A 57,671-nucleotide genomic window follows, 5' to 3' on the forward strand; every position below is an offset into this window, starting at 1 on the left:
GCGCCCATTTCCGTCACGGTCGAAGGTGCAAACATCCTGACACGCAGTTTGATGATCTTCGGCCAGGGCGCTATTCGCTGCCATCCGTTCGTGCTCAAGGAAATGGCCCTCGCCCATCGCGAAGACAAACAACAGGCACTGATCGAGTTCGATGCACTGCTGCTCGACCACATTGGTTTTGCTGTATGCAACGCCGCCAGCACGCTGGTGCTGAACCTCGGCCTCGGGCATTTCGAACACATGCCCGGGGACAGGCTCAGCCAAGGCTATTTCCGCGCCCTCAACCGTCAGGCCGCGGCCTTTGCCTTGCTTGCAGACCTGAGCATGATGCTGCTGGGCGGTGATTTGAAACGTCGCGAACGGCTGTCCGCACGTCTGGGCGATGTACTCAGCTACCTGTATCTGGCTTCCGGCGCACTCAAGCGTTATCACGATCTCGATTCGCCGGAGCATATGCATCCGCTGTTCGCCTGGGCCATGGAAGAGAGCCTCGGTCAGTCCGAACGTGCGCTGGACGAACTGCTGACCAACTTCCCGAACAAGGTACTTGGATGTCTGCTGCGGGTGATGGTGTTCCCGTTCGGTCGTCGTCACAGAGGCCCGTCGGACAGACTGGCGGCCAATGTCGCAGCCGTCATCGGCCGTCCCAAGGGCGATCCAACGCTTGAGGAGTTACTGGGCGGCTGCTATCGCCCGCAATCACCAGAGGATTCGGTCGGCGCCCTGCAGCACGCTTGCGACTTGTTGAACGCCGCCAAGCCGCTACAGAAAAAACTCAATACGGCACTGAAAAGTCGCCAGGTCAAACCCACTGTCGGAGAGTCTCCCATTGATGCCGCCCTGGAGGCTGGCGTCTTGCAACCGCTTGAAGCCCAGACCTTGCGCGAGGCAGAAGTGGCGCGACGCAAGGTGATTGATGTCGATGATTTCGACCCAAAGGAGCTGGTATTGGCCAAAGGCAAGGTCCGCTGATCCGGCGGACCCTGTGTCTTGCATGAGGCTCTTTAATATGTGAAAAGGGGCGCAGGAGCTTTATACTCCCGCGCCCGTTTTGCTCTTGAGGACTTATCTCGTGTCCAACGTCGTTGCCGATCATCTCGTCTTGCTCGACCACCTGCGCAGCATCCTGGTCGCCGTAGGTGAGGCCGAACAGGTTCCCGAAGAAAGCCATGCCTTGTTCCTGGAGCGCTTCGACGAACTGCGTGCATTGCTGCCGGTCGACCCGATCGAAAGCCAATACCTGGGCCAGGACATCCTGTGTCAGGTGATCACTCGCTATCCGCAAATCGCCCACCTGGTCCCGCGCGACCTGCTGTGGTACTTCGCTGGCGACTGCCTGCATTACATGCCCGATGATGAAATCGACCTGTACCAGGCCCTTGAAGAGCGTCGCTTCGAAGCTGAACAGAACGACGAACCGTTCGACTGGAATCAGGAAAAACAGCTACTGGCGATGTCGAACCAGGACAGCAAGCACTGATTCCACTGTCAGCAAATGCAAAGGCCCGCATGGTTATTCATGCGGGCCTTTTTTTGTGGCATTGCCGAGTGATGTGGTGTTTGGGCTGCCGTCTTCGCGAGCAAGCCCGCTCCCACATTTGATCTTTAGTGGACACAGACTCTGTGTACGACAGAAATCCACTGTGGGAGCGGGCTTGCTCGCGAAGAGGCCCGTCAAAGCAACCCATCACTTTCAGGTAACTCATACTCTGTCGCGACCTTGCCCAATGCACCCGGTTTGCCCGGCCGGCTCAAGGTCGGTTCCTTCTCCAGGCATTCCACCAGGTAGTCGATAAATACCCGTAGCTTGGGCGGTAGATAGCGGGTGGGCGAATGCAGCAGCCAGGCGCCTCCGTGGTAGGACGCCAGAAAAGTCCAGTCCGGCAGAACCTGGACGATCAGCCCTTGTTCCAGCGCATAACGGGCGGTGAAGTACGGCAGGCTGCCGATTCCGATGTGTTGCAATACCGCGCCCAGCCGCACCCCCGTGTGATTGGCGGCATAACGGCCGCGCACGCCGACGGTCACGGCTTTGCTGCCTTTCTTGAATTTCCAGCGCGCATCGCTCGGGGTTTCGCCCAGATAGATACAGCTGTGGTTGAGCAAATCATGGGGATGAGTCGGGGTGCCGTGTTCGGCCAGGTACTGTGGCGTTGCACAGAGTAAATGATCGATGGTCAACAACTGTCGCCCCACCAGCCCCGCGGGTGGGCGGTCGGTAATACGGATCGCCAGATCGACGTTGTCGTCGATCAAATCCACCTGACGGTCCTCGAGCAACAACTCCACATTTACTTTGGGATAGCGCCGCAGGAATTCGGGCATGTGCGGATGAATCACGAATCGCCCGACAGCCTTGGGCACGCTGACACGCACCAGCCCTTCCGCTTCATGGGTGAACTGACCGCTGATTTCCATCACCGACTTCGCCGCGCTGACCATCTCCTGGCAACGCTTGAACACCTCTTCGCCACCGTCACTCAGGCGCAGCTTGCGCGTGGTTCGTTGCAGCAGCCGCGTGGCGAGTGCCTTCTCCAGCCGCGAAATGCTGCGACTTACCGCCGAGGGTGAAGAACCTAATTGGCGTGCTGCTTCGGAGAAACTGCCAGTCTCGACAACCTTGACGAAAATAGCCATTTCACCGAGCAGAGGCAGAGGAAGATTTATGCTCACAGCGCAACAGTCCTTTGATGATTGAACGGATTATCACGCAATTCCACGGTTCATATAATAAAAATAGAAACTTTAATAAGAGCATGGAATATGACGCTTCGCCTCTTCTTCCATAGTGATGAGCTCAAGGCCAACGTGGAAGTCCTGGAATGCACACCCCAGGAGAACGAATTCGCTGTGGTGTTGCGGGCCACACTGTTTCATCCTCAAGGCGGCGGGCAACCCTGGGATACTGGTTGGATCGGCGAAAGCCAGGTGCTGCGCGTGGTTCAGGATCCGGACCGGATCATCCATTTCGTCGACCACCCGGTAAAACTCGGCATGACCCAGATTCGGGTCGACGAGCAACGCCGCCGGTTCAACACGCGCATGCATTCGGCGGGTCACCTGATTGGTCACTTCGTCCAGGCGATGGGCTGGATGCCGATCAAGGCTCATCACTGGCCCGATGAAGGACGCGTTCAGTTCAAACCGGGTGATAGCGCGCAGGAAGTCGATGCCCAGACAATTCAGCACGGCGTCACGCAATGGATCGCCCATGACCTGCCGCGCCTGACGTCGTTGCGCGAAGGCGCCCGGGAAATCGGTTTCGGTGAACTGCCCGCCTACGGCTGCGGCGGCACCCATGTACGGAGCCTGAAGGATTTGGGCACGGTCACGATCGCTTCCCTTTCACAGAAAAAGGGAACGCTGTCAGTCCACTACAGCGTGGATTGAACATTTGGGCGATGTCGGCCCCGTCATCGCCTGACGCCGGGGGAGTCTGCGTTCGCGGGCTCTGTTGACTATCGATAGATGGACCTAAAGACATGATGCTTGACGTCGAGCGTCTCGATGAGACGTGCATACAAAAACTGGCCAATGAAGAAGTCCTCGCCATCCGCGTCAAGGGCTTGTTGCCTGGGCCGCTGGCGATCCAGATCGGCGACAAGATCCTCGCCCCCGGCTTCGAAGGCTACATCAATGCGCCGAGTATCGGCCGCATTGGCATGGCGTTTTATGAAGCGGAAAACCAGCCGCTGTTGATCGAAGACTATTTCGAGCGCGCCACCAGCAATATCGCCGAGTTGCGCAGCCGTTGTGCGCCCTACTCCTCTCCTGTCGACACGCTGCGCTGCATGCTCGACGAGTCCTGGCCGGCGGGGGCGCACCTGGAGAATCTCTATGGCCGCAAGATGTATGTGGGCCTGTCCCGGGTCGTGAAACCCGGGGTGTGCTTCCTCGCCCATCACGACATTTTCGCCAAGGACGCCCCGGACAGCTTCCAGGCCAGAAGCCTGGAAGCGCAGTTCGCCTGCAACGTCTACCTGAACATGCCGACCGAGGGCGGCGCGTTGCAGATGTGGGACCACGACATTTCTCCGGACCAGTTCGATGAAATGCGTGGCGACAGTTACGGCATCGACCCGGCTTTGCTCGGCCCTCCAACCCTGGAGATTCGTCCTGAGCCGGGTGATTTCATCATGTTCAATTCGCGCTGCATGCACTCGGTGACCCCGGGTGTGGACGATCCGCGATTGAGCCTTTCGTTCTTTGTCGGCTATCGCGGCAATGCTTCACCCCTGACTTTCTGGAGCTGAGATGTTTTCGAATTACCTGGGCGAGTTTCTAGCGCTGGCAACCATCCACTTTCTGGCCGTGGTCGCCCCCGGACCGGACTTCGCCGTGACCATCCGCCAAAGCGTGCGCTTCGGCCGTTTAGTGGGGATTTGCACGGCGCTGGGCATCGGCGCGGGCATTTCCGTGCATGTGCTTTACACCTTGCTCGGCGTCGGTGCGCTAATGCACACCACACCCTGGTTGTTGACGGTGGCCAAGGTTGTGGGGGGGGCCTACATTTTGTACCTCGGCGTGAGCCTGATACGCAGCAAACCCAAATCAGCGATTGAAGGCGACAAGGGTGCAGAGGCGTCAACTGAACGGCAGACCTTGTTCAAGGCCTTCAGCACGGGGTTTCTGACCAACGCCACTAATCCCAAGGCCACGCTGTTTTTCCTGGCGATCTTCACCACGATCATCAGTGCCACGACACCACTGCAGATTCAGGCGCTATACGGGCTATGGATGTGTTTCGTGAACGCCTTGTGGTTCGTGATCGTGGCGCTGTTCTTTTCCAGCGCCCGGGTGCGGTTGCTGTTCATGCGCATGGGGCACTGGTTCGAACGAACCATGGGTGTGATCCTGATTCTGTTCGCTGGCCGGTTGATTCTGTCGATGTAAAACAAACGGCCCGCCAGTCTGACTGGCGGGCCATCGATATCATTTCTTGTTCGATAACCCAGACACCTACCAAAGCGCCAGGGTATAGCTGACGATCAAGCGATTCTCATCCAGATCATTGCCAAAGTTCGAACGCACCGACGCGTTGCGCCATTTAAAGCCCAAGCCTTTCAAAGTACCGTCCTGCACCACGTAAGCGATATCGGTGTCGCGCTCCCATTCCTTGCCTTCACCCGCAGCACTGCGCTGCACGTTATCCCCCGAGATATAGCGGGTCATAAAGCTCAACCCCGGCACACCCAATGCGGCGAAGTTATAGTCGTAGCGCGTTTGCCAGGAGTGTTCGTCAACGTTGGCGAAGTCATTGATCTGCACGAAGTTGACCAGGTACGGATCGCTGCGGCCGATGTAAGGAAACGGATCATCGCCGCTCATGCGCTGGTAGCCGAAGCCCAGCGCGTGGCCGTCGCGACTGTAGGTAAACATCGCACCGAGAGCCTGGTTGTCGAGGTCACGAAAGTTGCCATCTTCAATACTGCGCGCATAGCGCACGTCGCTCTTGAGCGACTGACCGGCCCCCAGATCCAGCAGGTGCACCAATCCGAGGTAGTTTTGCTGGTAGATATTTTCCAGCTTGCCGTAGCGGTACTGCGCTGTCAGGTTCGGCAGGAATTGATAGTCAGCCCCGGCGAACTGGAACTTGTCGCTTTGCCCGCCGATGCGATTGGCAGTCATGTCCTGGTAGTCAGTGGAATCGACAAAATTTATCTGCGTGAGTTGACCGGCGGTGAGCTTCAAACGGTCTATTTCCTGCACATTGACCAGGCCGCCTTTGAAAGTTGACGGCAACAGGCGAGTGTCGTTGGAGTTCACCACCGGATCCTTGATCTGCAACGTCCCCAGCTTCAGGGTGCTCTTGGACAAACGCACTTTGGCGGTCAGGCCCAACTCGCCATAGCGATCCTGCGAGCCGCCTGACAAATCCGGCGGCAACAGATTGGTGCCCGCCGTGCCGCCGCCGGAGTCCAGTTTAAAACCGGCCATGCCCAGTGCATCCAGACCAAACCCCAGCGTGCCAGCGGTATACCCGGACTCCATCCTCAACAGAAAACCCTGTGCCCATTCCTCGGCTTTGTCTCGCGAGCCGTCCTGGCGGAAATCGCGATTGAAGTAAAAGTTGCGTGCTTCCAGGCTGCCTTTACTGTCGGTAATGAAATCCGCCTGAGCGGCCGGTGCGCCGAGCAAGCTCAACCCGAGCAATGTGCCGACCGGGAGGTACAACCGTTGGGTGGAAAGCGAATAGTTCATGCCTGCTCCTGTTCCGGACGCGAGCGAGCCCTCTCGGGGGCGTTGCGATCGCGGCCGATGTTTGTCGATTAGCAATGGATCAGCGACGTCTGGGCACAATGGCCCAGACGTGTCGGGGTTCAGGATTCGAGTTGGCGACCGCGGGTTTCCGGCAGGCTTAACGCGGCCAGAATCACCACGCCATAGGCACCGGCAGCGAAGATTCCGATCCCCGTACCAATCGGCAACGTTTCGCTCAGCGCACCGATGAACAATGGAAACAGCGCCGCAATGGAACGCCCGGCGTTATAGCAAAAGCCCTGGCCCGAACCGCGCATGCGGGTCGGAAACAACTCGGTCAGAAAAGCGCCCATGCCGGCAAAAATGCCCGAAGCGAAGAAACCCAACGGAAAGCCCAGCCAGAGCATCCAGGTGTTGTCGATGGGCAGTTGGGTGTAGGCCAGAACGATCGCCATGGAGCCGACGGCAAACAGGATGAAGTTCTTCTTTCGGCCGATGGCATCGGTCAGCAATGCACTGGTCACATAGCCAATGTAGGAACCGACGATCACCATCGCCAGGTAGCCGCCAGTGCCAAGTACGCTCAAGCCGCGCTCGGTTTTCAGGTAAGTCGGCAACCAGGTGGTGATCGCGTAATAACCACCCAGCGCGCCAGTGGTCAGCAACGAAGCGCGCAAGGTGGTACTGAGCATCCGAGGCGCGAAAATTTCGAAGAAGGCCCAACGCGAATCCTTTTCAGGCTTGGCCTTGCGCTCAATACAGGCCTGCTCGAAGGTGTCCGACTCCTTGACCAGTCGGCGGATCACCAATACGAATAGTGCTGGCACCAACCCGATCATGAACAGCGCCCGCCAGGCCTCTTCTGGTGGCAGAAAACTGAATAATCCGGCATAGAGCAATGCCGTCAGCCCCCACCCCAGCGCCCATCCGGCCTGCACCATGCCCACTGCCTTGCCGCGATCCTTGGAGCGAATCACCTCGCCAATCAGCACCGCACCCGCTGTCCATTCACCACCGAAGCCAAAGCCCATCAGGGTCCGGGCCACCAGTAGTTGCTCGTAGTTTTGTGCCAGTCCGCAGAGGAAAGTGAAGAAGGCGAACCACAGCACCGTCAGTTGCAAGGTGCGCACCCGACCGATGCGGTCGGACAGTATTCCGGCGATCCAGCCACCCGCTGCCGAGGCCAGCAGCGTACAAGTGCCAATCATCCCGGCATCGCCCTTGGAGATGCCCCAAGTGGCGATCAGGGTCGGAATGACGAAACTGAGCATCTGTGTGTCCATGCCATCCAGGGCATAGCCGATCTTGCAACTCCAGAAGGTACGCTTTTCATTTTTCGACAGGGGGCCGTACCAACTGAACGGGCCGGTGCGGCCCGAACCTGAAAGCACGTGGTCAGTCATGGTCTTTTCCATGGGAGTTCCTGCGGCAGCAAGCGAAGATGACGGACACGCCTCATTATTTTTTTGTGAAGGCGTTGTCGTGGGGGGGCAGACGCAGTGGCTGCGTCGTGGAGCGGATTCTTCGCGCCAAGGCCAAACTGCGTCAAACGGGAAAAAAACGAGGTTATGCATAAGAAAATTTGATACCCCCGGCGACGAACTCTGGAGTAACAATTGCAATGCGACGAACGCTTATCCCTGTGGGAAAACCGCCATGAACCTCAAATTTCTCGAAACCTTCGTCTGGGTCGCACGCCTGCAAAGCTTCAGCCTCACCGCAGAGAAAATGTTCAGCACTCAGGCGGCTATCTCCAGCCGGATTGCCTCGCTGGAAGAAGAGTTGGGCCTGCGTTTGTTCGTGCGCGATTCGCGCGGGGTATCCCTAACGCTGGAAGGCCTCAAGGTGCTCGACTACGCCGAGCAGATGCTCGAGGTTCAGCGAGCGTTGAAACATTCACTGGATAACACCAACCCGCAACAGGGCCTGGTGCGCATCGGTGTGATGGATACGGTGATCCACACTTGGCTCAGCCCGTTGATGTCAACCTTGATGCAGACCTTCCCCGCCGTGGAAATCGAGATCACGGCCGACGCCGCACGCAATCTGTGCGATCAGCTGCAAAAGGGCTATCTGGACATCGTGTTCCAGACGGACCTGATCCGCCACGAAAGTGTGCGCAACCTCGAACTGGCGCACTACCCCATGCACTGGATCGCCGCCAGTAACTCAATCTATGCCCGCCCCTATGCCTCACTGGCTGAAATGGCCAGCGAGCGCATCATCACCTTCGTCAAAAACTCCCGGCCGCATCAGGATGTACTCAACCTGCTGCACGCCCACGGCATCAGTACGCCACGCGTCAGTTGCGTCAACTCGGTGTCGGCCATGACCCGGCTGATTCGTGACGGATTCGGTATTGGCGCCTTGCCGGCCGCGCTGGTGGCCAAGCCCTTGGCCAGCGGTGAGCTGATTCAGCTGGAACCAGGTACTCGCTTGCCGCAGCTGGATGTCGTGGCTTCATGGCGCGCCGGAGTCGGCCTGGAGTTGATCGAGAGCATCGTCGACATGAGCCGCCAGGTAGTCTCCCAATACGCTGCGGATGTCGGCCCGCTTCGAATGGTTCCGGCACCCGGTCTCAACAGCCGACGGTCCCTTGAATAACTTTTAGTTGTCGGGGGGTAACAACATTCCTGGTTGGACGGCATCGTCATGGTTTTCTAAAAAGGGTCATCGAACCTGAAGAGATGCCGTGATGAGCCAACCCACCCTGTCGTTCGAACAACTGAAGCACAGCGTTCCACTGGCCCTGCGCCAATGCATCGCTGCCGGACAATATCGGGGCCACACCAGCGGCTTGGCCCAAGGTCGGGTGCAAGCCAATATCGTGATTCTGCCCAATGATTGGGCTAACGAGTTTCTGCGGTATTGCACGCTCAATCGTCAGGCTTGCCCGGTGCTCGACGTTACCGACCCCGGTGATCCGTATTTTCGCAATCTCGGCACAGCCATTGATATCCGTCACGAGGTGTCCCGATACAGGGTCTATCGCCATGGCGAACTGAGCGAAGAACCGTCGGATATCGGACATTTGTGGCAGGACGATCTGGTGGCCTTCGCCATCGGTTGCTCGTTCTCCTTCGAACAACCGCTGCTGGATGCCGGCATCGCCCTCAGGCACATAGATCTGGGGCTCAATGTTGCCATGTACCGGACGAACATAGACACCCGCCCTACCGCTCGCCTGAGCGGCAAGCTGGTAGTGAGCATGCGCCCGATGAAGGCCGCCGCTGCGATCCAGGCGATCCAGATCACCGCACGCATGCCCAACGTCCACGGCGCACCGGTGCACATCGGTGATCCGGCGCTGATCGGCATCGATTCACTAAGCAGCCCGGACTACGGCGATGCCGTGTCAGTCGAAGCCGACGAAATCCCGGTATTCTGGGCCTGCGGTGTGACCCCGCAATCGGTGGTGCAAACTTCGCGTCCGCCGCTGTGCATCACCCACGCCCCCGGCTGCATGCTGGTAACGGATGTTTTGAATAGCGCTTTGTAAATGAGTGCGGGCTCGCGTGGAATAGTAACGTGAGCCTTGGATTGGCCTGTTTTCAACCTGATATGGATGCCACGGACAAACAATGAACACTGCTCAACAATCGATTCAACAGTACATAAAAGCCAAGGACGGTAACCGCCCACATTTGTTACCCCAGGCTTTTGCGCCAGACGCGATCCTGGACATGGTCGTGCACACCGGATCTATCTCGTTTCCACCCCACGTTGAAGGCCTCGGATCTATCGGCGATGTGCTCGTCAGGCGATTCGGCCAGACTTTCGAAAACGTCTATACCTTTTGCCTGGGACGTCCACCTGAACCGCAGGCCAAAACATTCCAGTGCAAATGGCTGGTCGGCATGTCCGACAAGAGCGGCGGCGAAGTTCGAGTCGGTTGCGGTCTGTATGAGTGGCAGTTCAGCCCCGAGTCGAGGCTTGTCGAGAGGCTCACTATCACCATTGAGCACATGAAAACCCTGCCAGCGACTGATCTGCACTGCATCATGGAGTGGGTATCGCATCTGGATTACCCATGGTGCAGTTCGCAAGCCTTAGTGAGCAATGTTCCTGACATAGACACGCTTGAAGAGGTGATCCAGTACCTTACGGCCAATACGCCAACCTGCACTTCGCAGGTGTAGAGCTACACAATCAGTCGTATTCAGCTTCCTTGTCATATCCCGCCAGACGCCATTGTTACGATTGGTCAGCATTCGAAAAGTACAAACCGGCACGCCTGAAAACGCCACTCAATGAGTGGCGTTTTTGTGAAATATGCAGCGCAAAACCCAAAGAAAAACTCGCGGGACCGTAAAGCACCCCTTATTCCATCAGCATCCGGCGCAATACCAATGATTGCGTGGCCTGACCGTGGCTTTCAGAAAAAAACCAGTATCTGTATCGAAAGTTTTCGTTCAAAGCATGGCGCTTTGCCTTGGTTGAACTACCTTTCAAACAAGAAGAAGACATAACGGTTCGAAATGCCACGTTAGGTTCAGCGATCAGATAGCGGATTGGCAAAAGGAGTTACCTCACTATGATCCTGACAAGCGTTTTCCGGCTCAGTGCGTTAATTGCCGGTTGCTTTTTAGGGGAGTCAGGTCGGCGCAAAGTGCCGTCTTTAGCTGCTGCTGTCGAGCCTGCGTATATCGTTCGGGTTGACAGCCCAGGCATCTGGATCACTAAAAACCGTTATAGCGAAGGTCGCTCGCCGTTCAGTCAGAACAGCGTATTGCAGCTGCTTGCATGTAGCACCAAAGAATGTTGCCGGGGCCATTAGTCAGGGGTCTGGCGGGGTAGAGGGCCGACCAAGGCCCCTTGTAGTGATCCGAGGCAACCTGGTTTTGCCTCAAAGATGGCTATTCAGCGAGGATGCACTTAATGAGCTATCGTACCGTGCCCGCTTTCAAGCGAATTATCCATGGTCTGTTCTGGACGGGCCTCAGCGTGAATGCGGCTCAGGCCGCGCCGGCCAATTGTTCGCAACTGGATAATATGCCGACAACGTTTGAGGTCGGTCAGGGGCTTCAGAATGAACTGCGCGTCCCCGTCCCGGTGACACAGCTGGCAGTCGGCGATCCGAAAATCGCCGACGTGCAACCCAGCGGCAACAACCCCAATGCCTTCTTGCTCACCGGTATGGCGCCGGGGACCACCAGCCTGATGGTCTGGACTGCCTGTTCGACAACGCCGCGCCAAAGCATGGTGTTCGTCAAGGGCAAGGCCACCGCGGCGCTCACCAGCGTCTCGACAGTGCCTTCCGAAGACCCGCTGTTGCCGATCCAGGTGCAAACCGACATCCGCTTCGTTGAAGTCAGCCGGACCAAACTCAAGGAAGCCAATGCCTCGATTTTTGGCCGCCAAGGCAACTTCCTGTTCGGCTCACCGAGAACCTTGCCCACCGTCGGCGGCATTGTCACGCCGTCGGTGCCGGTGAACAACGGCATGTTCAACTTCGCTTTTGCGTCAAGCGATACTCTAGTGTCGATCAACGCACTGGAAGGCAGCGGTTTCGCCTACACCTTGGCACGGCCAAGCCTGGTAGCGCTCAGCGGGCAGAGTGCGAGCTTCCTGGCCGGTGGTGAAGTGCCGATTCCAGTGCCCAGTTCCGGCAGCGATAACGTGTCCATCGAGTACAAGGAATTCGGTATTCGCCTGACCCTGACGCCGACCATCATCGGCAAAAACCGTATCGCGCTGAAGGTGGCGCCGGAAGTCAGTGAACTGGACTTCACCAACGCCGTAAGCATCGCCGGCACCATCGTTCCGGCGCTGACCATTCGACGTACCGACACCAGCATCTCCCTGGCCGACGGCGAAAGCTTCGTCATCAGCGGCCTGATCAGCACCCGCAACAGTTCCCAGGTGAACAAGTTTCCAGGGCTGGGCGATATCCCGATTCTGGGCGCGTTCTTCCGCGACAACAGCATCAACCGTGAAGAGCGTGAACTGCTGATGATCGTTACTCCGCATCTAGTCCAGCCACTGGCTGCCAATGCACAACTACCGTCATTGCCTGGCGAACAGCTGCGCAATTACGACCCGAACTTCTACCGCATGTTCTTCCTCGAAAATGGCGATTTCGACAGTCGCTCCGGGCTCTCGCAATGAGCCTGAATCAGACTTGCCTCGACCTCACTCGTAACGGTGATCTTGAACGCTTGCCAAGCCAGCTTTATTGCCATTGGCCAGGCGTTCAACGTGTTGTAGCCAGAGGACACTCGATGAAAGCAGTCATTGCAATAGCGGCGACATTAATGCTCGCAGGTTGTGCCAGCAATGGCCTGCCTTCGCGACCGCCTGAATGTGCCAAGCCCGGTTCGGATCAAGAGTTGGCCCTGAGCCTGGCCGACAACATGGTCAGCGAAGGCCGTTTGTATGCCAGCCTGGCGAATCTTGAAGGTTTGCCCGACAACTTGGTTCAAGTTCGCCTGCGCAAGGCTCGGGTTCTGCGCTTGATGGGGCGTAACGAGGCGGGGCCGTTGTATCAAAGCTTGCTCGGCACCTGTCTGGCCGCCGACGGGGAACATGGCTTGGGCCAGTTGGCCGCGGCCAAAAATGATTACGCCAACGCTACCACTCACCTTGAGCGTGCGGTGAAGATGGCCCCCACCGACGAAAGGATGCGCAATGACCTGGGGGTGGTCTACCTCAATCAGCGACGGATCCCTGAAGCACGCTTTGAGTTCATGACCGCCATGGAGCTCAAACAGTCCAATTCACTGGCGGCAGTCAATATGGTGACGCTGCTGATCTATCAGGATAACTGGAAGGCAGCTTCCGAACTCGTGACCCGCGCCAGCTTGAGTCCTCAGCAAGTCGCAGAGGCTCAAACCCGCGCGGAAAAACTCAAGGCTTCTGCTAAAAAAGCAGTGGCATCCGAGGGGAATCGCAGAACCGAGGTAGCCGATGCCTCCTCCACTGCTGCGAACAAGTAACAAGTACGAGGAGTCGAGATGAATACCAAGAGGCTGTTGATCGTGTGCATGGCTTGCCTGTCCACCAGTGCCTGGGCTTTTGAACCAGGCCCCTCTTCGAAGGAGCAAAAAGGCACCGAGCAGTGGATGCAGCTACAGATTCGCGGGATAGTTGCTTCACCCAAACTGCAAACCGCTTCGGCCACCGAACGTGACTTGGCCATGCAGCGCTGGCTGAACAGCTTCAACTACCCGATTCCGGAGTTTTTTGACCAGGATATGGCGGGTGAGATCCCTAGCAGTAACTGAGGCACGTCAATGGATGTCAGCCTCTGGTGTCGTCTAGAGTGGCCTGGCTGCAAAGCCGGGCTAGACGTTGTATGCAGGAAAGCATAGGCATCTACACATTATCCAAGCCTGGCCGGATCACTCTGTAGCTGCCGCAGGTTGCGATTTTTTGCACTTCAGCGATTCCCCTCGGCCATCAACATCAAAAGATCGCAGGCTTCGCCAGCTCCTACGCTTGACCGCGTTGGTGTTCCTGAAAGGGAGGTCTGGCAACCATTGCTTGCGCCTTGACCAGCCTGTCACCGAGCGTATCGCGACAATCAGCGCCCGGTCATTGATGAACAGATATACGCAAATCCCTGTAGGAGCTGCCGCAGGCTGCGATCTTTTGCTCTTCAGCGATTCCTCGCCCATCAAAATCAAGAGATCGCAGGCTTCGCCAGCTCCTACGCCTGACACCGGTGCTCCTTAAAGGAGTGCCTGGCAATCATTGCTTGCGCCTTGACCAGCCTGTCACCGAGCGTATCGCGACAATCAGCGCCCGGTCATTGATGAACAGATATACGCAAATCCCTGTAGGAGCTGCCGCAGGCTGCGATCTTTTGCTCTTCAGCGATCTCTGCGCCGTCAAAATCAAAAGATCGCAGGCTTCGCCAGCTCCTACGCTTGACCGCGGTGATCCTTAAAGGGGCGTCTGGTAACTATTGCTTCTGCCTTGATCAGCCTGTCACCGGGCGAATCGCGGCAATCAGCGTCATGTCGTGATTAACAGATGTACGCAATGCAGGAGCTGCCGAAGGCTACGATTTTTTGATTCTGAGGCGTGGGCAACGAATTGCCTGCCAGAAAAATCAAAAGGTCGCAGCCTGCGTCAGCTCCTGTAGAGGATGTGTAAACCTATGGCAGGAAGGTGCAGATCAAGCTCGGTTGGCAAGACCATCCTGTTCGACAGCAAGGACCTCATTACTTCCCGAATGTCTTGAGTACCCCGATCATGGCGGGGCCAATGGCTATCAGAAAGAAGCTCGGCCACAGGCAGAAAATCAAAGGGAATACCAGCTTGGTGCCGATTTTCGCCCCCGCTTCTTCGGCGGCCTGTGTACGCCGATCACGGAATTCATCGGCATAGATGCGCAGGGTGTCGGCCACGCTGGTACCGAAGCGGATACTCTGCGCCAACAGGCTGACCAACCCTTGTACGTCCTCCAGGCCGGTGCGCACAGCCAGTTGCTTGAGCGCCTCGGTACTGGAAATGCCCGCGCGGATTTGCGCATTGACCAGCGCCAGTTCTTCAGCCAACTCAACCTGACTGACCGACATCTCTTCAGCCACCCGTTCGATCGTCAGGGGCAAGGCCAGGCCCGACTCCACGCAAACCACCATCAGGTCCAGGGCATCCGGAAAGGCGGCACGCAGTCTGCCCTGCCTGGCTTGCTTGCGCTTTGTGACATACAGCGCGGGGGCCAGCCAGCCGATAGCAGCTGCCATTAACACCAGCAACAACCCCGTAATCAAAGAAAGCTTGGGGATCAGCGGCAACGCCAACAGCGTAAGACCAACCAATATCAGTGGCAACAACAGGCGCACTGCCCAGTACATCTGGATTGCCGACGATGAGCGGTAACCGGCGTGCGTCAACAGGGTTTGTGTAGCGGACGTCTGACCCGCCTCAGTCGAGGCAAAGCGTTGGCCGACCCGCTCCAGCAATAACTGCAGATTTCCCGGTGCATCCTGCCCGACTGAACTCCCCGAATGACCGCGCTTGATCAGCGCCAGACGACGCCGCACAGGGTCCTGCAGCCCCAACAGCAGGAGCATCACGGTGGTGATCGCGAGCACTGCACTCAGACTCATCGCACCGATAAACAACAGGCGTGCCATCTCCTCATTGCCTGTTACTCGACTGAACAACCCGAGTAAAAAATCCATGACCTGTACCTCCACATGGCGAATAACCCTTAAACCTGAATCCGGATGATTTTGCGAATCCAGAAAATCCCGATCAACATGCAACCAAAAGCGATGAAGATCAGCTTATGACCGATCGGATCATTGAGCAGCAGCGGCAAGTAGGTAGGGCTGGTGAACACGATCACCGCCGCCAGCACGAAGGGAATGGCCACCAGTATCCAGGCCGACATCCGCCCTTCGGCTGACAGGGTCTTGACCTTGCGCTGGAAGCGAAAGCGCCCGCGGATCAACCGGCTCAGACGCTCCAGCACCTCAGTCAGATTGCCGCCGGTCTCACGATGGATGAGGATCGAGGTCACCAGCATCATCACCGTCATGCTTGGCATGCGCTCCAGCAGGCCTAGCATGGCCCGGCGTACGTCGTTGCCATAGTTGATATCGGCGAAGGTCAGCCCGAACTCATGGGCGACCGGCCCCTTGTGCTCCTCAGCGACCAAGCGCAGGGTTTCGTTGAACGGGTGTCCGGCACGCAGGGCACGGCACATGGCATCCAGCGCATCCGGCAGGCCTTCCTCAAACTCAGCGAAACGTTTGCCACGGTCACGAAAAACTTTCAGCAGGGGTAACCAGAACACCCCGAAACCCGCCAGCAGCGCCATCCACCAGATTGACGAGATCATCCAGATCGAGACACCCGCGCAGGCCCCCAGGAACAGCCCGAGCAATAACACCCGATAGGCCCGATATTCGTGTCCGGCCTGCTCGATCACCTGTGTCAGGTTCGCCATGAAGGGCAACTGCTCGAGCATGGCTTCCAGTGGCGACAAGCGCGTCAGGTATTTCTGCCGCAACACCGTCTGCATGTTGGGCAGATTGTTAGCCTTCTCCAGTACATTCAAGCGGCCGCGGATGCGTTTGCGCATCTTGCCGGCCTCGCCGAACACCGGCACTACCACGCCCTGGGACAGAAGGAACACGGCGATAAACACCATGCCGAGGAACATCAGAATGAATTCACCAGGAATATTGTTCATGACTGCCGTGCCTCCATCCACTCAGGCCTGAACATCGTGAGCGGCAACTCGATACCGCGCTTGGCCAGCACATCGCGGAAGGCCGGAATCATGCCGCTGGGGCGATAATCACCGAGCACCTCGCCGTTTTCGCCCATGCCTTGACGCGCAAAGGAGAAAATTTCGGTCATGGTGATGATCTCGCCTTCCATGCCGTTGATCTCTTGCACGCTGACCAATCGGCGCTTGCCGTCCTCCTGACGTTCCAGCTGGATCACCACATCGATGGCCGAAGCGATCTGCTGCCGCATGGCCTTGATCGGGAAGGTCGCCCCGGTCATCGACACCATGTTCTCGATTCGCCCCAACGCATCGCGCGCGGTGTTGGCGTGGATGGTGGTCAAGGAACCGTCGTGGCCGGTGTTCATGGCGGTCAGCATGTCCAGCGCTTCAGCGCCGCGCACTTCGCCGATGACAATGCGGTCCGGGCGCATCCGCAAACTGTTGCGTACCAATTCCCGCTGACTCACCTCACCACGCCCCTCGATATTCGAAGGCCTGGTTTCCAGGCGCACCACGTGGGGCTGTTGCAGTTGCAGTTCGGCCGAGTCTTCGATGGTGACGATGCGCTCGTTCTGCGGAATGAAACTGGACAGCACATTGAGCATGGTGGTCTTGCCGCTGCCGGTACCGCCGGAAATCAGCACGTTCAAGCGCCCGCGGACAATCGCCTTGAGCAGCAGGGCAATGGCCGGGGTCAATGTCCCCACCGAGATCAGGCTGTCGGTATTGAGCAGGTCCACTGCAAAGCGGCGAATCGACATGCTCGGGCCGTCGATGGCCAGCGGCGGGATAATCGCGTTGACCCGCGAACCGTCCTTGAGTCGGGCGTCCACCAATGGCGAGGACTCATCGATACGCCGACCGAGGCTGGATACGATGCGGTCAATGATGTTCAGTAAATGCTGATCATCGCGAAAGCGCACATCGGTCCGTTGCAGTTTGCCAAAGCGCTCGACATAGACCGAGGCATGGCCGTTGACCAGAATGTCGGACACGCTGTGATCGGCCAGCAACGGTTCCAGGGGACCCAGGCCAAGCACCTCATCGGTGATCTGCTTGATGATCAACTGGCGGCTGGTGGTACTTACCGGCGCCGAATGCTCATCGAGCAGGCGCTGGCAAATGTCGCGAATCTGCCGCGTGGCTTCGGCCTGTTCAAGGGAGTCCAGCAAGGACAGGTCCATGACCTTGAGCAACTGCTGGTAGATCTTTTCCCGCCACTCGGCCTCCACCGGGGTGACCTGGCTTTTGGTTTCGTAAAGAACGTCCGGCGCCGCACGTTCCCAAGCCATTATTTCCTCTGCCGGGTCCAGCAGGTCGTCGCCAAGCTGAGTAGCCGACGAAGAAGCGGGTTTACCGGACTGTTTGCGCAAGCGGTTACGAAAGTCGCTGATCATGGGTCATCCCCCGAAAAAACGGTTGAAGGCGCGTTTGAGTAAGCCTTTGTTCCCGGCCACCTGTTGACCGACCAGGTCCTCGGTCATGTCGCGCAGTGCAGCAGTGATCGCTGCCTTCGGCGCATGCAGCCCCAACGGCACACCAGTGTTCTGACTCTGGCTGACCAGGTTGAAGTCGTTGGGTAATTTCGACAGATTGGTGCAGCGCAGCGCCTCACCGATATCTTTGAGGCTGATCGCTCCCGCCTTGTCAAAGCGGTTGACCACTATCTGCAATTGATCTCCGCGCACGCCCAGGTCATCGCGAAGGATCCGCACCAGGGAGCTGGCATCGCGCAGATGGCTGACGCTCTGCTGCACCACGACGTACACCCGATCCACTTGTTCCAGCACGGAGCCAGTGAGGTGGTCGATTTGCCGCGGCAGGTCGATCACCACCCAGTCGTAGCTGGCGCGGGCCAACTTCAACAGGGCGTCAAGTTGCTCGGGCTGGGCATCCTGCGGCAGGCACAGCTCGCCGGCCCGACCACCCAGCACATGCAAAGTCGGGCTGAAGTGACTGCAAAAACCGCGTAGTGCGACGCTGTCCATGCCATCGATCTGGTGCAACACCTCCAGATGGCTGTGCGTTTGCGCCACATCCAGATAATGCGTCACGCTGCCAAATTGCAGGTCCATGTCCAGCAACAGGGTACTGCCGCCCCTGGCACTGAGCTGCTGAGCCAGGTTGCAAGCCACCAGGGTTCCGCCGGAGCCGCCCTTGGCGCTCATCACGGCGATCAATTTCCCTTCTGCCCCACTGCCGGTCCGAACTTCCATGACCAGCCGATTCAGGGCGGCAACCAATTCCGTCTCGGCGATGGGTTCGGGCAGCACGTCACGGGCGCCGGCCTGCATCGCCATACGCATGCCTTCCTGATCGCTCAGCAGACCGCAGACCAACATCGGCGGACGCTCATGGGCCGGGTGCAGCAACAGCGCCGCCAGCTCTTCGCGCCACAGGTGGCTGACGCGCAACAGCAACAGATCGGGCATCCGGTCCAGACCGTAGAGCGGGTCGACATGCCCGTTACTCACCAGGCGAGTGCTCACCTCCAGGCAGGGCATGCGTTGGCAGACGCTTTGCAGATCGCGCAAAGAGGTGGCGTCACGGCTGCTGATCAGCAACCGGAGCCCGGCTTTGCCAGTCGAGCTGGAGACTGGAGTTTCCTTGGTATTCAGCATGGTGTGATCTCCCCGGAATCGGAATGACGCCCAAGGCTTTCGCGTGGCAAGGTTGCCCTGAATGTAGGCAGGGTAATGGGCACGCCGAACCCGGGAATAAACAGATTGAAAACGAAGTTTTGCAGACTCAACTGGACATAGCGGATGGCACGAAAACCGTTGACTCCACTCGTGTCGGAGGGGTTGGCCACCTGAGCACCGTTTTCGTCCAGGTAGGTCAGCGTCAGGTTGGTGGTGGCCAGATTACTGATGATCTGGCTCGTACCTGCGTCGGTCGCGGCATTGAAGATCGCACGCCGCAACACCACCGGATCGCTGATATTGCACACCGACGCCAGGCGCGCACCGCGGCGCACGGTTTCATCCAGCGCATTGACCGTGAAGTACAGACGACCCACTTCCAACGCGCCGAACAACAGCGTGAACATCAGCACGCCGATGATGGCGAACTCCACCACATAGGTGCCCTGCATGCGTTTGCGATTCATCACAGTGCCCTCATCACAGTAGTGGCGACCAGCGGAATGCTCAGCGCAATCGGATTACCAAAAAAACCGGGAAGCGATCCGGTGCAATTGCCACCGCCAATCACCGGGCAGAACGTATAAGTGATGGTCACTCGCACATGGTCGGTGCCGACAGCGGCGACAACCACGTTGTTGACTGTCAGTCCTGACAACACCGCGGTTCCGCTCTGGCTAGGCACACCGTAGACCGCAACGTTTTTCGTCTGGGTCTGCAGCGTATTGCTCAGAGAGACAACACCGAGCGTTGAGTTCCAGGCCTGGCTGGCGACAAAACGATCGGCATCACGGCTGGCCTGCAGCAGTACGTTGTACTGGTAGAGCATGCGACCGAACTCACCGAAGGCCAGCAATAGCAGCAGCAACACCGGCAGGGCGAGGGTGAATTCCACCAAGGCCAGGCCTTGCTGGCGCCGCGGATGCTTAAACGTGTGAAGTCTCATGACGCCTCCTATGAGTCAGTGCTCGGAGTACCGCTGCCGTTGAGATAGGTTTTATAGAGCTGGATGATCTGCGGACCGGAATCGTTTGCCGGCGAAGGGCTGGGCACGTTGTCGCCTTCGCACTCTTTCACAAACTGTCCGAAGATCTGCGCCTCCGTGCCGCCGTTACTCATTGGCTGCACCACGAAATAGCAGCCAAAACCCAGGACGGGGACCGAGGTGGTACCGCCCTGTTTCCCGGTACAGTCGCCCACCACGATTTTCAGCATCCGGCGCTCGAACACCCCATTGCTCTCACAGCCACTGCCGGACCCTGCCACACACGCGGCAGTGCTCGCACGCCAGTCGTTGTAGTCCATTATCGCTTCGGTGCCCGCGGTGAGATTGCCGTTGTTCGATGTGACGGGCTGTCCCTTGTACTTCACTGGCGGGGTGACTGAGGCGTCGTAAGTGATTGCGGGGGTGCTGGACGTCGTCACCAGGTCTGGCGGATAGTCCGAGGCACTGACCGGGCCGTTGTAGATGCCGAAGCGCGTATTCAGGCCTTGAGAAGTAGGGCCTACCTTGTTGCCGGGTGCGGTCTGGACATTTTGCCCGACGTTGCGGCAGACCTTGCCACCTCCGGCCAGATCATCCCTGACCGTGCTGCCGCCCGAGCCAAAATCCAGCAACTGAAAGTTGCCTGGACCAATGGGGGACGAATTGCCGGCAGCCGTTTTCAAGACCTGCAAATCACCAAATTGGAAGCCCCAGAACATGCCAGCGTCCGGGTCGTACTTAGTCGCATCGCCACAGACCATCAAGGGTGCGAGATCACAGGGGCTGGTAGGGCTGGGACCTGCGGTGGCGATCGCCGATACCGCTTTGTTTCCCAAGCCGCTAGTGCCGAAGGTCTGCACGAAGTTCCAGAAAAACCCCGTCAGGCTATAAGTCGGTACCGATACCCGAACGTATTTGGCATCCGAAGGCCCGGGGTAGGCGAACGGGCCATAGACACTGCTTGCCAGTTCCACCACCGCGAATGTGCCTGCGTTGCCGCCGATAGCCGTGCCCAATTCGCTATTACCCGCGGCATTGGCATTTTGCATCAGCGTATTGAGCGCGGCAGTCCGCGTCACGCTGGCAACGCTGCTACCACCTTCCACCTGACTCAGGGTTTTGGCGCCACTAAGAGCGGCAGCATCTACAGCATTCTGCAGCCGCGTCTTGTTCAACAACATGTGGCTCACGTCCAGCGCCAGACCCGCCATCATTAAAATCGCCGCCAACGCGATTACCATCAATACGCTAACCGATCCTTCCTGGCGCCTTGGCGTCGCAGTGAACGGCTGCTGAATTCGAAGATTCATCATCAAGCCCTCATTTACCGATACTGATCCGGATCGGCTCCGCCAATACCTGGGTATCCAGGCGCCCGTTGCGTTCTGTTAGCGAATGTTGACTACTTTGGTTTCGATCCCGCGGATAATGGTGATAGCTCCGCCACTGCTGCGCTGCACCACGCGTTTTGGCGCCGGGGCAGCGGCCATCGCCATGACCGGTGCCGCAGGTGCAGGCGCAACGGCCGCGATTTTCTTCTGGTCGTTCAGCGGATTGCGCAAGGTCAGCTGCAACTTGCCTTCCGTTTGTGCGGTAACCAGGGTTTCAGCCTCTGCAGTCGTCATTTCCAGCGTCACTGCACGTACCACTACCGGCTGGGTCTTGTCGGTACCTGCGGTCTGGTCCACTGCCAACACCCGCAAGTTCTCGAGGATGGTCTTGGACACGGCGTTGTTGCCGGTGCCATCAGTGCGTTTGGTTGCCAGTACATCGACCCGGTTGCCCGGTAACAGGAACCCGCCCACACCGACCACGTCGTCCACGCGGACCGAGATGGCACGTTTGTCTGTCGCAATCAGAGACGCCAGGGTACTGCCACCCAAGTGCTCGCTCAGGCGCGCGCCGCGCATGATGTCGCCCTTCAGGATGTCGAACGTTGCGATCTTGCCCACTGCCTTCTCGCTGGAGTCGAAAGCATCGTCCGGTATCGTATCTATGGGCATGCGCATGGTCGTGACTTGTTGAGCCTCGACCATCTGCCCGAATGGAATCTCGACCGTGGCGACTACCACGCTTCGAAGGTGGTCATCCGGGCTGGCATTGAGCCGTGCGCTCAGCCAGGAGTCAGCCATCCATGCAGCCCCAAGGCCCATGACCAGGGAAACGCCTACCAGGGTAAGAGTACGAGAGCTCATGTCAGTATCTCCGTATCAAAGAAAGTCGAGCTGGACGAAGTAGTTATGCCAGGCCCATTCCAACTCTTGCGGTGACAATGGTCCGGAACCACCCATATAACGCTGGCGATCGAGCGCCATGTTCAGGAGATCGCGGGGATGGCAAGGCACCAGGGGCATGCCTTCACTTGCATAAAGCCTTTGCAGGACATAACGCAGCAGCAGCGGGTCAAAAGGAATGCCCAGGCGCTCGCTTTCCTGACGCCAGATCTTTTCGTATTCCTCAGGCTTCAGGTAACCGAATTGCAGCTTGTAGCCAATCCGGCGGAGGAAGGCCTCATCGGCCAGCTCCAGGGGATTGAGGTTGGTGGAGAACACCAGAATCAGATCGAACGGCAACTCGCAATGCCGGCCGCCGCCCAGGTTGAGGAAGTCGCGCTTCTCTTCCATGGGTACGATCCAGCGGTTCAACAGTTCGGCGGGGGCCATGCGCTGGCGTCCCATGTCGTCGATGATGAACAGGCCGTTACTGGCCTTGAGTTGCAAGGCTGCCTGGTACTGACGGGTGAAGGGGTCATAGCGAACGTCCAGCTGTTCCATGCTCAGCTCGCCGCCCGTAATCACGATCGGGCGTTTGCAGCACAGCAGTCGACGGTCGATCCCTTCGTTGAGCATCAGATTGTTCTGTTGACTGTTTTCATCGAGCCGCTGATGTACTTGCGGATCGTAGATCTCGATCACCGACTCGTTGATCACGATGGCATGAGGTACCCAGATGGCCTCGGCGAACAGACGAATCAGCCGACTGCTGACATAAGTCTTGCCGGTACCCGCAGGGCCATAAATCATGATCGCGCGCCCGGAGTTCAGCGCCACGCCCAACTGATCGAGCATCCCCTCGGTAAGCACCACGCCAGCAAGGGCGTTGTGCATATCGTTGGAGTTGATGCGGCCATGGTGAATGGTCTGGATTTTGATCAGGGAGCGGTAGGAACTCACCGGGAAGGGTGCCGCGCCGATGTAGCCACTGCGTGACAAGGCATCGCGGGCGGCACTGCGACCACGTTCGGTCAGGCCATAACGCAACATCTGCCCACTCGTCGTTTGCGGCCCCATCTGGCCCAGCACTTCGACACGACCATCCTTGCGCAAGAACGCCAGGACTTCTTCAAGTACAGCGCCGGTCAGCGCCAGGCGCTCCACCAGCCGCGGCATGTCCAGCACGCCGGCGTCATACAAATGCTTGCACACCAACTCACCGAGAAAACTGTCGCTCAGACCAGTTTCGCGAATATTGCACGGCTGAGGAGCCAGTCGTTGCACCGCTTCTCGATCACTGGGGTAGGCATCACTATCGACGATGACGTGCATGACTAACCTCCAAATCCACCGGCAACGAGTTGCCAGTAGACGCTGTTCAACGTCCCGAGCAGGATCGCAACCGTATAAGGAAAGGGCTTACCAGCCACCTCCTCCGAACTCGGGGCCATATAGGACCGCGCCCGAAGCATCAACCGATAACGTCCCAGGGTCTGCAATAATTGACCGCGCACCAGCACGATCAGGAAACCGCACAAGCCTCCCCATAGCAGACTGAAGAACACAGCCCACAAGGCGTAATGGGGGGGTAGGAAGCTGCCAACCATGGCCATCAGCTTGACGTCGCCGGCAGCCATGCCGCCCAGGGCATACATGGGCAGGAACAGCGAAAAACCGATCAGGAGGCCCATCAGGCCGTCCCCCATCCCGCTGATCCCACCTGAATAAGTCTGGCCGGCCAATCCCAAGGCCAGACCTACCAGGATCAGCAGGTTGGGAATGCGGTGGCGACGCAAGTCGCTCACCACCGCCACGCCCAGCAGTCCTATCAGCACAACGGTAGCTACCAGCTGTTCCATGGACATTGCGCATCTCCCTAACAGAGTTGTTGTTATCAGCAAGAACCAGGAATAACGGCGTTACAAAGAGCCCTGATCTGGGTATCCACTACCCCGCCAAGAAGCGTGAACGCCGCGACAACAGCGACCGTAATCAACCCACCGGCCACTGCGTACTCCACAATGGTCAGGCCGTCTTCGTCTTTGGCGAACTTCACTACCGAAGCCTTGATTGTTTGCATGATCATTTTGCCCACCTCACTCGAATGTTGTTTTTTCGGAGGCAGTGCGTTCTGCTCTGCCTGGATGCAACACTAGTCAGGGGCAAGGCATAGGCGTTAGGAAGATTTTGCACATCACTAGGACTTTTTTGCGGGGGCACCAACTACCAGGTAGTTGGCTTTTGAAAGGAACGGCAGGGCAAAAAAAGGAAATGACTTGCGAATGCGATTGCCGTTGATTCACAAGCGACGAGCGGTTGCGGCTCGGGACATCGATCCACGCTGACAAACAACTGGGTGTAACGGCTTTGCAACGAAATATAGAGCGTATAGAACTAAAATATCAGTTCTTTATAAGCATTTAATCTGCAAAGTCAGTGCACGTTGACAATACTACTCAGCGAAGAGCGGCGCTAAGAACCCCAGAGTAGAGACATGACGTCCAATTTGACCAGAAGGCCATCGCTACTGTGGTTCGATCTGACCCACGATCATTCCACGAAGGAACTCATCGCGCAGTTCGAGGGCGCTTGCGACTGCAATTTGGCGAAAAATTCCGCGTTGCCCATCGGGGAACAGGCGGACATGATCTGCATCCATTTTGATCGCCCCGACACACCAGGCTTGAGGCTGTTGCTGGAGATCAAACGCACCACCCCCACCATCCCGATCACCATGTTCACTGTGCAGCACTCGGAAGAACTGGCCGTCTGGGCCATGCGCTCCAGTGTCTGGGAATACATGGTGCTCCCGCTCTCAGGCACTGAGAGAAAGCGCTATCTGACAGCAGTGGTGCAGCTGTGCGAGTTGCGCCGAAATGCCAACGGCCAGGGCCAGACCTCGCTGATCGATCACTCCCCGACCTTGCCGGACAGCATCCGATTGACCTCGGGACACCAAAAACACCAGGCGTTGAGCCACGTCATGCTGTACATCGACCAGCACTTTCGCGACAGCATCGATCAGAGGGAGTTGGCGAAGCGCTGCGGCATGACGACCTTTCGCTTCAGCCGCCTGTTCAAGGAAGCCAATGGCGTCGGTTTCACCGATTACATTCTGAACAAGCGCATGAGCTTCGCCAAACAACTGCTCGACAATAGCCAGATGCCTATTACCAGCATCGGCTATGAAGCCGGCTTCAAGGATCCGTCCTACTTCGCTCGCGCCTTCAAGCAGTTCGTCAACTGCACACCCAGCGAATACCGTTTGACCTGCCAACTCAGAGCAGTGGCAGCGCAACCGGCGCTGGAGGATACAACCACGCAAGCGCTCGAAAGCCTGGTGCAAAGCCTCGGAAATTGAGAGTGTAATACCAGTTAAGCGCAATTCATGTGGGAGCGGGCTTGCTCGCGAAGGCGGTGTGTCAGGCGATATCAATGTTGACTGTGCCGCCGTCTTCGCGAGCAAGCCCGCTCCCACAGGTTCAGCGCCTTAACTGACTGGCATTACCCGAAGGTTTTTATTCCAATCAATGAAAATGACAAATAACGCGCATAAAAAAACGCCGCTCAATGAGCGGCGTTTTTTTTGAATTTGGAGCGGGAAACGAGACTCGAACTCGCGACCCCGACCTTGGCAAGGTCGTGCTCTACCAACTGAGCTATTCCCGCAAATGGCGTCCCCTAGGGGACTCGAACCCCTGTTACCGCCGTGAAAGGGCGGTGTCCTAGGCCACTAGACGAAGGGGACACGCTGCCCGGAACACATGGTGTGTGTTTCGGTGCCCAGATCCGCATCCGAAGATTTGGTTCTGGTTTCACTCAGCCCTGCCCGAAAGCAAAGCCGTTTAAAACTGGAGCGGGAAACGAGACTCGAACTCGCGACCCCGACCTTGGCAAGGTCGTGCTCTACCAACTGAGCTATTCCCGCATTGGCGTCCCCTAGGGGACTCGAACCCCTGTTACCGCCGTGAAAGGGCGGTGTCCTAGGCCACTAGACGAAGGGGACACACGTACAACATTCACTCCCTACCGCGTTTCGCTGTGTGCTTTACGCTGTAAGTGGCGCGCATTCTATGGATGGATTGAGGGGTCGTCAACCCCCAGATATAAATTTATTTAAATCAATGACTTCGCCCTGCTTTCAGCAGCGATTGAGGCTTTTCCGTCGACTGACCTTTGGCGCCTATATTCTGGCATCCAGCAAGGCGCTATAGTCCCGGCCCGGATGATGGCAATGTGCATCTCACCTGCTATTTACTTATCTATCCGGCGTTACGGCCGATATAAGCAGAGCCATTGTCGATTCAACTCGTCGAGCGACCCTAGGCGCCCAAATGCCAAGCTACTACACTCGACTCGCACGCGAACCCTAATAAAAGAGGTCTTACCGGTGACACCACTCATGATCACCCTGCTAGTCGTAGCCGGGATCGCACTATTGATCGCCATTGGCTACATGAACCATGTGGTGGAGAACAATAAGCTGGAAAAGGCCCGCACCAAGGTTGAACTCAATGACCGCCTGCGTCGCTGCGGCGAAATCACCGAGACCTTCCCCGGTCAGTTGATGACACCGACCCTCAAGCTGCTGTTGACCCGTCTTGAATTGAACGTCTGCCAGCGCTTGCTGAACCTGGAAAAATCCAACAGCACCTTAAAGGCACGGATTGCCGAGCTGAGTGCCCTCGTCGCCCAAGGCGAATCGATCCCGGTCAACAACCCGCCGGCACCGATCCAGACCGAAGCCAAAGCCAAAGACGTGCGCTTTTTGCTCGAAGCCCTGCATGGCCAGATCACCCGCGCGGCACAGGACGGTTTCCTGCCGCCCAACGAAGCCAAGCGCTGGATCCGTGAAGTGCGCCACATCCTGGTCCTGCTGCACATCGAATTCTTCAACAACCTGGGCCAGCACTCGCTGCAGCAGAACCAGCCCGGCCAGGCTCGTCTGGCCTTCGAACGCGGCGTGCAATACCTGCGCAAACAACAGGAACCGCAGATTTACGCTGAACAGCTGGAATACCTGGAGAAACTCCTGGCCCGCGCCAACGCCCAGGTCATGGACAAGATCGCTCCGGTGGAAGGCGAGATGAACCAACTGACTGAAGGCCTCAAAGACGTTGAGGCTGACGCCGACTGGAAGAAAAAAGCGATCTACGACTGATCAGAACAAACAACGAAGCCACCGAAAGGTGGCTTTTTTTTGCGCGCCGTTTGCCGACGATGGGCAATAGGGCCTTGAGCCCTAATGCCGGTCAGTTAAGGTGCAGCACCTGTGGGAGCGGGCTTGCTCGCGAAGGCGGCGGCACAGTCAACATTGAGGTTGACTGACACCCCCTCTTCGCGAGCAAGCCCGCTCCCACATGAATTGCGGCGCTTAACTAACTGGCATTAGCCTTGAGTCCTGCATTGCTCAGAGCCTGAAGTGCCCCACCATCCCCTTCAGTTCAACCCCCAGCTGCGCCAACTCAATACTCGACGCTGCATTGCCCTGCATCGCCAGCGACGACTGATCCGCACTGGCGCGGATACTGGTGACACTGCGATTGATCTCCTCGGCCACTGAACTCTGCTCTTCCGCAGCCGCTGCGATCTGCTGGTTCATCTGCTGAATCAGCGACACCGCTGCCGCAATGCTTCCCAACGCGCTCTCGGTTTGCAATGCATCGCTCACCGCCAGTTTCACCAACTCGCCACTGTTCTGAATCTGCTGCACCGACGATTGCGCCGCCGAGCGCAAGGCACTGACCAGCCGTTCGATTTCCTCGGTTGATTGCTGGGTTCGCTTGGCCAATGCCCGAACTTCATCGGCTACCACCGCAAAACCCCTGCCCTGCTCGCCGGCCCGCGCTGCCTCGATGGCCGCATTGAGCGCCAACAGGTTGGTTTGCTCGGCAACGCTTTTGATCACGCTGAGTACCGTGCCAATGTTCTGGATTTCCGCACTGAGGCTTTCGATGCTGGAACTGGCCGAGGTGGCCGAGTCCGCCAATTGTTCGATCCGCGCCATGCTCTGACGCACCACCTGCTGACCGCTTTCAACCTTGCCATCGGCAGTCTGCGCCGCCTGAGCAGCCTCTTCCGCGTTACGTGCGACGTCGTGCACCGTCGCGGTCATCTGATTCATCGCGGTGGCGACCTGCTCGGTTTCTTCCTTCTGGCTGCTGACTTCAAGGTTGGTCTGTTCGGTTACCGCCGACAGCGATTGAGCAGAGCTTGCCAACTGTTCGATACCGGCCTGCAACCCACTGACGATACTGCTCAGCCCTGCGCCCATTTGCTGCATGGCTTGCATCAACTGGCCGATCTCGTCACGGCGGGTCACTTCAATCGTTGCACTCAAATCGCCCGCGGCGATCCGTTGAGCAACACCAATGACGCTGCGCAGCGGCGCGACGATCAACCGGGTGATCACCCACGCAGCAATCAGCCCCACCAGCAAGGCCAGTGCCGAAGAACCGATGATCAACAGCGAGTTCTTTTTCAGCTCTGCCTGCATCGACAGGTCTTCGGCAACGTAGGCCTGATCCACCCGTTCCACCACTTGAGCGGCGCGCTGGTGGAGTTGCTGGTAGACGGTTTTTTCCTCTGCTAACAGTCCGGTGTACTCGGCAAGTTTTTCACTGAAACCGGCGATGTGACCGGACACTTCATTGAGGACAGTCTGGTAGCCCTCGTCCTTGATCGTGGTTTTCAGTTGCTCGGCCTGAGTCAGCGCCTGATCGGCCTGCTCGATCTTGCCCTGCCCGCCGCTGTCGTCGCCCTTGCGGCTCTGGTCCAGGCGTACGCGTGCTTCGTTCATGGCCTGCAACATCAGCCGTGCAACCTGGCTGACCTGATTGGCTTGTTCGATGAATTGCGCGCCGTCCTTGCCCTCGGATTCCTTCAAGGTATAGGCACCATCATCGGCGAGCCCGGCCTGCAGCACGTCCAGGTTATTGGCCACGCTGGATACCGACCAACTGGCCATTTCCAGTGCCAGGTCCTTGGCCTGACTCAGCGAGACAAACTCGTCAAAAGCCTTGCGATAGGCCCCCAGAGATTGCTCGACGTCATTCATGACCGGCACGTTGGCCGCTGACTGGGCCTTGAGCTGGGTCGCCAGAGCGATCAGAGCGTCCACCCCGGCGTGCAAGGCGTCCACGGTTTTCGGATTACCGTGCAAGGCGTATTCCTGCTCGAGCAGGCGAACCTTGAGCAAACCGCTGTTGAGCGACGACATCTGCTTGAGCCCGTCGAAGCGCTGACTGATGGTTTGCAGGGACCATACGCCGATGGCCGCTACCAGTGCGGTCAACAGCAGCACCAGTACAAACCCGACACCCAGTTTTTTCGCCATACCGAGGTTGGCAAAACGTCCTTGCACGGCCGAAATCATTGCGCTTAGTCCCCTGCCATTGTCTGTTGATGCAGATTCGCAACGGGCTTGTGCCAACACAAGTCTCTGGCTGCGGAATAATGGCAAAAAGCTACGCCCGCGTCGCTTTCAGAACGCTCGAGGTCGATCCTCAGGGTCTGTTGACGTTTGGCAGCGCAACGCGGTTCGTCACCAAACGTCAACAGACCCTGGCGGTGGCCTGAAAAAATGCCCGGGCGCGAGGATCACAGGCATAAGCTATGTTGATCCGCTGCCAGTCATGAGCCTGGCCGGTCGGACTGAACGCCGTCGGGCAAGACAGCAGGACACCGAAGCGCCGAGCCTGAGTGCGCACCTGAGCATAGTCAGCGTTGCGCGATCGCGCCCAGATGAACAGGCCGCCAACCGGTTTGCCGAAAACCTCCCACTCCGCGTCTTCGAGGACCTGCAAGGCTGCTTCCCTGCCAATACTTAAACGCTGGCGCTGACGCTGCACCAATTTGCGGTAGGCACCGCTGGCCAACAGACTCGCCAGCACCGACTCGCTGAACCGTGAAGCGCCCATGCTGCTGATCATCTTGACCTGCGCCAGTCGCGAAATCACATCGGCACTGGCCACTACAAAGCCAACCCGCAACGAACTGCTGAGGGTTTTGGAGTAGCTGCCGACATAGATCACGTTGTCATCGATGCCCAGTGCCGCAAGGCGTGTGCCGGGACCGCTGTGAAAATCCGCATAGACGTCGTCTTCGATCACCCGCACGCCATGGTTTTTGGCCAGTTGCAGGACCTGCTGAGCCACCCCCGGGGTCAAACTGCTGCCAGTGGGGTTGTGATAAAAGCTGTTGATGAACAAGCCACGGGGTTTGTACTTCATCAGCACTGCCTCGAGTGCTTCGGTGTCTGGCCCGCGCGGGGTTCGTGGCACCTCGATCATGCTGACCCCGTGCAGCCTGAGCAGATCGAACAGCATCGAATAACCGGGACTCTCCACCACCACGCAATCGCCCGGTTTGAACAGCGTGCGCACAATCAGATCGAGCCCATGACTGGCCCCTGCCGTGGTCAGTATTCGGCTTTCATCCACCTCGATACTCAGTTGTTTCAACCGCTTGAGGATCTGCTGGCGCAAAGCAGGCAGGCCCAGCGGCGTGCTGTAGTTGAACAACCCGGCCATGTCGGTGCGGCTGACCTGGCGTATGGCGTAGCTCAGGTCGTCAGTCTCGCGCCAGCTTTCGGGCAGGCCGCCGCAACCCAGTTTCAGTTCCTCGACATGGCCGCCTTGCTTCTCCTCAACCCCTTCGAACCAGGGAAGATCGCGTTGCTCCTGAGCGGCCAGCACCGTTGCCGCGACAAAGAAACCCGCCCCGTTACGCGTCTCCAGTACCCCTTGAGCCACCAGCCGTTCACAGGCCTCGACGACACTGGATTGACTGAGCAGATTGATCCGCGCGATTTGTCGCACGGAAGGCAAACGCCCCCCCGGCGTCACCTCGCCGCGACGGAGCCAGTCGGCCAATGCGTCGACGATTTGCTGCACGACAGGCACCAATGCCTGTCGATCGATTCTCAACTCCATGAGCAAGCAAACTCCTGTCCGTTTTGCGGGGAACAGTTAATCACAGGAGCGCTCCAGGGGATGTGCGACAACGCCGTCAAAACCCTCAGATCTAATCATTTGAAACACATTGATCGGCGTCTTCACGGAATCAACGCCGAACAAAAAAATGTGGGAGCGGGCTTGCTCGCGAAGACGGTGGCCCGGTCAACATTGATGTCGCCTGACGCACCGCTTTCGCGAGCAAGCCCGCTCCCACAAGTTCCGCACCATCGCCGCCTAAAGCATTAAAACGCCGTGACCCCACCATCCACTGCCAGCGAATGACCGGTGGTGAACGCCGCGCCGTCGCTGCACAGGTACAGCACCGCGCTGGCAATTTCTTCGACCTTGCCGATACGCCCGACCGGGTGCATGGCGTTGGCGAACTCGCCCTTTTTCGGGTCCGCTTCGTAGGCTCGACGGAACATGTCGGTGTCGATCACCGCCGGGCACACCGCATTCACGCGAATTTTTTTCTTGGCGTATTCGATGGCCGCCGATTTGGTCAGGCCAATCACCGCGTGCTTGGAGGCTGCGTAGATGCTCATCTTCGGCGCAGCGCCCAGACCGGCGACCGAAGCGGTGTTGACGATCGCGCCACCGCCCTGGGCCAGCAGCAACGGCAACTGATACTTCATGCACAACCAGACGCCTTTGACGTTGACGCCCATGATTGCGTCGAACTCATCGATCGTGCCGTCGGCCAGTTTGCCTTTCTCGATTTCGATACCAGCGTTGTTGAAGGCATAGTCGAGACGACCGTAGGTATTCACCACCTCGTCCATCAGATTTTTTACATCGCTTTCCACCGTGACGTTGCAGCGCACGAAGGTCGCTTCACCGCCGGCGGTGCGAATCAGCGCCACAGTGCCTTCACCACCCGCCGCGTCCAGATCGGCGACCACCACTTTCAAACCTTCGGCGGCGAACGCCAAAGCGGTCGCGCGGCCAATACCGTTGGCCGCGCCTGTCACAACGGCAACCTGGCCAGAAAACGTCATGCTCATTGTTATGTCCTCAGAAGGAAGAATGCAGGGGATCGCGTGTGGCCAGTCTAGTCACAGGGGCGTATGGCGCGGCAGCACTATCAGAAGGCCGGTTGGGTGCCCATGAGTTGCAGTGATAGAACGGGCGCCATGACTATCACCGCACTGGATCGATGTGCATTCGCAGCGTCAGCCAACCTTGCAGCATCGCCCATGAAGGTCTATCAACAAGACTTCATTCATCTTGAGTGCCTGTCATGACTACCCAGACCAATCGCCAGTTCCTGCTCGCCAAACGTCCCGTGGGGCCGGCCACCCGTGAAACATTCACCTATCAAGAAGTACCGGTCGGCGAACCGGCGGCGGGTCAGATTCTGGTCAAGAACGAATACCTGTCCCTGGACCCGGCCATGCGTGGCTGGATGAACGAGGGCAAGTCCTACATCCCTCCGGTCGGCATTGGCGAAGTCATGCGTGCATTGGGCGTAGGCAAGGTCATCGCCTCGAACAATCCGGGTTTCGCCGTGGGGGACTACGTCAACGGCGCCCTCGGTGTGCAGGATTACTTCCTCGGCGAGCCACGAGGTTTCTATAAAGTCGATCCGAAACTGGCACCGCTGCCGCGTTATTTATCCGCGCTGGGCATGACCGGGATGACCGCCTACTTCGCCCTGCTCGATGTCGGTGCGCCGAAAGCCGGCGACACCGTAGTGCTGTCGGGCGCGGCTGGCGCGGTGGGCAGCATTGCCGGGCAGATTGCCAAGATCAAAGGCTGCCGGGTGATCGGCATTGCCGGCGGCGCGGACAAGTGCAAATTCCTGATTGACGAGCTGGGTTTTGATGGCGCCATCGACTACAAAAACGAAGACGTACACGCCGGCCTCAAACGCGAGTGCCCGAAAGGCGTCGACGTGTATTTCGATAACGTCGGCGGCGATATTCTCGATGCCGTGCTGAATCGTCTGAACATGAAGGCGCGGGTGGTGATTTGCGGTGCCATCAGCCAGTACAACAACAAAGAAGCGGTCAAAGGCCCGGCCAACTACCTGTCGCTGCTGGTCAACCGCGCCCGGATGGAAGGCTTTGTGGTGATGGATTACGCCGCACAGTTCGCCGCTGCCGGGCAGGAAATGGCCGGCTGGATGGCCAAGGGGCAGCTCAAGAGCAAGGAAGACATCGTCGAAGGACTGGAAACGTTCCCGGAGACGCTGATGAAGTTGTTCAGCGGCGAGAATTTCGGGAAGTTGGTGTTGAAGGTATAAAAGCTTCGCGGGCAAGCCTCGCTCCTACAGGTTATGCGCGATATCAAAATTGGCGCGTAACCTGTAGGAGCGAGGCTTGCCCGCGAATGGTTTTAGCGAGCGCCGATTAAGCGAGCTCTGCCACTACATCGGCCAACGCCTTCGCCGGATCCGCCGCCTGGCTGATCGGGCGGCCGATCACCAGGTAGTCGGAACCAGCCTCCAGCGCCTGACGCGGGGTCAGGATGCGGCGCTGATCGTCCTGGGCGCTGCCCGCCGGACGAATCCCCGGGGTCACCAGTTGCAGCGACGGGTGAGCGGTTTTCAAGGCCCGGGCTTCCAGGGCCGAGCAGACCAGACCGTCCATCCCGGCCTTTTCCGCCAGCGCGGCCAGACGCAGCACCTGCTCCTGCGGCTCGATGTCCAGACCGATACCCGCCAGGTCCTCACGCTCCATGCTGGTCAGCACGGTCACGCCGATCAACAGCGGTTTCGGGCCGCTGCGCTGATCGAGCACTTCACGGCAGGCAGCCATCATGCGCAGACCACCGGAGCAGTGCACGTTGACCATCCACACGCCCATTTCCGCGGCGGCCTTGACGGCCATGGCGGTGGTGTTCGGAATGTCATGGAACTTGAGGTCCAGGAACACTTCGAAGCCTTTGTCGCGCAAAGTGCCGACGATTTCCGAGGCGCAACTGGTGAACAGTTCTTTACCGACTTTGACCCGGCACAGCTTCGGGTCCAGCTGATCGGCCAGCTTCAGTGCGGCGTCACGGGTAGGGAAATCCAGGGCGACGATGATAGGCGTCTGGCAGGCGGACATGAGTGGGCTCTCAGGCAAGTCGAAATCGGCGCGCATTGTAGCGGAACCAGCGCCGCTGCGGGACCCGGTGATCGGTAATTCGTCGTCGCGGCTTAGACAAGACTAGCTCCTGCGGCAATTGTGTCGAGTTCGGTACACACACGACACGCCCACAACACCCTTCAGCGCTACCCTCGGCAGCCGCAACAGGTCCTACAGCACTTCCCGCCTCACGGCCGGACGCCTATGCTGAAGCCACAACCTCGCAGCCTATCTTTGTGGTTGGCAGCCTATCTGGCAGATGAACGCACGCATGCACAACTCCCCAGCACCTCTGAACGACGATCAAAAAGCGCCGGCCGACGATAAACGCTGGAGCATTCGCGCCCTGATCGTCGACGATGACGTCCCGATCCGTGAACTGATGATCGACTACCTGGCCCGGTTCAATATCCACGCCAGCGGCGTCACCGATGGCGCTGCCATGCGTCAGGCGCTGCAAGCCGAGCATTTCGACGTGGTGGTGCTCGACCTGATGCTGCCCGGCGAAGACGGTTTATCGCTGTGCCGCTGGTTGCGCGCCGAATCGGACATCCCGATCCTGATGCTCACCGCCCGCTGCGAACCCACCGACCGGATCATCGGCCTGGAACTGGGTGCCGACGACTACATGGCCAAGCCATTCGAGCCACGGGAGCTGGTCGCACGGATTCAGACCATTCTGCGTCGGGTGCGCGACGACCGCACCGAACAACGTGCGAATGTTCGCTTCGACACCTGGCGCCTGAACAGTGTGCTGCGCCAGTTGATCGCCGCCGATGGCCTGGTGGTGCCATTGTCCAATGCTGAATTCCGTTTGCTCTGGGTGTTCATCGAACGTCCGCACCGGGTACTCAGCCGCGAACAACTGCTGGACGCCGCCCGTGGTCGCTCGATCGAAGCGTTTGATCGCAGCATCGACTTGCTCGTCTCGCGCCTGCGCCAGAAACTGGGTGATGACCCGAAAGCCCCACAGCTGATCAAGACCGTTCGAGGCGAGGGTTATCTGTTCGACGCACGAGATATCGGCTGATGCGTACGCGCTTCGATACGCTGTTCGGCCGCCTGTTTGGTGTGCTGCTGCTGGCGATCGTACTGGCGCACCTGTTGGCGTTCTTCTGGTTCAGGCATTACGGTCCACCGCCTCCCCCGCCTGCGCCGTCGGAATTTTCCGAGCACGTCGACGGACAACGCCCACCACCGGACCCGCGCTTCGGCAATCGGCCGCCACGGCCGTGGTTCGGCGGGCCGCTGGTGCCGCTGACCTTTCAGTTTGTCTCGCTGATCATCGCCGCCTGGTACGGCGCCAAGCTGCTGACCCGCCCGATTCAACGCCTGAGCGACGCCGCCGAGCGCCTGAGTGAAAACCTCGATAGCCCACCGCTGGATGAGTCGGGCCCACGGGAAGCGCGGCAAGCGGCGCACACCTTCAACCTGATGCAGAAGCGCATTCTTGAACAGGTGCAGCAGCGCTCGCGGATGCTTGGCGCGGTGTCCCATGACCTGCGCACGCCGCTGTCGCGGCTCAAGCTGCGGCTGGAACAGATCGACGACGACAAGCTGCAAGGCCAGATGCGTCAGGACCTGAACGACATGATCAGCATGCTCGATTCCACCCTCACCTACCTGCACGAACAGCGCACCAGCGAGGCGCCACAATGGATGGACGTGCAGGCGCTGGTGGAATCCCTGAGCGAAAACGCCCAGGACCAGGGTTCCAATGTCCAGGCCAGCGGCCATTGCGCCCCGTTGCAGGTTCAGCCGATGGCCTTGCGCTCGTGCATCAATAACCTGCTGGACAACGCCCTGCGTTATGCCGGGGACGCGCTGATCACCCTTGAGGACAGTCGCGAGGAACTGGTGATCCGGGTCATCGACCATGGCCCGGGTATCGCGGCGGATAAACGTGAAGCGGTGTTTGAGCCATTCTTTCGCCTGGAAGGTTCACGTAATCGCAACTCCGGCGGCGTCGGCCTGGGCATGACCATCGCCCGGGAAGCCGCGGAGCGGTTGGGTGGGCAGTTGAGTCTGGAAGAGACTTCCGGTGGCGGCCTGACGGCGGTCATCCGCCTGCCGCGCGTCTAAATCACACACAAATCCAATGTGGGAGCGGGCTTGCTCGCGAAAGCGGTGTGTCAGGTGACATCAATGTTGACTGTGCCGCCGTCTTCGCGAGCAAGCCCGCTCCCACAAGATCGTAGGCGGGCCTGATATCTGTTTGTGTACCCATCGGTACAAACCCCACATACCCACGACAACTCACCCCTTGAGGCTGCATAAGCCGGTGCACTCACCGGTTTCCCATTCCAAGGAGTGAGCACAATGATCGGCAGTGTCAGCAGCAACTACACGAGCTATACCAGCACCAGCAGCACCTCCACCAACAGTGCCCGCAGCCAGCAATTTCAGAAAGAACTGCTCGCCAAACTCGACAGCAACAGCGATGGCGCGGTGGATCAGGACGAGCTCACGAACGCCCTGTCGCAGAAAACCGATGACGGTTTGCTGGTCAGCCTGAGCAAGAACTTCAGCGACCTGGACAGCGACGAAAGCGGCAGCCTGAGCAGTGATGAAATGGCCGCGATGCCTCCTCCGCCGCCACCGCATGATCAGGCCCCGAGCACCGAACTGGCCGATGCGCTGATCAGCGCTCTGGACACTGACGGCGACGGCGCCATCAGCAGCGATGAACTGAGCAACGGCCTGACCAGTGCAGGCAGCACTGCCGACAGCACGGAAATCTTCTCGGCGCTGGACAAGAACGAAGACGGCACCGTCAGCCAGGACGAACTCGTCGCCAGCCTGACCCCGCCGCCTCCACCACCTCAGCAGGCGTCCAGCGAAGAGCTGTTCAGTCAGCTCGATAGCGACAGCGACGGCAGTGTCACCGCCACCGAACTGAGCAGCGCCCTGGCCAGCGATAGCACCTCGTCGACCAGCACCAACACCAGCGCCGCACTGCTCAAGATCCTGGACAGCGACAGCAGTGGTGGCGTCAGCAGCGATGAACTGAAAAACGCTCTGCAAGCCGGTCGCGAGCAGAATGCTGACAGCTCCACCGATCAGTTCAACGTGACCGAAGCCCTGAACAAAATGATCGCCAACCTGAGCAAGCAGTACTCGCTCGACAACGTGGCGACCGTGGGCAAATACCTGAACGAGGCGACCTGAGTCAAAAGCTTCGCGGGCAAGCCTCGCTCCTACGGATGTGCAGGGCCTCGCTCCTACGGATGTGCAGGGCACTGATGCCACGTACCCCCGTAGGAGCGAGGCTTGCCCGCGAAGAGGCCCTAAGCCCCAACAAAAAACCAGGGCCGGATATTCTGAATCCGGGCCTGGCTTTTTTGCTTCAGGGACACAGGGTTGGTAGATCAAAAGATCGCAGCCTTCGGCAGCTCCTGCGCGCGATTGTGCTCAACCGCGATAGGGGCGGTGAACACCGAATCTGTAGGAGCTGCCGAAGGCTGCGATCTTTTGACTTTGAAAACCCCAAACAACAAAAAGCCCGCCATTTCTTTCCAAAGAAATGGCGGGTTTTGTACTTTCAGATCACACCGTATCCACCTTCAACGAATGGTCATTGAGCATGCCGTTGATGATCGTCGCCGTATCCGCGCCGCCGGCAATCACCCCGCCCGCCCCGGGGGTGACGCCGTAGTGGCTGGCCAGGTTCACGCCGGCAAGGTCGATGGTCTGGTTCGGCGTAGCGCCGGCCATGGCGCTGACGTCGATGCTGGTGATGACCGATGCACCGCTGCCGCTGACAGTGAAGTGCAGGTAGTCATCCAGCGATGCCGCGGTGCCGTTTTCTCCTTGCAGCAGTTGCGACAGGTCAAGTTTGTCGGTGCCTGGGGTGAAGTCGGTGATGACGTCGTGGCCGCTGTTGCCTTTGAGCCACTGGAAGGTGTCGGCGCCGCTGCCGCCGGTGAGGGTGTTGTTGCCCAGGCCACCGATCAGGAAGTCGTCGCCGCCCCCGCCGTTGAGCACATCGTCACCCAGACCGCCGTTGATGATGTTGCTGTTGTTGTCACCCATGAGGCTGTCGTTGAAGTTTGAACCAGTGAGGTTTTCGATGCCGGTCAGGGTGTCGGTGCCCGCGCCAAGGGTGTTTTGCGCGGTAATCAGGCTCAGGTCGGCGATGACCCCGGCGGTGGCATGGGCGTAGCTCGCGGTGTCGTTGCCGGTGCCGCCATCGAGCAGGTCATTGCCCGCTCCGCTGAACAGCAAGTCATTACCGGCGCCACCGTGCATTTCGTTGTTGCCTCCACCTGCGGTGAGTACGTCATTGCCGTCGCCGGCATTGATGACGTTGTTGCCAGCGCCCGCCACCAGTACGTCGTCACCTGAAGTGCCGGTCAGCGTATGGCCGTCCTGATAGCTGATGGTCACATTGGCCGAGTCGCTGCCGCCGTGGTTGTCGTTGGCGGTGTAGGTACCGTGGAAGTCCGGCGTGGTGTCGTGGGCTCCGGCGTAGTTGACGGTCATGGTCAACTGGTAGTTTTCCGACCCCTTGCCGCTGTTGCCCGGGCCACCGTCGTCGATGTTGGTGATGTGGATCTGGTACGTGCCGTCCGCCGAGGCGGTGATGGTCTGGCCGTCATCGATGGCAATGAAAGCGCCGCCGTTGACCGAGTACTCCATGGTGACGTGGCCGGCCGCAAGGTTGTGGTCCAGGTTGAGGGTTTCACCCTGCTTGAGGTTGACGGTGATCTGATCCTCGTCGTTGGTATTGTTGTTGCTGACCGCCCCCAATGCCCCGCTGACTACCAGTACCGCGGTCATGGCTGCCGTGTTGGCGACGAATGCGCTGCGGGCGATGGTCACTGCCTGGGTATTTCCAGTGAAACTGAAGTTCGGGTTGGTGCCGGTAAAATCCCCGCCCTTGGCTGCCCAGCCGGTGTTGAAGGTGGTCGGCGATGCCGTGAGCGCATCGCCATTGACGTCGCTGTCGTTGGCCAGCAGCAGTTCGCCCGGCACCACAATGCTGCCCGACAGAATATTGGTGATGACATGGTCATCGACCGCCACTGGTGGCGTGTTCGGAATCACGTTGATCACCAGCGTGGAGCTGGCCAGATCGCCGTCGTTGTCGCTGGCAGTGAAGCCAATGTGTTCGGTGATCGTCACGGCCGTGGTTTTCTGCGAGAGGTAGGTGTACTCGCCGGTGTCGAGGTTCACCAGCAGCGTGCCGCTGTTGTCGGTGGCGATGCTCAAGGTGTTGTTGGCGGTGTTGAAGGTGCCGTGGTTGACGCCGCCGCTGAAGATCAGCGAACCCTGATTGCTGTTGCCTTTGGGGTCATAGGTATAAGTGGTGCCATCGACGGTGATGGTTTTGATGAAGCCGCCATCGGCGCCGAACGTACCGCCCTCGCCCTCGCCCAGCAGCAAGCCGGTGACCGGCGCGCCTTGCACGGTGCCCGAGAGTACCGAGTTGAGTTGATTGAGGTCGGTCACTGCCACGGCATTGGTGTCGGTGTGCGTGCTGCCGTCATAGGCCACTGGATCGAGGCTGTCATTACTGACGCCGCTACCCAGGCCGATGGCGTAGTTCTTGATGCCATTGGCGTCGAGGAAGGCTTTGAGCGCGGCCTCGTCCGCGGTGCCGATGTCGCCTTCGTTGGGTTTGCCATCGGAGAAGAAGTAGCCGACGTTCTGCGCCCCGGTGAGTTTGCCCGAGGTATCGAACGCGGTTTGCATGGTCGCCACGGCCACGTCGTAGTTGGTCCCGCCACCCGCCGTCAACGTCGCGATGATCGATTTGGCCGTCGCCACATCGACCCATACCGAGGTCTGGTCCGTGGCGCTGCTGCTGAAGGTGACGATCTGCACCTTCACGTCGCCCAGATTGTCGTACTTGTCGAGCAGTGCGCTGATCGCCTGCTTGGCCAGGTCCAACCGCGACAGGCCCGATACGCCGGAGGGATCGTCCATGCTCCCGGACACGTCGATCACCAGCAGCAGGTTGGAGTCGATCTGCACCGCGGGCACCGAACGGTCCGAGGCGACGGCGTTAGACGGCACGTCATCGACGATGCTGACCACAAGGGTGCCGGTGGTGCTGTTGCCCACCGAATCGGTGGCGGTGTAGGTGAAGCTTTCGTTCAGGGTGTTCGCGCCGTCGTTGGCGTTCGGCGACGTTTTCGGCGCCGAGGTCAGGGTGTAGGTGTAGCTGCCGTCAGGGTTGAGCAGGATTTGCCCGTAGGTTCCGGTGGCGCTGCCGACCAGGGTGTAGGTGATTGCGCCGGTGGCGCCGGTGACCGCACCGACCAGCGTACCGGAGCCGGTTTCACCGGTGTGGCCAGGCTCGCTGCCGGTAACCGTGCCCGCGGCCAGGTCTTGGCCGTCCTTGGTCAAATCCAGGGCTTTTTCGTAGACGGTCACGTCGGTATCGGGGACCGTTACGAGGCAGTTGTTGTGGACGTCGATGGTCAGGATGGTGGTGCTTTCATCGCCATCGGCATCACGCACGGTGTAGGTGAATACATCCGTGGCACCCGCCTCGCCGACCGAGTTCGGATTGCTGTGGTACACGGCGTTGCCGTTGGCATCCAGCGTCAGGTAGCCGTAGGTGCCGTTGATTTGCGTGTTCAAACCGCCGATGGCCGAAGTCGAAGTGTCGCTTCCTGCGCGCACGCCGACCACTGCACCGCCCACTGCCGGGCCGTCAGCACCGAGCACATCGTTGGCCAGCACATTACCGCTGACGGTCCCGCCCTCTATCACCGCGACTGAATCGCAGTGCGCAGTCGGCACGTCATCGACGATGGTGATCACGATGGTACTGGTGACGCTGTTGCCTAGAGAATCGGTGGCCTGATAGGTGAAGCTTTCGCTCAGGGTATTCGGTCCGTCGTTGGCATGGGGCGTGGTCGCGGGTGCGGACGTCAGGGTGTAGGTGTAGCTGCCATCCGGGTTGAGCAGGATTTGCCCGTAGGTGCCAGTGGGGTTACCGACCAACGTGTAAGTGATTGCGCCAGTGGCGCCGGTGATGGAACCGACCAGCGTGCCGGAAGCGGTTTCGCCGGTATTGTCAGGGTCGCTACCGGTAACCGTGCCTGCTGCCAGGTCCTGGCCATCCTTGGTCAAATCCAGCGCTTTCTCCTGAACCGTCACGTCGGTATCGGGGGGCACAACGAGGGAGCAGTTGGCCACGTCGATGGTAATGGTCGTGGTGCTTTCATCGCCGTCGCCATCGCGCACGGTGTAGGTGAACACGTCCGTAGCGCCCGGCGCGCTGACCGAGTTCGGACTGCTGTGGTACACGGCGTTGCCGTTGGCATCCAGCGTCAGGTAGCCGTAGGTGCCGTTGATTTGCGTGTTCAAACCACCGATGGCCGAGGTCGAGGTGTCGCTACCGGCGCGCACGCCGACCACTGCACCACCCGACGCAGGGCCGTCGGCACCGAGCACATCATTGCCCAACACATTACCGCTGACGGTCCCGCCCTCCGCCACCGCGACTGCATCGGCATGAGCGGTGGGTACGTCATCGACGATATTGATCACGATGGTGCTGGTGACGCTGTTGCCCAAGGGATCAGTCGCTTGATAGGTAAAGCTTTCGCTCAAGGTGTTCGGCCCGTCGTTGGCGTGGGGCGTGGTCGTTGGTGGGGAGGTCAGGGTGTAGGTGTAGCTGCCGTCGGGGTTGAGCAGGATTTGCCCATAAGTCCCGGTGGCGCTGCCGACCAAGGTGTAAGTGATCGTGCCAGTGGCGCCGGTAACCGAGCCCACCAACGTACCGGAGCCGGTTTCACCGGCATTGCCCGGCTCGCTGCCGATGACGGTGCCTGCTGCAAGGTCCTGGCCATCCTGGGTCAGATCCAGGGCTTTTTCGTTAACCGTCACGTCGCTATCGCTGGCTGCTACGAGGGTGCAGTCCGCCACGTTGATGGTGATGGTTGTGGTGCTTTCATCGCCATCAGCATCGCGCACGGTATAGGTGAACACATCCGTGGCGCCCGGCGCGCTGACCGAGTTCGGGTTGCTGTGGTACACGGCATTGCCGTTGGCATCCAGAGTCAGGTAGCCGTAGGTGCCGTTGATTTGCGTGTTCAAGCCACCAATAGCCGAAGTCGAGGTGTCGCTGCCGGCGCGCACGCCGACCACCGCACCACTGAGCGCCGGGCCGTCGGCGCCACCGACGTCATTGTTCAGCACGTTACCCGAGGCCGTGGCGCCCTCGGCGATCGTGGCGAGATCAGGGTTGGCGGTGGGCAAGTCATCGACGATGTTGACGTTGATCTGACCCAATGCCGTGCTGCCATCGACGTCGGTGGCAACGACGTCGAGGTTCTCGGTGATGCTGTTGGTGCCGTCGGCGTTCGGATGGGTTTCGTTATCCGTCAAGGTGTAGCTGTAGCTGACCACGCCTGTGGTGCTGTTGAAACCGGTGATGGTCAGCGTATTGCCGAGCGCAGTGACAATCGATTGCGGGAAGCCTGCGGCCACGCCACCGGTGACTACCGCGATGCCGCCCACGGTCAGGGTTTGCAAACCGTCGAGGGCGGTGACGGTGAAGGTGCCGCTTTGGGTCAAGGCCGGGGTGTTGGGGCTGGTGCCGTCGCTGAGGTTTTTCTCGTATACGGTGAGTTCACCACCGTTGACGTTCAGGCCATCGAGGGTCACTGGGTCGTCGTTGTTATGAATGTTCAGCACCAGCGTCGCGGTGCTGGTATCGCCATCGGAATCGGTGAGGGTGTAAACGAAACTCTCGGTAGCGCTTCCCCCACCGTTCAAGGCTTTGAAGTCGGCATCGCTGGTGTTCAGGGTGTAGGTATAGGTGCCGTTGGCGTTGAGTAGCAGGGTGCCGTAAGTCCCGTTGAACGTGCCGCCGATGACCGGTCCGCTGTCGGGGCCGGTGGCAATGCGATCGGCGCCCTGGATGTCGTTGGGCAGCACGCTGCCGGTCAGGGTCAGCAGGGTTTCCGAGGCGGTATTGGCATTGCTGTCATTCACGGCCTGGGGCAGGTCATCGACGATGTTCACATCGAGACTGCCATTGGCGATGGTGCCATTGTCATCCACCACAGCGACGGCGAACTGCTCGGAGATACTGTTGGCGCCGCTGGCATCCGGGTGCGTTTCGTTATCGACAAGGGTGTAGCTGTAACTGACCACGCCGGTCGCGCTGTTGAAACCGGTGATGGTCAGTGTGCTGCCGAGTGGGGTGACAATCGATTGCGGAAAACCGGCGGTCACACCACCAGAGACCACGGCGATGCCGCCGACGGTCAGAGTCTGTACGCCGTCCAGCGCAGTGAGGGTGAAGGTGCCGCTCTGAGTCAGTGCCGGTGCATCAGGGCTGCTACCGTCGGCGAGGTTTTTCTCATGGACAGTCAACTCGCCGCCTTCGGCATTCAGCCCACCGATGATCACCGGGTCATCGTTGTTGTGAATCTCCAGTACCAGGTTCGCGGTGCTGGTGTCGCCATCGGCATCCGTCAGGGTGTAGGTGAAGGTTTCCGTGGCGCTGCCGCCGCCGTGCAAGGCTTTGAAATCCGCATCGCTGGTGTTCAGGGTGTAGGTGTAAGTGCCGTTGGGGTTGAGCACCAACGTGCCGTAAGTCCCGTTGAACGTACCGCCGATGATCGGCCCGCTGTCGGGACCGGTGGCAATGCGGTCGGCGCCCTGGAGGTCGTTGGGCAGCACGCTGCCGGTCAGGGTCAGCAGGGTTTCCGAGGCGGTATTGGCGTTGGTGTCATCAATGGCTTTGGGCACATCGTCAGTGATGTTGACGTCCAGCGAACCGGTGGCGGTATCGCCATTGCTGTCGCTCGCGACCACGGTGAACTGTTCACTGAGGTTGTTGGCGCCATCGCCAGCCGAGTGGGTTTCGTTGCCGACCAGGGTGTAGCTGTAACTCACTACGCCGGTGGCCGGGTTGTAGCCGGTAATCGTCAGGGTGTTGCCCAATTGAGTGGTGATCGACTGCGGAAAACCGGCGGGCACACCGCCACTGATCACGTTGATCCCGCCGATGTTCAGGCTGGTCAGCCCGTCAGCGGCAATGACTGTGAAGGTGCCGTTTTGAGTCAGCGCTCCGGGGTTGCTGGCCGAACCTTCCGCCAGGTGGGCTTCATTGAGGGTGAGTTCGCCCCCCGCCGCCGACAGGCCAATGAGTGTAACCGGATTATTCGGCGCGCCTGCTCCCCCCGCACCACCTGCGCCGTTGTCGCCGTTGTCCGGGTCCCGGCGCGCCAGGGGGAATTCGGGAATACCGTTGAAGCCCGCGGTGGGGAAACCAATCGTGGGATCGACCCGGCCCGCCACTTCCTCCAGCAACACAAAACTGTGACCGCCGCCCAATCCACCCGGCGCGCCCGAGCCCGGTCCGGCGGCAGTGGCTTCGCCTGTTTGAGTCGGGTCGGCGCCGGCGGCAATGGCTTTTTGCAGCTGCTCGACATCGGTCAGTTGCGCCTGGCTCGGCGTCACCGCCTCAGAGGTCTCCACGTGCGGGACCTGATGCGCCAGTAATTGGGACGTCATCTGCAGGCTGCTGTCACGCCCCAGGGTCAGCTCCTGGCCATTTTTCAGTTGCACCGCCACCGCGCCTTCGGCCCCGGTGACCAACTGCTCGCCGGCAAACAGCCGATCGCCCTCGACCAGGGTACGTCGGGTGCCATCACCCGCCACTGCATACACCTGACCGATGACTTTACTGACGATACCGATGAGCGTTGCCATGTGCATTTCCTCCGCTGCCAACTGCTGTCGGCATCCTGTTTGCGCGAAGAACGTGCCCATGGTTCAAGCAGGTTGGCCTGATGGATCGTTTGCCGAGAAAGCGTTTACCTGACGTAAACCACTGCCTCCCGACACTTTCGCCAGGCGTGTCGCTCGCAAGGGGAATTTCTGGATCGGGATAAAACCCTCTGCAATCAACGGCATCGGGATCCACTTCCAAAATAACCGCCCTGCTAACGATGCGTAACGGTTTTGAATCACTTGAGTGACAAAAAATTGTCGCCTCTAAACCGTCTCGCTTCCCTCCCCTCCAGCACTTCTTCGCTCTGTGTCGAAAAGTGAATTGAACTTTCCTCAAGCCCTTCGATGCTCCTGAGAGCTCATAAACAAAGGCTTTCGCATTGAACAATGTGCTGGATTTTTCAGAGCGCATAAGTTTTTTTCGGCATAAGCGTTATGAGAAATCCTTCTTAGCTTCGCGTCAGGATGTTCTTAGCTCTGTTGTAACAAGGGTGAGACGGTTTCACTTAAAAATAACGTCAAATATTTGGCGACTCACTAAGTACCATCAGGAATCAGGGAGAGGCATCCATGCGCGTTTTAACCCCCCTCTGCAGCGCGATTTTGCTGGCCATGGCCTGCACTTCTCAGGCTCAGGCGATGTCATTGACCGAGGCGATCCAGAGCACCATTGCGACCCACCCGGAACTGGCGTCGCGGGTCGATGCCCGGCTCTCGGCCGACGAGCAGGTTAAAGTCGCCAAAGGGGGCTTTTATCCATCGGTGGATTTGAACGCCGGCTACGGGCGCGGGTACAGCGATAACACCACCACTCGGGCGCAGGGCAATCACCACACCGAAATCCTCAACTACACCCAATCGGAACTGCGCCTGCGGCAGATGCTGTTCGACGGTTTCAACACCTCCAACGAAGTCGCGCGCACCAAAGGCGTGGCCAACTCGCGGGCCTATTACGCTCAAGGCACCGCCCAGGATCTGGCCCTGCGCACTGTCGAGGTGTACCTCGAAGTGCTCAAACGCCGCGAACTGGTGACCCTGGCCAAGAACAACCTGCAAGCGCACATGCGGGTCAATGATCAGATAGGCCTGCGTACCCAACGTGGAATCGGCAGCAACGCCGACGCCGACCAGTCCACCGCTCGCCGGGCACTGGCGCAAAACAACCTCGACACCGCCGAAGTCGATCTGGCCGATGCCGAGACAAATTTCTACAGCGTCGTGGGGCGCATGCCCGATGAACTCGAAGCACCGCCATCGACCCGCGGCGAATTGCCCACCACCCTGCCGGAAGCCCAGCAGAGCATGGTGGAAAACAACCCGTACCTGAAATCCGCCCAGGCCGATGTGCAATCGGCCGAGAGCCAGTACGAAGTCGCCAAGTCGCCGTTCTACCCGCGTTTTGACGCTGAAGCAGCGGTGGGCGCGAATAACAATATCCAGGGCGACGAAGGCCACGACAACGAATGGCGAGTGGGTGTGGTGATGAACTACAACCTGTTCCGCGGTGGCAGCGACAAGGCCCGGCTGGCCTCCGATGCGCACCAGATCAACCAGGCGCTGGACATCCGCAACAACGCCCTGCGCCAGCTCAACGAGAACATCCACCTGGCCTGGAACGCCATGCTCAACGCCAAGAAACAAACTCCGACCGCCCGTGAATACGCCGAAACCACCACCCGTGTGCGGGCCGCGTATCAGGATCAGTTCGGCCTGGGTCAACGGACCTTGCTCGACGTGCTCGACAGTGAAAACGAGCTCTACAACGCCAACCGCCGCTACACCGAAGTGCGCTACACCGAGGAGTTTTCGATGTACCGCGTGCTGGCGAACATGGGTCAGTTGTTGAGCAAACAACGGGTGGTGCTGCCTGCCGATGCGATCGCCGCCACCGAAGTGAAAAACGAAGCTCGTTTGCCTGAACTGAAATGAAGTAGCTCAACGTGACCAATTGTGGCGAGGGAGCTTGCTCCCGCTGGGTTGCGCAGCAACCCCGAACACCGATTGAAGATGAAGACAGTGTGAGTGCTGCGCACTCAAGCGGGAGCAAGCTCCCTCGCCACAGGCAATCAATATGACCAGCATGGAAACCGGCAACACGGGTGTCGATCCGCGTCTGAGCTTCGACGACCCGCTTCTGGACGGTCTGTTGATTCTCTGCAAACTTCATGGCGCGACGGTCAGTCGCGCCAGCCTGAGTGCCGGGCTGCCAATGGCACACCAACGTTTGAGCCTGGACCTGCTGCCGCGCGCAGCGGCCCGGGCCAGTTTGCAGGCGCGTGTGCTGCGCCGTGAACTGGGGGAGATTTCCTCGCTCAACCTGCCTGTGATGCTGATCCTCAACCATGGCCGCTGCGCAATCTTGCGTCGCTTCGGCGATGACGGTCAGGCGCTGATTCTGCCGAGCGAAGCCGACGGTGGAGAACAATGGGTCAGCACGGACGAGCTGGCCGCCAACTACAGCGGCCAGGCCTTGTTCGCCCGGCCGCGGCATGAACTCGAAGATTTGCGCGCGCCGCTGGTGCCACGAGTCGAGGCATGGTTTCGCGACACGTTGAAGTTGTCGAAGTGGCTGTACAGCGATGCGATTCTGGCGAGTTTTCTGATCAACCTGCTGGGCCTGATGGTGCCGCTGTTCGTGATGCAGACCTACGACCGAGTGGTGCCGAACCAGGCCACTTCAACATTGTGGGTGCTGTCGATCGGCTTGCTGATCGGCACTGGCTTCGAACTGGTGCTGCGGGTGGTTCGCGCGCACTTGCTGGACACGGCCGGGAAGAAAACCGACGTGATTCTTTCGGCAACCTTGTTCGAACGCATCACCGGCATGGCGATGAAAGCGCGGCCAGCAACCATCGGTGGTTTCGCCCAGAGCATTCATGACTTTCAGGGTCTTCGGGAATTTCTCACCGCCGTCACGCTGACCAGCCTGATCGACCTGCCCTTCGCGGTACTGATGCTGGTGGTGATCGGCCTGCTCGGTGGCTGGCTGGTGGTGATTCCGCTGTTGGCCTTCCCCATCACGATCATCTTTGCCATGGTGATTCAGGCACGTCTGCGCGACACCGTGCAGAAGAGTCTGAGCCTCGGCGCCGAACGCCAGGCCCTGCTGATCGAAACCCTCGGCGGCCTGGAAACCCTCAAGGCCTGCAGCGCCGAAAGCGAACGCCAGCACAAATGGGAAAGCACCCACGGCGCCCTCACCCGCCTCGACAGCCACGCGCGCAACCTCTCGGCGCTGGCCACCAACGGCACGTTGTTCATTCAGCAGTTCTCCGGCATGGCGACCATCGTCGCCGGGGTCTACAGCATCATTGCCGGCAACCTCAGCGTCGGCGCGCTGGTGGCGACCTACATGCTCGGCAGCCGCGTGCTCGCGCCGCTGGGACAGATCGCCGGGCTGATCACCCGTTATCAGCAAGCACAACTGACCATGAAAAGCACCGATGCGCTGATGTCGTTGCCGCAAGAACGTGACGCTAAACAGCGGCCGTTGGAGCGCACGCAACTGCAAGGCGCACTCGACGTCAGCGGCGTGACGTTCCACTACAACGGCCAGAATGCTCCGGCCCTGGCCAACGTCAGCTTCAGCATGAAGCCGGGCGAGCGGATCGGCATCATCGGCCGCAGCGGTTCGGGCAAAAGCACATTGGCGCGGCTGGTGATGGGTTTCTATGCACCGGAAGAAGGCCAGTTGCTGCTCGATGGCCTGGACCTGCGGCAACTGGACGTCGCCGACCTGCGTCAACAGATCGGTTACGTCGCCCACGACCTGCCGCTGCTGGCCGGCAGCCTGCGCGACAACCTGACCCTCGGCGCGCGCTACATCAGCGATGCCCGGATGCTCGAAGTCGCCGAACTGACCGGCGTCACCGAACTGGCTCGCCAACATCCCCATGGCTTCGACCGGCCGGTGGGTGAACGCGGTCAGTTGCTGTCGGGCGGGCAACGGCAAGCGGTGTTGCTGGCGCGGGCCTTGTTGCTCGACCCGCCGATCATGCTGCTCGACGAACCCACCAGCGCCATGGACAACAGCAGCGAAGACGTCCTGCGGCAAAAACTCCACGGCTGGATTCAGGGCAAAACCCTGCTGTTGGTCACTCACCGCACCTCGATGCTCAGCCTGGTGGACCGGTTGGTGGTGCTGGACAACGGACGGATCGTCGCCGACGGCCCGAAAGAAGCAGTCATCGATGCATTGCGCAAGGGCCGTGTCGGCTCTGCGACGGTTTAGGGGCACTTTACGACGGCTTCGCCGCCGAGCGGGAGCAAGCTCCCTCGCCACAGTTTGTGTTCGGCTTTATTTCTCTAACTGACGGGTATCGCCCATGTCTGCTCAAACACCGGATTCAGCGGCCCGAAGCTACCTCGGCAGTTTCAGCAAAAGTGCCGAAAGCGAATTCATGCCGGAAACCGCCGGCGCGTCGTTGCAGGATTCGCCGCGCTGGTCGCGGATCACCGTGTGGCTGGCGGCAGCGCTGCTGATCACCTCGCTGGTCTGGGCCAAGTTCGCCGTGTTGCAGGAAGTCACCACGGGTGAAGGCAAGGCGATTCCATCGAGCAAGATTCAGGTGATCCAGAACCTGGAGGGCGGCATCGTCACGGAAATCTTCGTGCGCGAAGGGCAAATGGTGAACAAGGGCGACACCTTGCTGCGCCTGGATGACACGCGATTTCTGTCGAACAAGGGTGAAAGCGAAGCGGATCGTTATGCACTGACTGCGCAGGTCGAACGGTTATCGGCCGAAGCGGAAGGTCGGCCGTTCAAGCTGTCTGCGGAAGTCATCGCCAAGGCGCCACAAGTGGCCGAGGACGAACGCTCGCTGTACGAACAACGCCAGCGCCGACTGGCCAGCGAACAGCGCACGCTGACCGAACAACTTCGGCAGAAAACCCAGGAACTGGCGGAATTCCGTTCCAAACAGGGGCAGTTCAGTTCCAGCCTGGCGCTGCTGCAACAAGAGATGAACATGTCGGCGCCGCTGGTGGGCACCGGAGCGGTTTCGCCGGTGGAAATCCTGCGACTCAAACGCAGCGCGGTGGAAATCCGCGGCTCGCTGAACGCTACGACCCTGGCGATTCCCCGTGCCGAATCGGCAATCAATGAGATCAAAAGCAAGATCGACGAGTCGGAACAATCCTTCCGTTCGGACGCGGCAAAAGAGCTGAATGAGAAACGCACCGACCTGTCGAAAATCACCGCCTCAAGCATTGCCATCGACGACCGGGTGACGCGCACCACCGTGGTGTCGCCGGTTCACGGCATTATCAAAATGCTGAAGGTCAATACCATCGGCGGCGTGGTCCAGCCGGGCAACGACATGGTGGAAATCGTGCCGCTGGAAGACAACCTGCTGATCGAAGCCAAAGTCCGCCCTCAAGACGTGGCGTTCCTGCACCCGGGCCAGAAAGCCATGGTCAAGTTCAGCGCTTACGACTACACGATTTACGGCGGGCTGAGTGCCAAGCTGGAGTTGATTGGCGCGGACACCATCACCGATGACAAGGGCAACAGCTTTTATCTGATTCAGGTAAGAACCGACAAGAATCACTTGGGCGGGGATGCGAAACCGCTGCTGATCATTCCGGGGATGGTGGCGACGGTGGACATTATTACCGGGGAGAAAAGTGTGTTGGATTATCTGCTTAAACCGGTGTTGAAAGCTCGGACTGAGGCGATGCGCGAAAGGTAGTCTTGAGTTGAGATTGTCTGTGATTGTTCTACCGCTTTCGCGAGCAAGCCCGCTCCCACAGTTGATCGCATTTCTCCTGAAGGAACTCGGTCTAATGTGGGAGCGGGCTTGCTCGCGAAGAGGCCCTCAGAAACAACGACTATTTCGGCCCATGATTGCGCTGAAAAACCTCCTCCCCCATCGCCGCAATCTGCCCCTCGATCAACGCCTCGAACGGTTTTAACAACGGCTCGAAAGTGCTCGGCGCTTCAAGCGTCTGCAACGCCTGCACAATCGCCTCCACCGTCGACAACGCCCCAGGCCCCGGAGCCTTGCGCAAGCGATAACGCGACACCCCGCCCTCGGCCAATGTCACCCTGGGCAACGCCGACAACAATGGATTGAGGTGCAGCATTTTGCGCGCCTTGCGCCAGGTGCCGTCCGGGACCACCAGCAATAGTGGTTCATCATGGGTGGTGTAAGCCTGCAACGGTTGTGCATCCTCGGCGGGAAACAGCAGCCGCGCCTGATAGCCCGGCTGATTCAACAGCGCCGGCAAATCCTCGAACACCTCGCCGACGATCAACTCGGCATTCTTCAACCCCAACGCGGCCAACCGCGCGGTGTTCAGCGCGTGGTTCACTTCGCTCGGATGCTGAAGCAGCAACACCCGGGTGCGGCTGTCGAGGCTCGGGATCAGCGGGCACAGGCAATGGGTTTGCGGACGCAGGCAACGCGGGCACTGGATTCTGGACATTGTCTTAAGCCTGATTCAGTTGTGCTTTAAGCAGATCACGGAAGGTCTGGATCAGCGGTTCGCGGCTGCGGCCCCGGCGCACGATCATCGAGAACGGCGCCTGATAACCGAACGTCGCCGGCAGCAGCACGCGTAAATCACCTTTGTCAGCCCAAGCCTGAGCGTAGTGCTCCGGCAAGTAACCGATGTAGGCGCCGGACAGCACCAGAATCAACTGGGCCTCCATACTTTCCACAGTCGCCGCGCTGTGTTTGAAACCGTGGCGGGCCAGTTCCGCCTGGCTCCAATAGCCGCGACCGACCATGCGCTGTTGGGTGATGACTTGCTCGGGAATGCGCCGCTCGGTGAACAGCGGATGGCGGCTGCTGCAATACAGCCAGTGTTGCTCGCGGTACAGCGGCATGTAGACCAGACCGCTCATGCGCGTGGAAAAGGCACCGATGGCCAGGTCGAGGCGGTTGTCCTGCACGCCGAGTTGCAGCTCGTAAGGGCTCATGACCGACAGATGCAAATGCACCGCCGGGTGCTCCTGACTGTAGGCGCCGATGGCTTCGGCGAAGGGCAAGGCCTTATCGCTGACGGTGGAGTCGATCACGCCCAGGTTCAAGGTTCCGCGCAGCTCGCCTTTGAGGGCGGCGGCGTATTGTTCGAAACCTTCGAGTTCGGCCAATAGCCGCAGGGTTTCCTGATGGAACAGCTCACCCTTGCTGGTCAGGCTGAAACCACCGCGACCGCGATGGCAAAGCACCAGGCCCAAGGCCGCTTCGAGCTGGCTCATGTAAGTGCTGATGGCCGAGGTCGAGAGGTTGAGCTCTTGCTGGGCGTTGGCGAACCCCTGATGGCGGACCACGCTGACGAAGATGCGCAATAGTTTCAGGTCGGGTAAAGCGTTGGCCATGGGGGGCTCCGGTTGCAAGGATACGCACGGTGCTTCTGTTGAAACACAACCCTTGTGGGAGCGGGCTTGCTCGCGAAAGCGGTATGTCAGGCAACATTGATTTCGACTGACACGACGCCTTCGCGAGCAAGCCCGCTCCCACATGGGTTGCGGTGTTCAGCCTATGAATGACAGGCATCAGCGATTCTGTGCATGGCGGAAGTCTATCGCCGTCGCCGCCATTAGTTTAGAAAAATCTGAACTAAGTATTTGCCCGTAGCGATTCTTCCCGGTCACTGCATTTCGCAGAATCGGCCCACAGCGGTGCCCGTCTCTCCCCGAGCGTGCAACCGACATAAATAAAACAACGACGATGAGGCCTTACCCGTGGACAAGATTCTTCACCAACCACTGGGCGGCAACGAAATGCCGCGCTTCGGCGGCATCGCCACCATGCTGCGACTTCCCCATTTGCCATCCGCTGCCGGCCTGGACGCTGCCTTTATCGGCATCCCACTGGACATCGGCACTTCCCTGCGCCCCGGCACCCGTTTCGGGCCGCGTGAAATCCGTGCGGAATCGGTGATGATCCGCCCATACAACATGGCCACCGGCGCCGCGCCGTTCGATTCACTGTCGGTTGCCGACATCGGTGACGTGGCGATCAACACGTTCAACCTGCTGGACGCCGTGCGGATCATCGAAGAGGCCTACGACAACATCCTCGAACACGATGTGATCCCCATGACTCTCGGCGGCGACCACACCATCACCCTGCCGATCCTGCGTGCCATCCATAAAAAGCACGGCAAGGTCGGCCTGGTACACATCGACGCGCACGCCGATGTGAACGATCACATGTTCGGCGAGAAGATCGCCCACGGCACCACCTTCCGTCGCGCTGTGGAAGAAGGTCTTCTGGATTGCGACCGCGTGGTGCAAATTGGCCTGCGCGCTCAGGGTTACACCGCTGATGACTTCAACTGGAGCCGCAATCAAGGCTTCCGTGTGGTTCAGGCTGAAGAATGCTGGCACAAATCCCTGGCACCGCTGATGGCCGAAGTTCGCGAGAAAGTCGGCGGCGGTCCGGTGTACCTGAGTTTCGATATCGACGGCATTGACCCGGCCTGGGCACCAGGCACTGGCACCCCGGAAATCGGCGGTCTGACGACCATTCAAGCGATCGAAATCGTGCGCGGCTGCCAAGGCCTCGATCTGGTCGGCTGCGATCTGGTGGAAGTCTCGCCAGCGTACGACACCACCGGCAACACCTCGCTGTTGGGCGCCAACCTGCTGTACGAAATGCTCTGCGTACTGCCAGGCGTGGTCCATCGCTGAGGATCGGTCATGAGCGAACGTGATCAGGTACTCAACGCCGCCGCTGAGCTGGTGTCGGCCTTTGCTCGTAACGATCGCGAAGCTTACTTCGGCGCATTCAGCGTTGATGCCAGCTTCGTGTTCTACACCCTCGAGCAGCCCCTGCTGTCGCGCGATGCCTATCAGGCGTTGTGGGACACCTGGCGCGCCGAGGACGGCTTCGAGGTGCTGTCGTGCACCTCGAGCAACGCCTTCGTCAGCCTGCAGGGTGACGTGGCAATTTTCATCCATGACGTGGCCACCGAGCTGCGCATGCAAGGGGAGCAACACTTCAGCCAGGAGCGCGAGACGATTGTTTTCAAAAAACAGGCGTCTGGCCAAGAACAACAAGGCCTATGGCTGGCCTGCCACGAACATTTGTCCGCAATGCCGGAAGGGCTGCCACCCCCTTAGCCAAACAGGTGACGCTCACACACGATGAGCGCGCCTTTATGATCGGAGCAGATCATGAATAACAACAACAAAGACCAAAGCCTTACGCAAATCGAAACCTACGGGGTCGAACAGATCCCGGACAACGAACGCACCGCAGGCCCGACGGACTTGTTCCGGATGATCTTCGGCGGTTCCAACACCTTTGCCACCGCCGTGCTCGGCAGTTTTCCGGTGCTGTTCGGCCTGTCTTTCCAGGCGGGCGTCTGGGCGATTGTGCTGGGCGTGTTGCTGGGTTCGCTGATCCTTGCGCCGATGGGTTTGTTCGGTCCGCTTAATGGCACCAACAACGCCGTGTCGTCCGGTGCGCATTTCGGTGTGCACGGGCGAATCGTCGGTTCGTTCCTGTCGCTGCTGACCGCCATCGCCTTCTTCTCGCTTTCGGTGTGGAGTTCGGGCGATGCGTTGATCGGTGGCGCGAAACGCCTGATCGGCCTGCCGGAAACCGACCTCACCTTGGGCCTGGCCTACGGTCTGTTCGCGATCCTGGTGCTGACGGTGTGCATCTACGGCTTCCGTTTCCTGCTGTGGGTCAACAAGATCGCGGTGTGGAGCGCCAGCCTGTTGTTTCTGTTGGGTATCTTTGCTTTCGCCGGTCCCTTCGATATGAACTACGCCGGCAGCGTCAGCCTCGGTCAACCGGGTTTCTGGGCGGCCTTCATCGGCGCTGCACTGGTAGCGATGAGCAACCCGATTTCCTTCGGCGCGTTCCTCGGCGACTGGTCACGCTACATCCCGCGTGACACCTCCAAGCGCCGGATCATGGCCGCCGTGGTGATCTCGCAGATCGCCACCTTCATCCCGTTCCTGTTCGGCCTCGCCACCGCCACCATCGTTGCGATCAAAGCACCGGACTACATCGCGGCCAACAACTACGTCGGCGGTCTGCTGGCGGTGTCGCCGAGCTGGTTCTTCCTGCCGGTGTGCCTGATTGCGGTGATCGGCGGCATGTCCACCGGCACCACTTCGCTGTATGGCACCGGGCTGGACATGTCCAGCGTGTTCCCGAGGGTGCTGTCGCGGGTCAAGGCAACGTTGCTGATCGGCGTGATGTCGATTGCTTTCATCTTCATCGGGCGCTTTGCGGCGAACCTGGTGCAGAGCGTGTCGACCTTCGCTGTGCTGATCATCACCTGCACCACCCCGTGGATGGTGATCATGATCATCGGCCTGCTGGTGCGTCGCGGCTTCTACTGCCCGGATGACCTGCAAGTGTTCACCCGTGGCGAAAAAGGTGGCCGTTACTGGTTCACCCACGGCTGGAACTGGCGTGGCCTGGGTGCCTGGATCCCAAGTGCATTGGTGGGTTTGTGCTTCGTGAACCTGCCGGGGCAGTTTGTCGGGCCGCTGGGCAACCTCGCTGGTGGGATCGACATCAGCTTGCCGGTGACCCTCGGCCTGGCCTCCGTGGTGTACCTGACGCTGCTGAGCCTGTTCCCGGAACCGGCTGCGGTGTTCGGCCCCAACGATGCACGCAGCAAGGGCACGGATTCGCTCGGTAAACCGGCGATACGACAAGCCGCCTGATTCAACGCATTACCTGTGGTCAACGCATTACCTGTAGGAGCGAGGCTTGCCCGCGAAGAACGATGACGCGGTCTGCCTGGTGGACTGCGGCGCTCCCTTCGCGGGCAAGCCTCGCTCCTACAGGGGTCGGTTTTCCACAAAGATTGATTTTCGCCTCACCATAAAAAAGACAATCGGAGACACGCCATCATGGCTTTGGATTTATTCGTCGTACTCATCTACGCCGCCGCGATGCTGATACTCGGCTACTACGGCATGCGCAAGGCCAAGACCAACGAAGACTTTTTGGTCGCCGGTCGTAACCTCGGCCCGAGCCTGTACATGGGCACCATGGCCGCGACCGTTCTGGGCGGCGCATCTACCGTCGGCACCGTGCGCCTGGGCTACGTCCATGGCATCTCCGGTTTCTGGCTCTGCGCGGCCCTCGGTTGCGGGATTGTGGCGCTGAACCTGTTCCTCGCCAAACCGCTGCTGAAACTGAAAATCTACACCGTTACCCAGGTGCTGGAAAAACGCTACAACCCGATGGCCCGCTCCGCGAGCGCGGTGATCATGCTGGCGTATGCGCTGATGATCGGCGTGGTCTCGATCCTGGCCATTGGCACCGTGCTGCAAGTGCTGTTCGACCTGCCGTTCTGGCTATCGGTATTGGTCGGCGGTGGCGTGGTGGTGATTTATTCGGCGATCGGCGGCATGTGGTCCCTGACCCTGACCGACATCGTCCAGTTCGTCATCAAGACCGTGGGCTTGATGTTCATCCTGTTGCCAATCTGCCTGTACCGCGTCGGTGGTTGGGATGAGTTGGTGTTGAAACTGCCGGCAACCGCCTTCAGCTTCACCACGATTGGCTGGGACACCATCATCACCTACTTCATGATCTACTTCTTCGGGATCCTGATTGGCCAAGACATCTGGCAGCGTGTGTTCACCGTCAAGAGCGCCAAAGTGGCTCAGGTCGCCGGTACATTCGCAGGCTTCTACTGCATCCTTTACGGACTGGCCTGCGCCCTGATCGGCATGGCCGCTCATGTGCTGATCCCGGACCTGGACAACGTCAACAACGCCTTCGCCGCCATCGTCAAACTGTCCCTGCCGGACGGTATCCGTGGCCTGGTGATCGCGGCTGCCCTGGCGGCCATGATGTCCACCGCCAGCGCCGGCCTGCTCGCCGCCGCCACCACCCTGACCGAAGACCTGCTGCCGAAACTGCGCGGCGGTAAACAGTCGAGCCTGGCGGTCAACCGCCTGTTCACCCTGCTGACCGGCATCGCCGTGCTGGGTATCGCGCTGGTCGTCAACGACGTGATCAGTGCCCTGACCCTGGCCTATAACCTGTTGGTGGGCGGCATGTTGATCCCGCTGATCGGTGCAATCTTCTGGAAACGCGCAACCACCGCCGGCGCTATCGCCAGCATGGGCATGGGCTTCGCCACCGCGCTGCTGTTCATGGTCAAGGACGGTATGGACGCCAACACCCCGATCTACTACAGCCTCGGCGTAGGCCTGGTGAGTTTCGTGGTGGTCAGCCTGCTGTCCCGTCGCCCGGCAGTGGTGGCCAGCCCTGCCTAAGCTGAACATAACGACTTGATGCTTTCTTCGACGGGTGTGGCGTCGGTTGCCACACCCGTTTTTTTCGTCTGGAGAAAACCTTTGATGAAGATTGTTTCTCGCGATCAGTGGTTCGAGGTCAAACAGCTCAGCGACGGCATACGCCTGATTCACGAGCCTTACATTAGGCCCTTTTACCGCTGCAACCTCTGGCACATTCAGGGGCGTGACAAGGATTTGCTGCTGGACAGCGGTTCCGGGCTGGTCAGCCTGCGCGAGCAATTGCCGTGGCTCACCGAACGACCGCTGGTGGCAGTGGCCAGCCATTGCCATTTCGATCACATTGCCGGCCATCACGAGTTTCCCGAACGGCTGGTGCACCCGGCCGAAGCACAGATCCTCGCCGAGCCCGATGGCGACAACACCCTGAGCAAGGCTTTCGTCGGTGACGACATGTTCGAGGCTCACCCCGACTGCCCGTTGTGCTACGCCGAATACCGGGTCAAAGCCGCACCGGCCACGGGT

The 57,671-nt window shown here is 59.3% G+C and carries 46 protein-coding genes, 4 tRNA genes and 1 pseudogene (2 of these 51 running past the window's edge); 25 read left to right on the plus strand and 26 right to left on the minus strand.

Annotated elements, in window-relative coordinates:
* Positions 1-972 carry the 3' end of an acyl-CoA dehydrogenase gene (locus tag KW837_RS18360; RefSeq protein ID WP_218397751.1) on the plus strand. Its footprint begins 1,476 nt before the window's first position, so 972 of the gene's 2,448 nt are visible here — the last part of the coding sequence; its start codon lies off the left edge, out of view; it ends in the stop codon at positions 970-972.
* A 100-nt stretch (positions 973-1,072) separates the two neighbouring features.
* Positions 1,073-1,480: a PA2817 family protein gene (locus tag KW837_RS18365; RefSeq protein WP_007905217.1), complete on the plus strand. Its 408-nt coding sequence runs from the start codon at positions 1,073-1,075 to the stop codon at positions 1,478-1,480.
* A gap of 194 nt (positions 1,481-1,674) precedes the next feature.
* Here KW837_RS18365 and KW837_RS18370 read toward each other — a convergent pair whose 3' ends face one another.
* Positions 1,675-2,673 carry a LysR family transcriptional regulator gene (locus tag KW837_RS18370; RefSeq protein ID WP_218397753.1) on the minus strand — a complete coding sequence of 333 codons (999 nt, stop codon included), beginning with the start codon at positions 2,671-2,673 and terminating at the stop codon, positions 1,675-1,677.
* Between the two features lie 90 nt (positions 2,674-2,763).
* Between KW837_RS18370 and KW837_RS18375 the strand changes: the two genes are divergently transcribed.
* From KW837_RS18375 to KW837_RS18385, 3 genes are all read left to right on the plus strand, one after another.
* Positions 2,764-3,390, plus strand: a complete 627-nt coding sequence (locus KW837_RS18375; RefSeq protein ID WP_192343977.1) for an alanyl-tRNA editing protein — start codon at positions 2,764-2,766, stop codon at positions 3,388-3,390.
* Between the two features lie 92 nt (positions 3,391-3,482).
* Positions 3,483-4,253, plus strand: coding sequence for a 2OG-Fe(II) oxygenase (locus tag KW837_RS18380; RefSeq protein ID WP_008070203.1), 771 nt, complete (start codon positions 3,483-3,485; stop codon positions 4,251-4,253).
* Between the two features lies 1 nt (position 4,254).
* Positions 4,255-4,893 carry a LysE family translocator gene (locus tag KW837_RS18385; protein ID WP_218397755.1) on the plus strand — a complete coding sequence of 213 codons (639 nt, stop codon included), beginning with the start codon at positions 4,255-4,257 and terminating at the stop codon, positions 4,891-4,893.
* Between the two features lie 66 nt (positions 4,894-4,959).
* Here KW837_RS18385 and KW837_RS18390 read toward each other — a convergent pair whose 3' ends face one another.
* Both KW837_RS18390 and KW837_RS18395 read right to left on the minus strand, forming a co-directional pair.
* Positions 4,960-6,201 (minus strand): OprD family porin, encoded by a 1,242-nt coding sequence (locus tag KW837_RS18390; protein ID WP_218397757.1) that lies wholly within the window; start codon positions 6,199-6,201, stop codon positions 4,960-4,962.
* A gap of 119 nt (positions 6,202-6,320) precedes the next feature.
* Positions 6,321-7,604: an MFS transporter gene (locus KW837_RS18395; RefSeq protein WP_185022051.1), complete on the minus strand. Its 1,284-nt coding sequence runs from the start codon at positions 7,602-7,604 to the stop codon at positions 6,321-6,323.
* A 253-nt stretch (positions 7,605-7,857) separates the two neighbouring features.
* Here KW837_RS18395 and KW837_RS18400 point away from each other — a divergent pair, with 253 nt between their 5' ends.
* The 6 genes from KW837_RS18400 (at position 7,858) to KW837_RS18425 (ending at position 13,424) form a co-directional block, all read left to right on the plus strand.
* Positions 7,858-8,805 (plus strand): LysR family transcriptional regulator, encoded by a 948-nt coding sequence (locus KW837_RS18400; protein ID WP_008070207.1) that lies wholly within the window; start codon positions 7,858-7,860, stop codon positions 8,803-8,805.
* Positions 8,806-8,896: 91 nt separating this feature from the next.
* The gene (locus KW837_RS18405) at positions 8,897-9,700 is read left to right on the plus strand and encodes a putative hydro-lyase (RefSeq protein WP_218397758.1); all 804 of its coding nucleotides are present in this window, start codon (positions 8,897-8,899) and stop codon (positions 9,698-9,700) included.
* An 82-nt stretch (positions 9,701-9,782) separates the two neighbouring features.
* Positions 9,783-10,340, plus strand: coding sequence for a hypothetical protein (locus KW837_RS18410; RefSeq protein WP_218397760.1), 558 nt, complete (start codon positions 9,783-9,785; stop codon positions 10,338-10,340).
* Positions 10,341-11,079: 739 nt separating this feature from the next.
* The gene (locus tag KW837_RS18415; protein ID WP_218397762.1) at positions 11,080-12,309 is read left to right on the plus strand and encodes a type II and III secretion system protein family protein; all 1,230 of its coding nucleotides are present in this window, start codon (positions 11,080-11,082) and stop codon (positions 12,307-12,309) included.
* A 113-nt stretch (positions 12,310-12,422) separates the two neighbouring features.
* Positions 12,423-13,136, plus strand: coding sequence for a tetratricopeptide repeat protein (locus KW837_RS18420; RefSeq protein ID WP_218397764.1), 714 nt, complete (start codon positions 12,423-12,425; stop codon positions 13,134-13,136).
* A gap of 18 nt (positions 13,137-13,154) precedes the next feature.
* Complete coding sequence (locus KW837_RS18425; protein WP_218397766.1) at positions 13,155-13,424, plus strand: DUF3613 domain-containing protein; 270 nt, start codon at positions 13,155-13,157, stop codon at positions 13,422-13,424.
* A gap of 942 nt (positions 13,425-14,366) precedes the next feature.
* On the opposite strand, the gene KW837_RS18430 is transcribed toward KW837_RS18425, so the two are convergent.
* From KW837_RS18430 to KW837_RS18480, 11 genes are all read right to left on the minus strand, one after another.
* Entirely contained in the window at positions 14,367-15,332 is a 966-nt protein-coding gene (locus tag KW837_RS18430) for a type II secretion system F family protein (RefSeq protein WP_218397768.1), read from the minus strand.
* 29 nt (positions 15,333-15,361) lie between these two features.
* Positions 15,362-16,348: a type II secretion system F family protein gene (locus KW837_RS18435; protein ID WP_008012428.1), complete on the minus strand. Its 987-nt coding sequence runs from the start codon at positions 16,346-16,348 to the stop codon at positions 15,362-15,364.
* Complete coding sequence (locus KW837_RS18440) at positions 16,345-17,787, minus strand: CpaF family protein (RefSeq protein ID WP_218397770.1); 1,443 nt, start codon at positions 17,785-17,787, stop codon at positions 16,345-16,347. The genes KW837_RS18435 and KW837_RS18440 overlap by 4 nt, the downstream gene beginning before the upstream one ends.
* A 3-nt stretch (positions 17,788-17,790) precedes the next feature.
* On the minus strand, positions 17,791-19,011 hold the full coding sequence (locus KW837_RS18445) for an AAA family ATPase (RefSeq protein ID WP_218397772.1): 1,221 nt from the start codon (positions 19,009-19,011) through the stop codon (positions 17,791-17,793).
* Positions 19,005-19,499, minus strand: coding sequence for a TadE/TadG family type IV pilus assembly protein (locus tag KW837_RS18450; RefSeq protein WP_218397774.1), 495 nt, complete (start codon positions 19,497-19,499; stop codon positions 19,005-19,007). The genes KW837_RS18445 and KW837_RS18450 overlap by 7 nt, the downstream gene beginning before the upstream one ends.
* Complete coding sequence (locus tag KW837_RS18455; protein WP_218397776.1) at positions 19,499-19,978, minus strand: TadE/TadG family type IV pilus assembly protein; 480 nt, start codon at positions 19,976-19,978, stop codon at positions 19,499-19,501. Before KW837_RS18455 ends, KW837_RS18450 begins: the two co-directional genes overlap by 1 nt.
* An 8-nt stretch (positions 19,979-19,986) precedes the next feature.
* The gene (locus KW837_RS18460) at positions 19,987-21,330 is read right to left on the minus strand and encodes a TadE/TadG family type IV pilus assembly protein (RefSeq protein ID WP_218397778.1); all 1,344 of its coding nucleotides are present in this window, start codon (positions 21,328-21,330) and stop codon (positions 19,987-19,989) included.
* Between the two features lie 75 nt (positions 21,331-21,405).
* The gene (gene cpaB / locus KW837_RS18465; RefSeq protein WP_218397780.1) at positions 21,406-22,212 is read right to left on the minus strand and encodes a Flp pilus assembly protein CpaB; all 807 of its coding nucleotides are present in this window, start codon (positions 22,210-22,212) and stop codon (positions 21,406-21,408) included.
* Positions 22,213-22,227: 15 nt separating this feature from the next.
* Positions 22,228-23,562, minus strand: a complete 1,335-nt coding sequence (locus KW837_RS18470; RefSeq protein ID WP_218397784.1) for an AAA family ATPase — start codon at positions 23,560-23,562, stop codon at positions 22,228-22,230.
* 2 nt (positions 23,563-23,564) lie between these two features.
* A complete protein-coding gene (locus KW837_RS18475; RefSeq protein WP_218397788.1) occupies positions 23,565-24,095 on the minus strand; it encodes a prepilin peptidase in 531 nt (176 codons plus the stop codon).
* A 29-nt stretch (positions 24,096-24,124) separates the two neighbouring features.
* Complete coding sequence (locus KW837_RS18480; RefSeq protein ID WP_218397792.1) at positions 24,125-24,316, minus strand: Flp family type IVb pilin; 192 nt, start codon at positions 24,314-24,316, stop codon at positions 24,125-24,127.
* Between the two features lie 408 nt (positions 24,317-24,724).
* On the opposite strand from KW837_RS18480, the gene KW837_RS18485 reads away from it, so the two are divergent.
* Complete coding sequence (locus tag KW837_RS18485; RefSeq protein WP_218397796.1) at positions 24,725-25,591, plus strand: DNA-binding response regulator; 867 nt, start codon at positions 24,725-24,727, stop codon at positions 25,589-25,591.
* A 232-nt stretch (positions 25,592-25,823) separates the two neighbouring features.
* Here KW837_RS18485 and KW837_RS18490 read toward each other — a convergent pair.
* The 4 genes from KW837_RS18490 to KW837_RS18505 form a co-directional block, all read right to left on the minus strand.
* Positions 25,824-25,899 (minus strand) — tRNA-Gly (locus KW837_RS18490).
* A gap of 3 nt (positions 25,900-25,902) precedes the next feature.
* Positions 25,903-25,978, minus strand: a tRNA-Glu gene (locus KW837_RS18495).
* Between the two features lie 104 nt (positions 25,979-26,082).
* Positions 26,083-26,158: transfer RNA gene (locus KW837_RS18500), tRNA-Gly, on the minus strand.
* Between the two features lie 2 nt (positions 26,159-26,160).
* Positions 26,161-26,236 (minus strand) — tRNA-Glu (locus tag KW837_RS18505).
* 396 nt (positions 26,237-26,632) lie between these two features.
* Between KW837_RS18505 and KW837_RS18510 the strand changes: the two genes are divergently transcribed.
* On the plus strand, positions 26,633-27,391 hold the full coding sequence (locus KW837_RS18510) for a hypothetical protein (RefSeq protein ID WP_185022054.1): 759 nt from the start codon (positions 26,633-26,635) through the stop codon (positions 27,389-27,391).
* A gap of 249 nt (positions 27,392-27,640) precedes the next feature.
* On the opposite strand, the gene KW837_RS29125 is transcribed toward KW837_RS18510, so the two are convergent.
* The 4 genes and pseudogenes from KW837_RS29125 to KW837_RS18525 all read right to left on the minus strand — a co-directional run bounded on the left by KW837_RS29125 (position 27,641) and on the right by KW837_RS18525 (position 32,191).
* A complete protein-coding gene (locus KW837_RS29125) occupies positions 27,641-28,522 on the minus strand; it encodes a methyl-accepting chemotaxis protein (RefSeq protein WP_371317146.1) in 882 nt (293 codons plus the stop codon).
* Positions 28,502-29,605 (minus strand): annotated as a pseudogene (locus KW837_RS29130) (HAMP domain-containing protein); the annotation flags it as partial. The pseudogene KW837_RS29130 and the gene KW837_RS29125, both read right to left, overlap by 21 nt.
* Before the next feature lie 178 nt (positions 29,606-29,783).
* Complete coding sequence (locus tag KW837_RS18520) at positions 29,784-31,163, minus strand: PLP-dependent aminotransferase family protein (RefSeq protein WP_218397802.1); 1,380 nt, start codon at positions 31,161-31,163, stop codon at positions 29,784-29,786.
* A gap of 266 nt (positions 31,164-31,429) precedes the next feature.
* Complete coding sequence (locus tag KW837_RS18525) at positions 31,430-32,191, minus strand: SDR family oxidoreductase (protein WP_201060620.1); 762 nt, start codon at positions 32,189-32,191, stop codon at positions 31,430-31,432.
* 236 nt (positions 32,192-32,427) lie between these two features.
* Here KW837_RS18525 and KW837_RS18530 point away from each other — a divergent pair, with 236 nt between their 5' ends.
* Positions 32,428-33,432 carry an NADP-dependent oxidoreductase gene (locus KW837_RS18530; RefSeq protein ID WP_218397805.1) on the plus strand — a complete coding sequence of 335 codons (1,005 nt, stop codon included), beginning with the start codon at positions 32,428-32,430 and terminating at the stop codon, positions 33,430-33,432.
* A gap of 106 nt (positions 33,433-33,538) precedes the next feature.
* Here KW837_RS18530 and pyrF read toward each other — a convergent pair whose 3' ends face one another.
* Positions 33,539-34,237: an orotidine-5'-phosphate decarboxylase gene (pyrF, locus tag KW837_RS18535; RefSeq protein WP_192343951.1), complete on the minus strand. Its 699-nt coding sequence runs from the start codon at positions 34,235-34,237 to the stop codon at positions 33,539-33,541.
* A 292-nt stretch (positions 34,238-34,529) separates the two neighbouring features.
* Between pyrF and KW837_RS18540 the strand changes: the two genes are divergently transcribed.
* The 3 genes from KW837_RS18540 to xopAW all read left to right on the plus strand — a co-directional run bounded on the left by KW837_RS18540 (position 34,530) and on the right by xopAW (position 37,426).
* Complete coding sequence (locus KW837_RS18540; protein WP_218397808.1) at positions 34,530-35,288, plus strand: response regulator; 759 nt, start codon at positions 34,530-34,532, stop codon at positions 35,286-35,288.
* Positions 35,288-36,340 carry a HAMP domain-containing sensor histidine kinase gene (locus KW837_RS18545; RefSeq protein ID WP_192343949.1) on the plus strand — a complete coding sequence of 351 codons (1,053 nt, stop codon included), beginning with the start codon at positions 35,288-35,290 and terminating at the stop codon, positions 36,338-36,340. Before KW837_RS18540 ends, KW837_RS18545 begins: the two co-directional genes overlap by 1 nt.
* A 237-nt stretch (positions 36,341-36,577) precedes the next feature.
* Complete coding sequence (gene xopAW, locus KW837_RS18550) at positions 36,578-37,426, plus strand: XopAW family type III secretion system calcium-binding effector (protein WP_218397811.1); 849 nt, start codon at positions 36,578-36,580, stop codon at positions 37,424-37,426.
* Positions 37,427-37,804: 378 nt separating this feature from the next.
* On the opposite strand, the gene KW837_RS18555 is transcribed toward xopAW, so the two are convergent.
* Positions 37,805-44,938, minus strand: coding sequence for a retention module-containing protein (locus KW837_RS18555; protein WP_218397813.1), 7,134 nt, complete (start codon positions 44,936-44,938; stop codon positions 37,805-37,807).
* 591 nt (positions 44,939-45,529) lie between these two features.
* On the opposite strand from KW837_RS18555, the gene KW837_RS18560 reads away from it, so the two are divergent.
* From KW837_RS18560 to KW837_RS18570, 3 genes are all read left to right on the plus strand, one after another.
* Complete coding sequence (locus tag KW837_RS18560; protein WP_218397815.1) at positions 45,530-46,888, plus strand: TolC family outer membrane protein; 1,359 nt, start codon at positions 45,530-45,532, stop codon at positions 46,886-46,888.
* Positions 46,889-47,030: 142 nt separating this feature from the next.
* On the plus strand, positions 47,031-49,190 hold the full coding sequence (locus KW837_RS18565) for a type I secretion system permease/ATPase (protein WP_218397816.1): 2,160 nt from the start codon (positions 47,031-47,033) through the stop codon (positions 49,188-49,190).
* Between the two features lie 94 nt (positions 49,191-49,284).
* Positions 49,285-50,649, plus strand: coding sequence for an HlyD family type I secretion periplasmic adaptor subunit (locus KW837_RS18570; RefSeq protein ID WP_123494640.1), 1,365 nt, complete (start codon positions 49,285-49,287; stop codon positions 50,647-50,649).
* Positions 50,650-50,788: 139 nt separating this feature from the next.
* On the opposite strand, the gene KW837_RS18575 is transcribed toward KW837_RS18570, so the two are convergent.
* Entirely contained in the window at positions 50,789-51,385 is a 597-nt protein-coding gene (locus KW837_RS18575) for a tRNA-uridine aminocarboxypropyltransferase (protein ID WP_218397818.1), read from the minus strand.
* Positions 51,386-51,389: 4 nt separating this feature from the next.
* Complete coding sequence (locus KW837_RS18580) at positions 51,390-52,283, minus strand: LysR family transcriptional regulator (RefSeq protein WP_008013540.1); 894 nt, start codon at positions 52,281-52,283, stop codon at positions 51,390-51,392.
* A 366-nt stretch (positions 52,284-52,649) separates the two neighbouring features.
* Between KW837_RS18580 and speB the strand changes: the two genes are divergently transcribed.
* The 5 genes from speB to KW837_RS18605 all read left to right on the plus strand — a co-directional run.
* Positions 52,650-53,600 (plus strand): agmatinase, encoded by a 951-nt coding sequence (speB, locus tag KW837_RS18585; RefSeq protein WP_007905133.1) that lies wholly within the window; start codon positions 52,650-52,652, stop codon positions 53,598-53,600.
* A gap of 9 nt (positions 53,601-53,609) precedes the next feature.
* Complete coding sequence (locus tag KW837_RS18590; protein ID WP_218397821.1) at positions 53,610-54,032, plus strand: nuclear transport factor 2 family protein; 423 nt, start codon at positions 53,610-53,612, stop codon at positions 54,030-54,032.
* A gap of 54 nt (positions 54,033-54,086) precedes the next feature.
* Positions 54,087-55,598: a cytosine permease gene (locus KW837_RS18595; RefSeq protein WP_218397823.1), complete on the plus strand. Its 1,512-nt coding sequence runs from the start codon at positions 54,087-54,089 to the stop codon at positions 55,596-55,598.
* A 189-nt stretch (positions 55,599-55,787) separates the two neighbouring features.
* Positions 55,788-57,167, plus strand: a complete 1,380-nt coding sequence (locus KW837_RS18600; protein WP_192343940.1) for a sodium:solute symporter — start codon at positions 55,788-55,790, stop codon at positions 57,165-57,167.
* 84 nt (positions 57,168-57,251) lie between these two features.
* Positions 57,252-57,671: the 5' portion of an MBL fold metallo-hydrolase gene (locus tag KW837_RS18605; protein ID WP_218397825.1), read on the plus strand. 306 nt of this gene lie beyond the right edge of the window; only the first 420 of its 726 coding nucleotides appear in the window; its start codon is at positions 57,252-57,254; its stop codon lies off the right edge, out of view.

This window comes from Pseudomonas sp. PDM24, assembly GCF_019218905.1.
Classification (GTDB): Bacteria; Pseudomonadota; Gammaproteobacteria; order Pseudomonadales; family Pseudomonadaceae; genus Aquipseudomonas.

Coding starts and splice junctions, on each gene's coding strand:
- KW837_RS18375 (WP_192343977.1), top strand. CDS start 2,764: ATGACGCTTCGCCTCTTCTTCCATAGTGATGAGCTCAAGGCCAACGTG.
- KW837_RS18380 (WP_008070203.1), top strand. CDS start 3,483: ATGATGCTTGACGTCGAGCGTCTCGATGAGACGTGCATACAAAAACTG.
- KW837_RS18385 (WP_218397755.1), top strand. CDS start 4,255: ATGTTTTCGAATTACCTGGGCGAGTTTCTAGCGCTGGCAACCATCCAC.
- KW837_RS18390 (WP_218397757.1), bottom strand. CDS start 6,201: ATGAACTATTCGCTTTCCACCCAACGGTTGTACCTCCCGGTCGGCACA.
- KW837_RS18395 (WP_185022051.1), bottom strand. CDS start 7,604: ATGACTGACCACGTGCTTTCAGGTTCGGGCCGCACCGGCCCGTTCAGT.
- KW837_RS18400 (WP_008070207.1), top strand. CDS start 7,858: ATGAACCTCAAATTTCTCGAAACCTTCGTCTGGGTCGCACGCCTGCAA.
- KW837_RS18405 (WP_218397758.1), top strand. CDS start 8,897: ATGAGCCAACCCACCCTGTCGTTCGAACAACTGAAGCACAGCGTTCCA.
- KW837_RS18410 (WP_218397760.1), top strand. CDS start 9,783: ATGAACACTGCTCAACAATCGATTCAACAGTACATAAAAGCCAAGGAC.
- KW837_RS18415 (WP_218397762.1), top strand. CDS start 11,080: ATGAGCTATCGTACCGTGCCCGCTTTCAAGCGAATTATCCATGGTCTG.
- KW837_RS18420 (WP_218397764.1), top strand. CDS start 12,423: ATGAAAGCAGTCATTGCAATAGCGGCGACATTAATGCTCGCAGGTTGT.
- KW837_RS18425 (WP_218397766.1), top strand. CDS start 13,155: ATGAATACCAAGAGGCTGTTGATCGTGTGCATGGCTTGCCTGTCCACC.
- KW837_RS18430 (WP_218397768.1), bottom strand. CDS start 15,332: ATGGATTTTTTACTCGGGTTGTTCAGTCGAGTAACAGGCAATGAGGAG.
- KW837_RS18435 (WP_008012428.1), bottom strand. CDS start 16,348: ATGAACAATATTCCTGGTGAATTCATTCTGATGTTCCTCGGCATGGTG.
- KW837_RS18440 (WP_218397770.1), bottom strand. CDS start 17,787: ATGATCAGCGACTTTCGTAACCGCTTGCGCAAACAGTCCGGTAAACCC.
- KW837_RS18445 (WP_218397772.1), bottom strand. CDS start 19,011: ATGCTGAATACCAAGGAAACTCCAGTCTCCAGCTCGACTGGCAAAGCC.
- KW837_RS18450 (WP_218397774.1), bottom strand. CDS start 19,499: ATGAATCGCAAACGCATGCAGGGCACCTATGTGGTGGAGTTCGCCATC.
- KW837_RS18455 (WP_218397776.1), bottom strand. CDS start 19,978: ATGAGACTTCACACGTTTAAGCATCCGCGGCGCCAGCAAGGCCTGGCC.
- KW837_RS18460 (WP_218397778.1), bottom strand. CDS start 21,330: ATGATGAATCTTCGAATTCAGCAGCCGTTCACTGCGACGCCAAGGCGC.
- cpaB (WP_218397780.1), bottom strand. CDS start 22,212: ATGAGCTCTCGTACTCTTACCCTGGTAGGCGTTTCCCTGGTCATGGGC.
- KW837_RS18470 (WP_218397784.1), bottom strand. CDS start 23,562: ATGCACGTCATCGTCGATAGTGATGCCTACCCCAGTGATCGAGAAGCG.
- KW837_RS18475 (WP_218397788.1), bottom strand. CDS start 24,095: ATGTCCATGGAACAGCTGGTAGCTACCGTTGTGCTGATAGGACTGCTG.
- KW837_RS18480 (WP_218397792.1), bottom strand. CDS start 24,316: ATGATCATGCAAACAATCAAGGCTTCGGTAGTGAAGTTCGCCAAAGAC.
- KW837_RS18485 (WP_218397796.1), top strand. CDS start 24,725: ATGACGTCCAATTTGACCAGAAGGCCATCGCTACTGTGGTTCGATCTG.
- KW837_RS18510 (WP_185022054.1), top strand. CDS start 26,633: ATGATCACCCTGCTAGTCGTAGCCGGGATCGCACTATTGATCGCCATT.
- KW837_RS29125 (WP_371317146.1), bottom strand. CDS start 28,522: ATGCAAGCCATGCAGCAAATGGGCGCAGGGCTGAGCAGTATCGTCAGT.
- KW837_RS18520 (WP_218397802.1), bottom strand. CDS start 31,163: ATGGAGTTGAGAATCGATCGACAGGCATTGGTGCCTGTCGTGCAGCAA.
- KW837_RS18525 (WP_201060620.1), bottom strand. CDS start 32,191: ATGAGCATGACGTTTTCTGGCCAGGTTGCCGTTGTGACAGGCGCGGCC.
- KW837_RS18530 (WP_218397805.1), top strand. CDS start 32,428: ATGACTACCCAGACCAATCGCCAGTTCCTGCTCGCCAAACGTCCCGTG.
- pyrF (WP_192343951.1), bottom strand. CDS start 34,237: ATGTCCGCCTGCCAGACGCCTATCATCGTCGCCCTGGATTTCCCTACC.
- KW837_RS18540 (WP_218397808.1), top strand. CDS start 34,530: ATGCACAACTCCCCAGCACCTCTGAACGACGATCAAAAAGCGCCGGCC.
- KW837_RS18545 (WP_192343949.1), top strand. CDS start 35,288: ATGCGTACGCGCTTCGATACGCTGTTCGGCCGCCTGTTTGGTGTGCTG.
- xopAW (WP_218397811.1), top strand. CDS start 36,578: ATGATCGGCAGTGTCAGCAGCAACTACACGAGCTATACCAGCACCAGC.
- KW837_RS18555 (WP_218397813.1), bottom strand. CDS start 44,938: ATGGCAACGCTCATCGGTATCGTCAGTAAAGTCATCGGTCAGGTGTAT.
- KW837_RS18560 (WP_218397815.1), top strand. CDS start 45,530: ATGCGCGTTTTAACCCCCCTCTGCAGCGCGATTTTGCTGGCCATGGCC.
- KW837_RS18565 (WP_218397816.1), top strand. CDS start 47,031: ATGACCAGCATGGAAACCGGCAACACGGGTGTCGATCCGCGTCTGAGC.
- KW837_RS18570 (WP_123494640.1), top strand. CDS start 49,285: ATGTCTGCTCAAACACCGGATTCAGCGGCCCGAAGCTACCTCGGCAGT.
- KW837_RS18575 (WP_218397818.1), bottom strand. CDS start 51,385: ATGTCCAGAATCCAGTGCCCGCGTTGCCTGCGTCCGCAAACCCATTGC.
- KW837_RS18580 (WP_008013540.1), bottom strand. CDS start 52,283: ATGGCCAACGCTTTACCCGACCTGAAACTATTGCGCATCTTCGTCAGC.
- KW837_RS18590 (WP_218397821.1), top strand. CDS start 53,610: ATGAGCGAACGTGATCAGGTACTCAACGCCGCCGCTGAGCTGGTGTCG.
- KW837_RS18595 (WP_218397823.1), top strand. CDS start 54,087: ATGAATAACAACAACAAAGACCAAAGCCTTACGCAAATCGAAACCTAC.
- KW837_RS18600 (WP_192343940.1), top strand. CDS start 55,788: ATGGCTTTGGATTTATTCGTCGTACTCATCTACGCCGCCGCGATGCTG.